Genomic DNA, 56,029 nt, shown 5'->3' with positions numbered 1-56,029 from the left:
CGACGCTGGTGAGCAGGTTGGTGACCGGGGGCGGGGTGCTGGTGTCCTGCTGCGCCACCGTCGAGCTGCCGGTCAGGTACGGCGGCGCGTCGGTGGTCGGCCTGAGGTCGAGGTACTCCTCGCCGACGGCCGAGAGGTCGGCCACCACGGCCTGCAGCCGGGCGGGGATGCGGGGCGCGGAGTCGCTGATCCGCAGTTCGGCCTCGACCCCCCGGTCGGTGAGCCTGATCGGCCCGACCCGGCCGACCGAGACGCCCCGGTAGGTGACGTCGGCGTGTTCGAACAGCCCGCCGGACTCGGCCAGTTCGACCTTGACGGTGTAGTAGCCGCTCAGCCCGACGTAGCGTCCGAGGTCGGCGTACCGGATGCCCAGGTAGCCGAGCACCAGGACGGCGATGACCAGGAAGGCGAGGTTCTTCAGGCGGGTGCCGAGGGTGAGCATCAGCGGCCTCCGACCGACGGGAGCGGCAGCGGGAGCCGCTGGGCCTGCGGGGCCGGCGGCGGGCTCGGCGGGGGTGCGTCGTCCTGCGGTTGCAGCGCCGGGATGATCCGGGTGCCGGGGGCGGCGGTCAGGTCCAGGTACACGTTCAGGTAGTCGCCCTTCACTCCGCGCAGCACCTCGTCGGTGAACGGGTAGGTCAGCAGCACCTGGAGCGAGTCCGGCAGTGCCTTCCCGGCGTCGGCGAGCTGCCGCAGGGTGGGCGCGAGCGCGTTCAGGTCCGCGACCATGTCGGCCTTGCTGCGGTCGACGGTGTCGACCGCCACGGCGGAGAGGCTGTCGAGCGAGCGGAGCATGGTGACGAGCGAACCGCGCTGCTGGTCCAGGACTTTGAGCCCGGGGCTGAGGTCGGTGAGCACCGAGCCGATCTGCTGGTCGCGGCCGGCCAGCGTGGCGGACAGCCGGTCGACGCCGTCCAGCGCGTCGGTGATGTCCTGCTTGTGCGCGTCGAGGTCCGAGACCAGGGTGTTCACCTGGGCGAGCATCGAGCGGATCTGCGGCTCGTTGCCGGTGAGCGCCTTGTCCAGTTCGACGGTGATGGTCCGCAACTGGCTGACACCGCCGCCGTTCAGCAGCATCGAGAGCGCGCCGAAGACCTCCTCGACCTCGGGGCTCCGGTTGGTCCGGGAGGCCGGGATGGCCGCGCCGTCGGCGAGCCGGCCCTGCGGGCTCTCCTGCGCGGGCGGGGCGGAGAGCTGGACGTACTTCTCGCCGAGCAGGCTGGACTGCTCCAGGTGGGCGTAGGCGTTGGCGGGCAGGCGGACGTTCCCGTTGACCTTCATGGTGACCACCGCCGACCAGCCGTCCGGTCCGAGCGCGATCGAGCTGACCCGGCCGACGGCGACGTCGTTGACCTTGACGGCGGCCTGCGGGACGAGGCTGAGCACGTCGGCGAAGTCGGCGGTGACCTGGTAGGGGTGGGCGCCGAGGTCGGCGCCGCCGGGCAGCGGGATGTCCTGGATGCCGTGGAAGGAGGCCGAGCAGCCGGTCAGGCCGGCGGCGAGGACCAGGGCGGGCAGCAGCCTCGACCGTCTCATCGGGCCGCCTCCGTACCGACGGCCGGCAACGGCAGCGGGAGGGCGGCCGGCCCGGTCAGCTCGTTCAGGTCGGCCCGCCCGTCCAGGGTGCCGTGCGCCGGGTCGTACGCGCTGAGCGCGTTGTCCGCCGCCAACGGTGCGGTGTCCAGCAGTTCGGCCAGCGAGGCGCGCTGGTCGACCAGGGCCTGGGTGATCGGGGTGAGCCGGTCGACGCTCGACTTCAGCCGGGCCCGGTTGTCCTGGATGAACCCCTTCACCTGGCCCAGCGCGGTGGCGAGTTGCTGCAACGCGGCTCCCAGGTCCTGCCGGTCGTCGGACAGGAAGCCGGAGACGGTGGCGAGTTGGTCGGTGGCGGCGCGCACCTTGGTGTCGTTGTCCTTCAGCATGGCGGTGAAGGACCGGAGGTAGTCGAGCGTGGCGAACAGGTCGTCGCTGTGGCCGGACAGGGTCCTGCTCGCCTGCCCGAGCTGCGCGATGGTGTCGCCGATCGCCTGGCCGTTGCCGGCCAGGTTCCGGGCGCCGGTGTCGAGCAGCCGGGAGAGGGCGCCGGTGGCGTTGGCACCGTTCGGGCCGAGGGCGTCGCTGAGCTGGGTGACCGACTGGTAGAGCTGGTCGACCTCGACGGGGGTGGCCGTCCGCCCGATCGGGATCTGCGCGTGGTCGGCCAGTTCGGGCCCGCCGGCGTAGGCCGGGCTGAGCTGGATGTACCGGTCGGAGACCACGCTCGGCGCGACCACCACGGCTCCGGCCCCGGCCGGGATCCGCACCCCCGCGTCCAGGGTGAGGCTCACCTTCACCTGGGTGCCCTGCGGCTGCACGGCGTCGACCGTACCGACCTTCACGCCGAGCACCCGCAGGTCGGACCCGGCGTACACGCCGACCGCGTGGTCGAAGTACGCGGTCAGGTGCTTGTCGCCGGATCCGGCCGAGACCTCCGCCCCGGCCGTGACCAGGCCGGCGACGATCACCAGCGCGGCCGTGAGGACGTACCGCCGCCTCATCACTGACCCCCTCGGGGCTTGGGCGGCAGGCATCCGCTCTGCGGTGCGGTGCCGGCCGGCAGGTAGTTCTTCGGGACGACGCCGCACAGGTAGCTGTCGAACCAGCGCCCGTTGCCGAGCGTGTTGCCGACCAGCCGGTAGTAGGGCCCGGCCAGGGCGAGGGCCTGGTCCAGGCTGCTCTGGTTGGCGGTCAGCACGCCGGTGACGCGGTCCAGCGCGTCCAGGGTCGGGGCCAGCTGCCGGTTGTCGTCGGCGACCAGCCCGCTCAGCTGGGTGCCCAGCGCGGCGGTGCCGGTGAGCAGTTGGTGGATCGCGTCGCGGCGCTGCCGGACCTCGCCGAGCAGCAGGTCGCCGTCCGTGAGCAGTTGCTGGAAGCGGCCGTCCTGGTCGGCGAGGGTACGGGTCAGCTGCTTGCTGCCGTCCAGCAGTCGGGCGAGCTGGGCGTCCCTGCTGGAGATCGTCTTCGACAGGGCGGAGAGCCCGTCGGCGGCGCTGCGGACGGAGGCCGGAGTGTCCTTGAAGGTGTCGGCGATCGCCTCGAAGCTCTGCGCCAGCTGCTTGCCGTCGATCGCGCCGAAGGTCTGGCCGAGCCCGTCGAGCGCCTGGGTGACGTCGTAGGGGGAGGTGGTCCGGCTCTCGGGGATCCGGGCCTTCGGGTCCTGCCGGCCGGTGCCGAGCGGGTCGACGGCGAGGTACTTCTCGCCCAGCAGCGTCTTGATGCCGATCGCGGCGGTGCTGGCGTTGCCGATCCAGGCGTCCTGGACCTTGAAGGTGACCTTGACCTTGGCGCCGTCCAGCGCCACCCCGGTCACCTTGCCGACCTTCGCCCCGGCCACCCGCACCTCGTTGCCGGGCCGCAGCCCGGCCGCCTCGGTGAAGTCGGCGGTGTACGCGGTGCCGCCGCCGATCAGCGGCAGCGCGTCGGCCCGGTAGGCGAGCGCGCCGAGCAGCACGAGCAGCAGCAGGCCGACGGCGCCGACCGTGACGGGGTTGCGTTCGCGCAGCGGCCGGTAGAGCGGTGCTCCGGCTGTCCGCCTCATCCCTTGCACCTCGCTTCGGTGATCGCGAGGCCGGTGGGCGGCGTGCTGCCGTCCGAGGTGGTCACGCCGGACACGGTGGCCTCGCAGAGGTAGAGGTTGAGCCAGGATCCGTAGCTGGCGAGCCGCCCGACGGTGCTCATCTTCTCGGGGGTGTTGCGCAGGAAGCTCTCCAACTCCGGTGTGCTGTCGGCCAGGTTGGTGGAGAGCCGGCCCAACTGGGCGATCGAGTCCTTCAGTGGCGCCCGGCCGTCGGCGAGCAGGCCCGCGGTGCTGGTGGTGAGCTGTGAGATCGCGGTGATCGAGTCGCCGATCGGCTTGCGGTCCCCCGCGAACCCGCTGACCAGCTGCTGGAGGGTGGTCACCAGGTCGTTGAAGCCGGCCTCGCGGGTGTTGACGGTGTTCAGCACCGAGTTGAGGTTGTCGATCACCTGGCCGATCACCTGGTCCTTGCCCGCCAGCGTGCCGGTCAGCGAGCCGACGGTCCGCAACAGGCTGTCCACCGTGCCGCCTTCGCCCTGCAGCACCTGGACGATCTCGTTCGCGAGCTGGTTGACGTCGTTCGGCGACAGGCCCTGGAAGAGCGGCTGGAAGCCGTTGAAGAGCTGGGTCAGGTCCAGTGCGGGCGTGGTGCGCTCCAGCGGGATGACCGCGCCGGGGGCGAGGGTGCGGTCCACGGCGCCGGTGCCGCGCTCCAGGTCGACGTACCGCTGGCCGACCAGGTTGAGGTACTTGACGGAGGCCGTCACCGAGGCGGGCAGCGGGCGGTCCTTCTCGACCGAGAAGTGCACCAGGGCGATCCGCCGGTCCACCACGCCGACGCTGTCCACCTGGCCGACCTTCACCCCGGCGATCCGGATGCTGTCCCCGGCGCTCAGCCCGGTGACGTCGGTGAACCGGGCCTGGTAGCCGACGGTCGAACCGACCCCGGTGTCGGCGATGCTCAGCGCGAGCACGGTGGTGGCCAGGGCGGTGACCAGGACGAAGACCAGCGACTTGGTGAGCGGCCCGGCGATGCCACGGCGGCTGACCCCCTCGGTCCGCTTCACTTCACCGTCACCTCCGCCCCGCGCAGGACCGGCCCGGCCAGCACGCTCGCCCAGTCGGGGGCCGCGCTCCCGGGCGCCAGCAGCTCACCCACCAGTTCGTTCTCCTGCGGGGAGTTGGGCAGCCCGAGCGAGCTCCCGGCGGCCGCGACCGGTGTCGTCCGGCCGGTGTACGGGACGGCGTAGCACTGCGGCCCGCCGCTCGCGGTGTACGCCGGGGTGTCGGCCCCGGGCAGGTACCTGCCGCGCGAGGGGACGGTGGTGACGTCCACGTGCAGCCCGGGTTCGTCGGTGCCCTTGCCGAGTGCCTTGTCCATCACCGGGACGAAGGCCGCCAGCGTCCGCAGCGTGCACGGGAACGAGGGCGCGTACTCGGCCAGCAGGCCGAGGGTGCCCCTGCTGTCGGCGGCGAGCCGGATCAGGTTGTCCTTGTTCTGCCGCAGGAAGGCCGTCAGGTCCTGCGCCGTGCCGGTGGTGGCACCGTAGAGCGCGCTCAGGCCCGCCTGCTGCTCGGCGATGGTGCCGCTGGTCCGGGTGAACTCGGTGAGCGCCTGCACGATGTCGGGCGCCGCCCGGTCGTAGACCCGGCTGACCTTCACCAGGTCCTGGATGTCGGTGTCCAGGGCGGGCAGTTCGGGGTTGAGCTGCTTCAGGTAGCCGTCCAGCTGGGTGAGGGTGCTGCCGATCTGCGCGCCGCGCCCGTCCAGTGCGGTCGCGACGGCGCCCAGTGTGGCGGACAGCTTGGCGGGCTGGACGGCGGTCAGCAGCGGCATCAGGTGGTCCAGCACCTGCTGGAGTTCGATGGCGTCACCGGACCGGTCCTGCGGGATCACCGCCCGGGCGGCCAGCGGCCGGCCCGAGGAGCCGCCCGAGCCGGGCACCAGCGCCACGAACCGCTCGCCGAACAGCGTCGTGGGCAGCATCTGCGCCGAGACGTCGGCCGGGATCTGCTTGAGCTCCGCCGGGTCGATGGCCAGCGTGAGCCGGGCACCGTCGCCGTCGGCGGTGATCTGCCGGACCTGCCCGACGACCACCCCGCGCAGCTTCACGTCGGCGTTGACGTGCATCTCGTGCCCCACGCTGCCCGCCTCCACCACCACGTCGGCGGAGCCGGTGAACGCCTTGTCGTACACCGCCACCGCCAGCCAGGCGAGCAGCGCCGGCACCAGCAGGAAGATCACCCCGGCGGATCGCCGGCCGACCGTACGGGGGCTCATCCGGCCACCCGCACCGTCGTCGTCGCGCCCCAGATGGCGAGGCTGAGGAAGAAGTCGGTGACGCTGATGATCACGATGGCGTTCCGCACCGACCGGCCGACGGCGATCCCGACCCCGGCCGGCCCGCCCTTGGCGTTGAAGCCGTAGTAGCAGTGCGCGAGGATCACGATCACGCTGAACATCAGCACCTTGAGGGTGGAGAGCAGCACGTCCGCCGGGGAGAGGAAGAGGTTGAAGTAGTGGTCGTAGGTGCCCTTCGACTGCCCGTTGAGGAACACCGTCACGGCCCGCGAGGCGACGTAGCTGCTGAGCAGCCCGATCCCGTACAGCGGGACGATCGCGGTCACGCCGGCGATGATCCGGGTGGTGACGAGGTACGGCATGCTGCGCACGCCCATCCCCTCCAGCGCGTCCACCTCCTCGTTGATCCGCATCGCGCCGAGCTGCGCGGTGAACCCGGCCCCGACCGTCGCCGAGAGGGCGAGCCCGGCGACCAGCGGCGCGATCTCGCGGGTGTTGAAGTACGCCGAGATGAAGCCGGTGAAGGCGGCGGTGCCCAGCTCGTTCATCGCCGCGTAGCCCTGGAGGCCGACCACCGTGCCGGTGAACAGGGTCATCCCGATCATCACGCCGATGGTGCCGCCGATCACCCCGAGCCCGCCGCTGCCGAAGGCCACCTCGGCGAGCAGGCGCCGGACCTCCTTGGAGTAGCGGCGCAGGGTGCGCGGGATCCAGAGCAGTGCGGTGAGGTGGAACAGGAAGTGGTCGCCGGTCTCGTCCAACTTGTCCAGGAGTGCCATCGGTTCAGGCCCCCTTCTGCGGGATGATCTGGAGGTAGATCCCGGTGATGACGACGTTCACGAAGAACAGCAGCAGGAAGGTGATGACCACCGACTGGTTCACGGCGTCCCCGACGCCCTTCGGGCCGCCGCGCGGGTTCAGCCCCCGGTAGGCGGCGACGATGCCGGCGATGAAGCCGAACACCAGCGCTTTGAATTCGCTGACGTAGAGGTCGGGGAGCTGCGCCAGCGCGGAGAAGCTGGAGAGGTAGGCGCCGGGTGTGCCGTGCTGCATGATCACGTTGAAGAAGTAGCCGCCCAGCGTGCCGACCACCGAGACCAGGCCGTTCAGCAGGACGGCCACCAGCATGGTCGCCAACACCCTGGGCACGACCAGTCGTTGGATCGGCGAGACGCCCATCACCGCCATCGCGTCCAGCTCCTCGCGGATCTTGCGCGAGCCCAGGTCGGCGCAGATCGCCGCCCCGCCGGCCCCCGCGATCAGCAGCGCGACGATCAGCGGGCTGGCCTGCTGGATCACCGCGAGCACGCTGGCCCCGCCGGTGAACGACTGCGCGCCCAACTGCTGGGCCAGCGAGCCGACCTGGAGCGCGATGACGGCGCCGAACGGGATCGACACCAGCGCGGCGGGCAGGATGGTCACGCTCGCCACGAACCAGAACTGCTCGATCAGCTCGCGCACCTGGAAGGGGCGGCGGAAGGTGTCCCGGACGGTGGTCGCGGACAGTTGGAAGAGTTGGCCGGTCTGCCGCAGGGCGCCGAGGCCGGGCAGTCGCACGGGGGTGCTCATACCGGCTCCCCCCGCACCGGGCTGAGCCCGTCCCGGACCGCCTCCCTTGCGGCGGGCGGCAGTTGGTCCCACATCGCCAGCACCCGCGCCCGCCGCCGCTGCACCGCCTGCCGGGGGCCGAGGCCCGCCGAGGGCTCCAGCTGCGGGACGAGCGCCCGGCGCGGCGGGGCCGGCAACGCCTCCCGCTGCTCCAGCGCGAGGGTGGCCTCGTCCTTCTCCTCCGACATCCCGATCGGGCCGGCCCGGCGGCCGCTGAGGAACTGCTCCACCACCGGTTCGTCGCTGGTGAGCAGGAGTTCGCGCGGGCCGAAGGCGACCAGCCGGCGGCGGAAGAGCATGCCCATGTTGTCCGGCACGGTCGCGGCGATGTCCAGGTTGTGGGTGACGATCAGCATCGTCGCGTCGATCTGCGCGTTCAGGTCGATCAGCAGCTGCGACAGGTAGGAGGTCCGGACCGGGTCGAGCCCGGAGTCCGGCTCGTCGCAGAGGATGATCTGCGGGTCCAGCACCAGCGCGCGGGCCAGCCCGGCCCGCTTGCGCATCCCGCCGGAGATCTCGCCGGGCAGCTTCCGCTCGGCGCCGAGGAGTCCGACCATCTCCATCCGCTCCATGACGATGCGGCGGATCTCGGACTCCTTCTTCCTGGTGTGCTCGCGCAGCGGGAAGGCGATGTTGTCGAAGAGGTTCATCGAGCCGAACAGCGCGCCGTCCTGGAACATCAGCCCGAACAGTTTGCGCGCCTCGTAGACGTCCCGCTCCGGGCTGTTCACCATGTCGACGCCGTTGACCAGCACCCGGCCCCGCTCGGGTTTGAGCAGCCCGATCACCGACTTCAGAAAGACCGTCTTGCCCGTCCCCGAGGGGCCCAGCATGACGCTGACCTCGCCGGGCGGCAGCGTGAGCGTCACGTCCTGCCAGACGGTCTGCTGTCCGAAGGACTTCGTCAGACCCTCGACGATCACTTCGATTCCCATGACACCTCCCAGGGGCTCGGTGGGGCTGGACGGGGCTGGGCCGAGACCTGCTGCACGGAGCAGCGGTCAGCGGCGGTGCGGTAGTTCGGGGATCTGGATCTCCGGGTAGCAGCCGTTCGCCGGGTCCTGGGTGCCGTCCGGGGTGCAGAGCGGCGCCTGGATCAGGTTGAGGGAGTTCCCCGGGCCGGAGACGGCGGCGGTGAACAGGGGGTCGAGGTCCTCGCCGTGGGTGCCGCAGCCGGTGAACGCCGGGATCGTCAGATCGGTCTGGCTGAGCGGGCCGCCGCCCTGGATCGAGTAGTCGGGCTTGCCGTCACCGCCGCCGGGCAGGTAGTCGTCCTGCCGCCCCCGCAGCACCAGGTCGACGTTCGAGGCGGTGTGGCAGTTCGGTCCGACGTCCAGCGGGGTGCCGTTGACCTTGACGTCGAAGAGCCGCATCGTCTGGTACCCGGCGATGGTGAACTCGATCGGCTGCTGCCAGACCGTGCTGCCGGTGACCACGATCGTCAGCAGGCCGACCGGCTTCAGCTCCATCTTCGCTGTGGTGGGGATGAAGCCGTAGGTCAGGAAGGTGGTGTCGGCGACCGGCAGGGTCAGCGTGCCGAGCGCGTCCTGCTCGATGTACTGGGCCGGGAAGTCCAGCACGAACCGCCGGGACATGTTCAGGACGACCATCGCCGGGTTCTCCGCCGGGTCGTTGACCACCGAGGCCTGGCCGAGCTTGGCCACGTTGGCGTATCCGACCGCGAAACCGCAGGCGGGGGCCGGCGGGCTGGGCGGGACGATCACGGTCGCGCCGGGGGGCAGCGGCGGCAGGCGCTTCGGGTCCAGCGCGCCGATCGGCGCGGGCGGGCAGTCGTTCAGGCCGGAGTGCACGGCCGGGCCGACCCTGATCGTGCCCGGCCCGGGCACGGCGCCCGCCGACGGCGCGGGCGAGGGCTTCTCCGGCCGCGCCGGGTTCGCCGGGTTCGCCGAAGTGGACGAGGACGGCGAACCCGGCGCGGCCGACGGACCCGGCAGCTGGGCGGGGACGGCCACCGACCCCAACTGGGCGCTCGTACCCGCCTTCAGGGCGCAGGCGACGGCCAACGCGGCCGGTGCCGCAGCGGCGGCACCCTTCGAGGTCGGCGTCACCGGGGTCGCCGCGCTCGGAGCGCCCCCCGAGGGGACGGCCCCCGAGGGGACGGCCGCCGAGGGGACGGCCGCCGACGGCGCGGCGCTCGGCGCCCCGGCGGTCGGCGCCGCAGTCGGGGACCGGGTCGGCGACGGCGACGGGTTCACCCCCGCCGCCACCGCCGTCAGGTCCAACGCCAGGTCCCCGGCGGCGAACGTCACCGCGCCACCCGCCGTCACGGTCACCGGCGCCACCGCACCCGCGAGCGTGAGCACCAGATCTCCCTTGCCCGCCAAGGGAGTCGGCGGCGCGGCCAGCCCGCCCCAGCTCGCGTCGGCCCGCGAGGCGCCCTGCGCGACCCGGACGGCGAGGCTCGCCGTGCCGCCGACCGCCAGGGTGCCGGCCGGGAACAGCCCGGCGGCGGCCGCCCGCGCCAACGTCACCGTCAGCGTCAACGGCCCCGGCCGGATCAGCTGTCCGACGACGCCGACGGCCGGGTAGGACTGCTGGATGCCGACCGGGACCTCCCGGTCGCCGCCCGGGAAGCGGCAGTCGTAGGTCGGCGAGACCCGCCCGGCCTGGCCGCCCGAGGCCGGTTCGGCGCCGGGCAGCAGCCCCGCGAGCAGCCCGGCGGCCGCGACGGCCGCCAGCCGCACCGAGCGGCGCCGGACCACTGCATCCCTCATCGCTGCACTCCTCGGCCTCGGTCTGGGGATGATCGGCTGCGAATGTCTCGCCGGGCGTTGCTTCCTGGGCGAATTCGTTCGGGACGCAGGACACTACGGTCCGGTAACAAGCAGCGACAAGTGATCGAACGGAGGAATTCTCGGCGATCTCACCGCGCACGCGTTTCTTGTCATCCGGTGACAAAGCAGGAGCGGAGGTTTGTCCTCCACTGCGCAAACGGCTCCGGCGGGGGCGACAGGCGACGGGACCCCGTGGCCCGGAGAGCCGGGCCACGGGGTCCGCTGCGCGGTACCGGCGTTCAGATCACGGCGAGGTGATCGTCTGCGCTCCGGCGAGGACGTAGTTGGCGACGTACGTCGCGGCGTCCCCGCTGTTGAGCAGGCCGAGGCAGGAACCCGACACGTTGTAGGCGTGCAGGTTGCCGCCGCTGAGGCTCAGCGTGTGGCTGGAGTTGGTGTAGGTGCCGTTCAGGGTCGCGGCGGTGGTGCTGCTGGTGCCCGCGAAGTCGGCCGTGCAGCCGGCGCCGCTGATGTGCGCCTTGACGCCGGTGATCGTGCCGGTGGTGACGCCCGTGGTGGCGTTGTAGCTGACCGCGTTCAGGGCCCAGGGCAGGCCGTTGGCGGTGACGGTGAAGGTGATGCCGAACGGGCCGGAGCAGCTGGTCCAGCCCACCGAGGTGATGGAGGAGATACCGGTGCCGGAGAGGCCGGAGCCGCTCTGCAGGGTGCCCGCCGCGCTGGAGGAGGAACAGGTCAGCTGGGTACCGGTCGAGGTGTCGGTCAGCTTGGGCGTAGTCGCCTTCGCGGTCCACGCCCCGCCGGGGGTGGCCGTCCAGGTGCCGGCCGCGGAGGCCGAACCTGCGGTGAGTCCGAGCGCCGCGGTGAGCGCGACGGCGGCGACCATGGTGCTCTTGGTCAGCTTGTGCACGTGCTGATCCTCTCTGGGAGTCGACGTGGTGGGGGTGGCCGACGGACCCGGAAAACCGAAACCCCGTCCGTGGTTCGCATGGTTCGCACAGGGAATTCCGGCCTCGGCCCGCTACCTGGGACGTTTCACCGAATCCGCTCGGCCGTCGTCGTGGAAAAGGACGTTACGCACCGGTAACCGGGGGGCGCAACAGTCCGGCCGGAGATTCCACCGGCGGACTTACTCCCGGGTATTTTTTTATCTCCCGCGCAACAGAACGGAGTTCGCCCTTATAAGGAAATGAGCAGCGGCTCCGGACCACGGCCGGGCGGCCTGCCCCGGGCCGGCCGGCCGGCGGGCGGAAGTTTCCGCGTCACGGGTGCTGCGCCGGAGTGACTTGGTGGTCTATCTTTCACCGAGCCACCATGAGTTTGTACGCTACGCGCCTCGCCGGGTCCGCCGCTCCCCACCCGGCGCGCCGGGGCGCGCGCTGGTTACCGATGCCTCCGGCGCCCACGACCGCAGCGGACCCGCCCTGTCCCCACCCGGACCGGTCGGCGGCTCCACGTCGTCGGAGAGTCAGGGGGACACGCATGGCCGTAGCGAGGCAGGGTTCGGAGCACGGCGAGCCGCTGGGGCCGATCCCGCGCGAGTTCGCGGCGATCATAAGGCCCGAACTGCCCAGCCTGCTCAAGGAGATGGCGTCCGAGATCGTCGCCGCCATCCCCGAGTACGCCCAGCTGCTGGACGGTCCGAACGCCCGGGTCATCCGGGTCGGCATCGAGCAGAACATCGCGACCTTCGTCGACCAGATCGCCGCACCCACCGCGACCACCTCCTTACGCGACGAGATCTGCCGCCGCTTCGGGCGGTTCGAGGCGTACGAGGGGCGGAGCCTGGACATGCTCCAGGCCGCGTACCGGATCGGCTGCCAGGTCGCGTTGCGGCGGGTCAGGACGGTCGGCAAGCGCTACAACCTGTCCGTCACGGTGATGCTGGCCTTCGCCGACGCGCTCTTCGCGTACATGGGCGACATCGCCGAACTGTCGCGCGAGGGCTACCTGCAGGCGATGGCCGAGCTGGGCGAGGAGCCCGACAACCGGCGCCGTCGGCTGCTGCGCCGGATCCTGACCGGGTCCTCGGTCGCCCGCAGCGCACTGGCCGAACTCGCCGAGCACGCCGGGTGGCCGCTGCCGCAGGAGGTCACCCTGGTCGCGTTACGGGCCGAACACACGCCGCCCAGGGCCGCGTTGGAGAAGGACATCCTGCTCGACTTCACCGACCCGGAACCGCACCTGCTGATCCCCGGGCCGCTGGACGGGCGCCGGCGCGACGCGCTGCGGACGGCCCTCGCCGGCTGCCGGGCGGCCGTCGGGCTCACCACCCCGCTCAGCGAGGCGGCGGACTCGCTGCGCTGGGCCCGCCACACCCTCGCCCTCGCCGAGGCCGGGGTGATCGACGACCAGGCGGTCACCCACTGCGAGGACCACCTGCTCCCGCTCTGGCTGCTCGGCGACCCTGGCCTGATCAGGCAGTTGGCCGACCGGTACCTCGGCCCGCTGGTCGGGCTCACCCCCACCCAGCGGCACCGCCTGATCGACACCCTGCGGACCTGGCTGACCACCCGGGGCACGGCCGTCCAGATGGCCGAGGCCCTGGGCGTCCATCCGCAGACCGTCCGCTACCGCCTGCGTCTGCTGGACCGCGCCTTCGGCGACCAACTGGCCGACCCCCAGCACCGGTTCGCCACCGAGGTGGCCCTGCGGGCACTCCACCTGAACGAGCGCCGCCGGAGCCCCGGCGGCGCCCCCGGGGGTCAGTAGCCGACGTACGGCTTGCCCGCACTCACCGCCTTGACACCCGGCACGTTGTTGATCGACCCGTACCGCTCCAGCGCGTAGCGGGTCCCGGCGATGATGTTGTCCACCGGGTTGTAGACGTCGTCGTGGCCGGGGAGCTTGTTGGACTGGAAGGTCGAGTCGATGGTCTGCATCAAGCCCTTGGACGGGTGGCCCGCCTTCGCGTTGCTGTCCCAGTCGTTGACGGCCTGCGGGTTGCCACTCGACTCGTGCTCGATCATCAGCAGCACGCCCTCGGCGTTGAGCTGGTCGGCGGGCACCCCGTTGGCCTTCAGGACGTCGAAGGCCTGGTTGATCCACGCCATCACCTGCGCCCGGTTCGCGTAGTGCCCCTCCGGCAGCGGCGCGGGAGCCGTCGAGCCGCCGCCACCACCGTGGCCACCTCCGTTGCCGCCGCCACCGCCCGTGCCGCCGCCGTGCCCGGGAGCCCCCGTACCGGTGCCCGGCCCGGGCCCCGGGCCGGTCGGACGCCCGGGCGGTGCGACCGGGCCGGACCCCTGTCCGCCGTGCAGGTGCTTCCCGGCCTCCTCGTCGGCCTCACGGTAGTTCTTCGCGCACTGCGTGATCCCGGTCGCGTCCTGGCCCAGCGCGGCGGCGAGTGTGCCGGCCGTCCGCCCGGCCTCCTTGACCACCCGCTCGGCCAGCACCACCGCTTCGGCCGCGACCACGCCGCGGCTGACCAGTGTGCTCAACTCGGCCCGGCCGAACTCGCCGAGCACCGCATCGATCCGCTGCGCGACCTGCTGGAGCTTCGCCGCCCCGTCCTGCCAGCCGCCGGCCAGCTGGTCGAGCTGGTCCGGTGACACCCGGTACTGCTGTCCGTCCGACATCTCGTCACTCCCCCGTCATTGCGGAAAATCCACCATCACCGGCCAGGCCCTCGGAGCCGCCCGGCCGGGCGGCCCGTCGAAGCGGCCCGTCAGAGCAGGCCGCCCGCGACGACCACGGCACCGGCCGCCGCCGCGGCGCCGTCGAGCTCCCGGACCAGGTCGTGCAGGTCCTTGATCCGCCTCGCCGCGTGCGTGTGGAAGGCGTCGGCGGCCGCGCCCGTCCACTGCACGGACCCTCTGGCGCTGTCCAACTCCTTGGAGATCTCGCCCACCTGGGTGGCCAGTGCCTCCAGCTCGGCCCGGATCGCGCCGAGCGGCGCGTCCGAGGCCAGGCCCTCCAGGTCCTTCCCCAGCTCCCCGAAAAAGCTCATCCGTACTCAACCCCCGTACCCGATCGGCCGACCGGCCGCATATCGACCGACAAGCATATAGCCGCACTCCGCCGGGCGGTACGCCCGCGACCCCGGCCGATCCGCGCGCCCCCGTACGCCCCCGAGCCACCCCGGCCGGCCCGCGACCGGTTCTGCCCCGGCCGCCCGACGCCGCCGCCGGTACCCCCAGGTAGGCTGCGGCTGCCCGTTCCGACCTGCGAGGACCCGAGGAGTGCCCGTTGGCCGCCGTCCCCCGCCCGGTACCACCGGACCACCCGGAGGAGCACCTGATGGAGCACCCGATCAGCGTCGTCGGGATCGGCGCCGACGGCTGGCCCGGCCTCGCCGGGACCTCGCGTGACGCGCTGCGCGACGCCGACACCGTGCTCGGCGCGCCGCGCCAGCTCGACCTGCTGCCCCCCGAGGTGACCGCCGAGCGCGTCCCGTGGCCCTCCCCGCTCCGGCCCGCCGTTCCGGGCCTGCTCGCCAGGTACGCCGGACAGCGGCTGGCCGTGCTGGCCAGCGGCGACCCGATGTTCTTCGGCATCGGCCGCGCCCTCGCCGAGACGGCCGGGCCGGACCGGCTGCGCGTGCTGCCGCACCCGTCCTCCGTCAGCCACGCCTGCGCCCGGCTCGGCTGGCCGCTGGAGGACACCGAGGTGGTGAGCCTGGTCGGACGGCCCCTCGACACGCTCGCCCTCGCGCTGCACCCCGGCCGCCGCCTGCTGGTGCTCAGCGCGGACGCCCGGACACCCGCCGCCGTCGCGGCGCTGCTCACCGGGCGCGGCTACGGCCCGAGCCGGCTGCGCGTCCTGGAGCAGCTCGGCGGCCCGGCGGAGCGGCAGTACGAGGGCCCCGCCGACGGCTGGCCCCACCCGCCGGGCGACCCGCTCAACCTGATCGCCGTCGAGTGCGCCGCCACACCCGGGGCGACCCGCCTCGCCCTGACGCCCGGTCTGCCCGACGAGGCGTACGAGTCCGACGGGCAGCTCACCAAGCGGCACGTCCGCGCCGCGACCCTGGCGACGCTCGCCCCCGTCCCGGGCGAGCTGCTCTGGGACGTGGGCGGCGGCTCGGGCAGCATCGCGATCGAGTGGCTGCGCTCGCACCGCGACTGCCGGGCCGTCAGCGTGGAGCGCGACCCCGTCCGGGCCGGACGGATCACCCGCAACGCGGCGGCGCTCGGCGTGCCCCGGCTCCAGGTGGTGACCGGCCCGGCCCCCGCCGCACTGGCCGGACTGCCGACCCCGGACGCGGTGTTCATCGGCGGCGGCCTGACCGCCCCCGGCCTGCTGCAGGCCTGCTGGGACGCGCTGGCGCCGGGCGGCCGGCTGGTCGCCAACACGGTGACGCTGGAGTCCGAGGCACTGCTGACCGAGTGGTACCGCCGCCACGGCGGCGAGCTGCTGCGCCTGGCCGTCGCGCACGCGGTGCCCGTCGGGGGTTTCACGGGCTGGCGTCAGGCGATGCCGGTCACCCAGTGGTCCGCCGTCAAGCCCTCACCTCAAGGAGAAGACCAGTGACCGTCCACTTCATCGGGGCCGGCCCCGGCGCCGCCGACCTGATCACCCTGCGCGGGCAGCGCATCCTGGCCGCCAGTGCGGTCTGCCTGTACGCGGGCAGCCTGGTCCCGCGCGAGCTGCTGGCCGAGTGCCCCCCGGACGCCCGGCTGATCGACACCGCCGACCTGAACCTCGACCAGATCATCGCCGAGATGGTCGCGGCTCACGCCGAGGGCCGGGACGTGGCCCGGCTGCACTCCGGCGACCCGTCCGTCTTCAGCGCCGTCGCCGAGCAGATGCGGCGGCTCGACGCCGTCGGCATCCCGTACGAGGTCGTCCCCGGCGTGCCCGCCTTCGCCGCCGCGGCCGCCGCGCTGAAGCGCGAACTGACCGTCCCGACGGTCGGCCAGACGGTGATCCTCACCCGGGTCGCCCGCCAGGCCACCCCGATGCCCGAGGGCGAGGACCTCGCCACCCTCGGGCGCAGCGGCGCGCTGCTGGTGCTGCACCTGGCCACCCGGTACGTGGAGAGCGTGGTCGAGGAGCTGCTGCCGCACTACGGCGCGGACTGCCCGGCCGCCGTGGTCGCGATGGCCAGCCGCCCGGACGAGCTGGTGCTGCGCGGGACGCTCGGCGACATCGCCGCCCAGGTGAAGGAGTCGGGCGTCCTGCGCACCGCCGTCATCCTGGTCGGCCGCACCCTCGGCGCCGAACAGTTCCGCGACAGCCACCTCTACTCCACCGACCGCGAGCGGCCTTGCGGCCCGTGCAGCTAGGGGCAGCACAACAGGGGCGCGGGACTCTGCCTATCAACTGCGTGCGCGAAACCGGAAGGGCACAGGTGATCGCCTTCCGAGCTCGCGCAGTTCCCCGCGCCCCTTGTCCGTGGCTGATCGAGTTCCTACCCGGCTCGGCCGACGATGTTCCCCGCGCGGTCGATGCAGATGACGTCCACTTCCACCGGCGACCCCCGCAGGACACCGAGCGCCGTTGCTCGGGCTCCTTCGGCGACCAGATCCCCGAGCGGCACCTGAGCGGCCGCGCAGAGCTGGACGGCCTCCAGCCCGGTGTTCGCGGCGGCGACCGCCGCGGTCAGCGCCTCGTCCGCGCCGCCCTGGCGGGCCAGGCCGGCCAGGTAGCCCTTGTCGACCTGGGAGCGGGCCGAGTGCAGGTCGAGGTGCCCGGCGGCGAGCTTGGAGAGCTTGGCGAAGCCCCCGGCGACGGTCAGCCTCGGCACGGGGTGGCGCTTGAGGTACTTGAGCACCGCCCCCGCGAAGTCGCCCATGTCGAGCAGCGCGTCCTCGGGCAGGCCGTGCACGGCGACGGCGACCTTCTCGGACGTCGAGCCGGTGCACCCGGCCACGTGGTCGCGGCCCGCCGCGCGGGCCACGTCGATGCCGCGCCGGATCGAGTCGATCCAGGCCGAGCAGGAGTACGGGACGACGATGCCGGTGGTGCCGAGGATGGAGAGGCCGCCGAGGATGCCCAGGCGCGGGTTCCAGGTGGAGCGGGCGATCTCCTCGCCGTGGTCGACGGAGATCTCCACCACCAGGTCGCCGCTGCCTCCGTGCCGGGCCGCGACCTCGGCGACGGCGTCCCGCATCATCTGCCGGGGCACCGGGTTGATCGCGGGCTCGCCGACCGCGAGTGGCAGCCCGGCCTTGGTGACCGTCCCGACGCCCGGACCGGCCCGGAACACCACTCCGCTGCCGGCCTCCCCGTGCCGCACCGTCGCGCGGATCAGCGCGCCGTGGGTCACGTCCGGGTCGTCCCCGGCGTCCTTCACGATGCCGGCCATGGCCTGACGATCCGTCAACTCCTCGGCGGCGAGGGCGAAGGCGGGCTGCTGGCCCTTGGGCAGCGTGATCGTCACCGGATCGGGGAACTCCCCGGTCAGCAGCGCGGTGTACGCGGCGGTGGTCGCCGCCGTCGCGCAGGCGCCGGTCGTCCAGCCGTGCCGCAGCCCGCTGCTGCGCAGCTGCCCGTCCCGGCCGCCGGCCGCCCCTGCCCCTGCCCCATCGGCCGCGCCCGCCGCTGCGCCCGCCTCAGCCACGACCGACTCCCGGAGTCCCGATGATCGTCCCGACACACGTCCTGATCCTCGGCGGCACCACCGAGGCCCGCCGCCTGGCGGCCGAACTCGCCGCCGACCCGGCCCTGCGGGTCACCAGTTCGCTGGCGGGGCGGGTGGCCGAGCCGCGGCTGCCGGCCGGCGAGGTACGGATCGGTGGCTTCGGCGGCCCGTCCGGGCTCGCCGCCTGGCTGCGCGAGCAGCGCGTGGACGCTCTCATCGACGCCACTCATCCCTTCGCCGGCACCATGAGTCACAACGCGGCCGTGGCGGCCGCCGAGGTCCATGTTCCCCTGCTGGCCCTGCGGCGCCCCAGCTGGGTGGCGGTTGCCGGGGACGCGTGGCACCCGGTCGGCTCCCTGGACGAGGCGGCGGCCGCCCTGCCCGCCCTCGGCGAGCGGGTCTTCCTGACCACCGGCCGCCAGGGGCTGGCCGCGTTCGCCCAGCTCACCGGGCTGTTCTTCCTGGCCCGTTCGGTCGACGCCCCGCAGGACCCGATGCCACCCCGGACGGAGGTCCTGCTCGACCGCGGGCCCTTCACCCTGGACGGCGAGCGCGCCGTGCTCCGCGAGCACCGGATCGACGTCCTGGTCACCAAGGACAGCGGCGGCGCCGCCACGGCCCCCAAACTCACCGCCGCCCGCGAACTCGGCCTCCCGGTGGTGATCGTCCGCCGCCCGCCCACCCCCGCCGGCGTGCAGGAAGCCCCGGACGTCGCCGCCGCCCTCGGCTGGCTCGCCCGCACCCTGGCCTGACCCGCGACGGGTCCCCCTGCCCTCCGGCCGCAAGTCTCCCGGAGGGTCCCGCTTGACTTCTCCCCGCGCCGGAATGAACATTCATTCCGTGACCAGAAAGCCAGATCTGCCCCAGCTCCTGCTGGACACCGCCCTGACCCTGTTCGCCGAGCGCACCTACGAAGGCACCCAGATGCCCGCCGTCGCGCAACGCGCGCAGGTCGGCGTGGGCAGCATCTACCGGTACTTCCCCAGCAAGGAAGCCCTGGGCAACGCCGCCTTCCAGTACGCCAAACGCACGCTGCTGGACGACCTCACGGCGGCCCTCGCCGACGGCGGACCGGTCTCGACCAGCCGGGAGGAGTTCGCCCTGCTCTGGCGCGGCTTCACCCGCTACGCCGGACGCCACCACGCGGCGTTCGTCTTCCTGGAGCACCAGCAGCACGACACCTTCCTCGCCCCCGAGAGCCAGGCACTGGCCGCCGAGGTCGACCTCTTCGCCGCCGACTTCATCGAGCGCGGCCAGCGGTCCGGCGAGATCCGGGCCGGCGACCCGCAGCTGCTCGTCGCGCTCGCCTTCGGCGCCTTCGCCGGGCTGGTCAAGCACCTGCGCCCGGGCGGCATCGCCGAACTCCCCACCGAGGCTCTGACCCAGACCGAAGAAGCCGTCTGGGCCCTCCTGCACCGAGAGGCCACCCGATGAGCACCCCGCCCCGCACCGCCAAGTCCGCCCTGATCACCGGCTGTTCGACCGGCATGGGCCGCCGTACCGCGCTCGCCCTGCACCGGCTCGGCTACCAGGTCTACGCCACCGCCCGCCGTCCCGAGACCCTGGCCGGCCTCGAAGCCCAGGGCATGACCACGCTCGCGCTGGACGTCACCGACGAGCCGTCGATGGCCGCCGCGGTGGCCCGCGTCGAGGCCGACCACGGCTCGGTGGGCCTGCTGGTCAACAACGCCGCCTACGGGCTGCACCTGCCGGTCGAGCTGGCCTCGCCCGAGGAGGTCCGCGCGCAGTTCGACACCAACGTCTTCGGCCTGATCCGGATGACCCAGCTGGTGCTGCCCGGCATGCGGCGGGCCCGGCAGGGGCGGATCGTCAACATCTCGTCCATGGCCGGGCGGTTCTCCCCGCCCGGCGGCGCCTTCTACCACGCCTCCAAGCACGCGGTGGAGGCCGTCAGCGACTCGCTGCGGCTGGAGGTCGCGCCGTTCGGCGTCAAGGTCGTGGTGGTCCAACCCGGCCCCACCATCACCGAGTTCGCGGGCACGGCGGTCGACACCATGCAGACCGGCGCCACCCCTGACGCCGACGACCCGTACGCGGCCTTCCGCGCCGAGCTGGCGGACATGTACGGCAACAAGTCCTTCCGCCGCCGCAACGGCGCCGTCCCGGCGGAGGCCGCGACGAAGGTGATCGTCCGCGCCGCCACCACCCGCAACCCGCGCGCCCGCTACGCGATCGGCGTCCTGGCCCGCTCGACCATGATCGCCCGCCGGCTGCTCCCGGACGCCGCGTTCGACGCGGTGATGCGCACCAACTTCCCCACCCCCGCCGGACACCGACAGCCCTGACGAATCCCCGGGCCGGCCACCGGCCCGCTGCCCGGCCGAGCCGGTGAACGTGTCCGGGCAGCGGCCGTTCCGGCCCGAGCCGGAATTCGCGGTTGACCGCACAAGGCCCGCACCGCTTTCCTACTGCGATGACTGATCTTCGTATCGAACAGGTCGACGGCGAAACCGCACTCCAGGACTGGCGGCACGTCCACAACACGATCATCCCCACCGCCGTCCTGTCGCTCGACGAGGTACGGGAGAGCGCCCGGCGCAACCGGCTGGAGGTGGCCTACCTCGGCGACCTGCTGGTGGGCTGCTCGACGGTGCGTCCGCCCACCGGTGACTCCTCGACGGCCACCGTGATCGCCCGGGTGCTCCCCGCCCACCGGCGGCAGGGCCACGGCGGCGCGATCTACGCCCGAGGGCTGGCGGCGGCCCGCGAACTCGGCGCGGAGGTGATCGAGACCGTCGTGCTGGCGTCCAACCCGGAGGGCCTGCGGTTCGCACAGGCACAGGGGTTCACCGAGGTCGAGCGCTACCTGCTGCCGGGCGACAGCGTGCCCTTCGTCGACCTGAGACTGAACTGAGCCCGTACCGGCACGCGCGCGCGGGCGTACAGGCGTACGGGCGCGCAGATCCACGCGCCGGTCGCCGGGGGCCGTCGTCGCCTACGGCCGGCCCAGCCGCGCGCACTCCAAGTCGGCCTCCGCGCCTATCGGGTGGTCGCGCAGGATCTGCCGGGCCCGGCTCTCGGCGAGGCTGGTGGCGTACCAGGGCGAGGTCCGGTCCCCCAGGTCCTGGTCGATCGTCAGGAGCGTGCAGACCCGGTAGCTGTCGGGCAGCTTCTCCAGGGCCGGTACGGCGTCCGCCGACAGCGTCCTCAGGTACGCCACGTCCAGGTGTCCGGTCTTCTGGAAGTGCGCCACGTTCTGCTCGGCGATCAGCTGGTCCGGGCCGGCCAGTCCGAACGCGCCCACCGCGACGGCGGCGCTCAGCATCACGGCCCGGGGCAGCCAGCGCCGCGAGGTCAGCACTCCCCCGACGATCACCAGCAGGAAGACCACGCCCAGCCACAGTTCCACCGCCGCCACCGAGAGCCGCAGCCGGGTCAGCCCGAAGTTGTCCATGTAGCGCAGCATCCGGTACAGCGCCGAGGCGACCACACCGAGCGTCAGCGTGCCGAGCAGCCCGAGCAGGCCCTTCACCATCAGCCGGTCGGCGGCGGTCGCCCGGGGAGCCCAGCGCCGGGCCAGCCCGACCACGCCGAGGGTGAGCACGGTGACCCAGAGCAGCTGCCAGAAGCCCTGCCGGGCGTACTCGGCCGGGAGGACGCCCGGCTTGCTCATGACCGCCTCGTAGCCGCCGAACAGCACCAGCACCTGCTCCAGCACGAACACGCCGAAGAGCAGGTTCAGCGCGACCAGCGGCACCGCCCACTCGACCCGGCCGCGCGGGCGCCCGGCCTTGACCGGGAGCAGGTCCCAGCGCCTCGGGGCGGCGGCCGCATGGGCGGCGGCCAGCGCCACCACCAGGCCGACCAGGAACATCAGCGCCCGCAGCGGCAGGCCGGAGAGGTCCGCACTCGGCATCAGGCCGCCCAGCAGCGACGCCATTCCGGTGTCCGCACTGGCGAACAGGCCGCCGAAGACCGCCAGCAGCCCGACCGCGACCGCCGAGGCCTTGACCAGCGACACCACCCGGTCGCGGGCCGGGTACTGACGGCTGCGCAGCGCCGACGCCACCCACGGCAGCGAGGCCGTCAGGTGTCCCCAGATGCCGAGCGAGCCCAGCAGTACACCCGTCCACCGGGCGCCGCCGTGCAGCGCGAGCGAACCGAGGGCGACCGCCATGACGACCGCCAGGAAGGTCGGCCAGCGGGCATCCGAGAGCGCGGGCACGACCAGCAGCACGACCGTGAGCCCGGACCAGACCAGCGTCCACGGCCGTACCCGCCGGCCGGTCCGGTGTACGGCCAGACCTGCGACCACCGCCGCCGCCAGCGCGCAGAGCAGCAGGTTCACCCCGATGCCGTCCGACAGCACGGCCGCCGAGAGCAGTCCGGCGGCGAGCCCGGCGGCCGGCACCCGGAGTCCGGGCATGGCGGGCTTCGGCGGCTCGGTGGCCCGCTCCCAGAGCGGCTTCGGCGCCGGCCGGGGGCCCCAGGCCGGTTGGCTGGGCACCCGGAACGGGTCGGCCATCGTCGACTGCGACGGCTGCGGCTGTGGCGCGGCAGCCGTGGACGGATCGGACATGAGTCCCCCTCAGAGATCGGAGAGCGCGCGGCTCACCCTTCCGGAGATCGCGGCATCACCGGGACTGTAGGGGTTGATCAACTCTTTTGAACAGGTTCAAAAGCCCCTCGGGACGTCAGTGTCACAGACCTGTGACACTCCACACCGCCGACCAGGGCTCCGGGCCTCCGACGGCCCGCCGGCCACCGAGGGCCGTCGGAGGCTGCCAGGGCCACGCACGTCCCGGCCGTGCCATGCTCGACCCCATGAAGATCGCCGCAGCCCAGCTCACCTGCGTTCCCGGGGACGTCCCCGCGAACGTCCGGCAACTCGTCGCCCTCGCCGGGCAGGCGCGCGAGCAGGGCGCCGAGCTGGTCGTGTTCCCGGAGTTCGCGCTGACCGGGTACGAGCTCGACCTGATGGCCGAGGATCCCGGCCAGTGGGTGACCGCCGACGACGCCCGCCTGGACGCCCTGAAGGCGACCGGGATCGCCACCGTCGTCAACTGCGCCGTGCCCACCGACGGACCCCGGCCCGCCATCGGAACACTGGTCCACGGCGCCGACGGCGAACTGATCACCACGTACCTGAAGCAGCACCTCTACGAGAACGAGCGGGGCGTCTTCAGCGCAGGCGGTCAGGACGGCCGCTTCGAACTCGGCGGCCTCCGCTTCGCTCTCGCCACCTGCTTCGACAACCACTTCCCGGACCTCACCGCCCGCGCCGCCGCCGACGGCTGCCAGGTGCACCTGGCCAGCTCGCTGTACGGCACGGGCGACGGCGTCCACGAGCGGGCGACGGTCTACCCGGGCATCGCCAGGGACTCGGGCATGCACGTCGTCCTCGCCAACCACGTCGGCCCGTCGGGCCCGTGGACCGGCTGCGGCCGCTCCGCCCTGTGGGCACCGGGCGGCACACTCCTGGCGGAGGCCGACGACCGCACGACCACGGTGACCGTCGCCGACGTCCTCTGACGGCAGGCGAGGTGACGGCGGGTGAGGTGACGGCGGGTGCAACCGGACCCGCCGCCACCCGACCGCCGGCCCCGGATCCGCAGGCGACCGTCCGAGCACGGGCCGGGGCGGCGCGCCCCCTTCCCGCCCCGGTCACGAAGGAGAGCCACCCCCGGTCGGCTGTCGCTCAGGGCCGGGCGGGGCCGCGATAGGGCAGCGTCTGGCTGTAGACGACGCTGGTGGTCGTGCTGCCGAAGCCGGCCAGCTCGTCCATGAGGGTCTCCAGATGCGCCATCGAGGTCGCGGCCACCTTCAGGGTGTAGCAGTCGTCGCCGGTGGTGCGCAGGCACTCCAGGATCTCGCGCCGGTCGGCGAGTACGCGGCGCAGCGGCTGGTGGTGGTTGCCCGGGTACTTCAACCGGACGACGGCGAGTACGGGGTAGCCGACCCGGGCGAGGTCGACCACGGCGTGGTAGCCGGAGATGACGCCCATCGCCTCCAGTTGCCGTACCCGTTCCGTGGTGGCCGACGGGCTGAGACGTACGCGCCGCCCCAGCTCGCTGAGGGAGATCCGCGCCTCCCGTTGCAACTCGTCGATGATCGCCCAGTCGACGTCGTCAAGATTCACTGCCATCTCACGACCCTACCGGGAAATCAACGGCAGAACACGGGTACGACCAGGAGAAGCGTCTTCCACGCCCGGCGATCGCCGGGATAGCCTCGAACCATGCAACTAGGCGTCAACGTACCGAACTTCGGGCCCGGGACCGATCCCGGCATGCTCCGCGCGTGGGCGCAGCTCGTGGAGGGGCTCGGCTTCGACCTGCTGATGGTGTCGGATCACGTGGCCGCCACCCCGGACGTGGCCGTGCGGTACCCGGCGCCGTTCTACGAGCCGTTCACCACGCTCTCCTGGCTGGCCGGGATCACCAGCAGGGTGCGGCTGGGCACGACCGTGCTCGTCCTGCCCTACCGGCACCCGTTGCTGGTGGCGCGGATGGCCACCAACCTCCAGCAGCTCAGCGGCGGCCGGCTCGTGCTCGGGGTGGGCGTCGGCTGGGCGCGTCAGGAGTTCGACGCGCTCGGCGTGCCGTTCTCCGCACGCGGCAGGCTCACCGACGAGTACCTGGCCACCCTGCGCGAGGCCTGGCGCGAGGAGGCCGACGACCGGACCGCCCCGATTCCCGTCTGGGTCGGCGGGAGCAGCGAGGCCGCGATCCGACGCACCATCAGGTTCGGCGACGCCTGGCACCCGCTGCGCAGCACCCTCTCCCAACTGCGCACGGTCGTGTCGAACCACACGCTGCCGGCCTTCGCGCCCCGGATCGCCCTGCGGATGACCGGCGCACCGATCGACGACCCCGAGCGGCTCGCCGGCACCGGCACCATCGAGCAGATCCTCGACGACCTCGACCAACTCCAGCAGCTCGGCGCCGAAAGCGTCGTGCTCGACCCCTACCACGGTGACCCCGAGGCCACCCGCCGGCCCCACGAGGCCTGGCAGGCGCTCACCGCCGTGGCCGCACAGCGGAGGAACCCCTCGTGATCAGCACTTCCGACGAAGTTCTCCTGCGGCGCGCGATCGAGATCGCCGCCCACGCCACCACCCTCGGCGACGCACCGTACGGCTCCCTGCTGGCCGGCACGGACGGCACGATCCTCGCCGAGGCCCACAACACGGTGCGGCGCGACAACGACATCAGCGCCCACCCGGAACTGAAACTCGCCCGCTGGGCGGCCCGCGAACTCGACCCCGACACGGCCGCACGCACCACCCTGTACACCAGCTGCCAGCCGTGCGGCATGTGCACGGGCGGCATCGCCCGTTCCGGGCTCGGACGGGTCGTCTACGCGCTCTCGACCGCCCAACTCGTCGAGCTCAACCCGGAGTCGGGCGCCTGGCCGACGGTGGCGCAGGACGGCCCGGCCCTGTTCGACGCGGCCCGCGTCCCCGTCGACGACTACTACCGGCACCACCGGCCGTAGCCGACCGCACCCGACCGGGCCGAGCACCGGCGGCCGGCCCGCGACCGGGCCGGACGCCACCCTGGCCGCCGGCCCCACCCGGCGCAGCTACCGCCCGGCGGTCTCCAGGATGCGTTCGGCCACCAGGGCCGGCCGGTCCGTCGGCAGCGCGTGGCCGGTGCCGGGCACGATCTCCGCCCGGGCGGAGGGCACCAGCCTGCCGAGGCGCTCGGCGACCTCGCGCGAGTCGTGCAGGGCGCTGCGCTCCCCCAGCAGGAAGAGTGCGGGGACCCGCAGGCTCCGGAGTTCCTCGTCGGAAAGGACCCGGGCGGGCGGGAGTGCCCGGCGGAATCCCATCGACACGCGTACCAGCCCCATCAGTCCGCTCTCCAGGATCGCGCTGTTGCCGACCAGGCGGGCCAACCCGGGGCGGAGTTGGCGCGGTGCCATCGCGGCGAGCCCGCCGGCGATCATCCAGGCGTAGAACCGCCGGCCGGGATCGGCGAATCCGGCGGAGTCCACCAGGGTCAGCGAGGCGATCCGGCCGGGACGGTGGATCTGGTGGTTGAGCGCCAGCCAGCCGCCGTAGGAGCAGCCGACGGCATGACCCGCCGTCACCTCCAGCGCGGCCAGGAGTTCGTTCAGCCAGGCCGCGCCGTCCCGGCCGTCGGCGAGCGGGGTGGTCTGCACGCTCGCGCCCGGCTCGCCGATGGTGTCCACGGCGAGGACCGGACGGTGCCGGGCCAGCACCTCGACGTACCGGTGCCACATCAGCGCGTTCCCGCCGGACCCCGGCAGCAGCACGATCGGCTCGCCGGTGGGCGGCCCGGTGCGGTAGACCCGGGTGGTCCCGAAGGAGGTGGGGATGTCGAGTGCCGTGCGCGGCCCCGGCCACAGGTCGGCCAGGGTCTGCTCGTAGACGGCCCGGTACCGGGCCCCGGCCTGGTCGTTCTTGAACTCGCCAATTCGCATGATACATGTGTATCACAGCATGATACGGGTGTACCAGGAAAGCGAGGTGGCGCCGTGGCCGCACAGGTGGATCACGAGGAGCGCAGAAGGCAGATCGCCGAGGCCCTGCTCCGCATCGCCGACACCCAGGGGCTCCAGGCGGCGAGCATGCGGGCGGTCGCCGCCGAAGCCGGCGTCTCCCTGCGGCTGGTGCAGTACTACTTCACGACCAAGGAAGGGCTGCTGCTCGACGCGCTGGCCAGGCTCGGCGTCCAGCTCCAGGCCCGGATGGCACAGTGGATCAGCGCGGCGGGCACCCCGCCCACACCGCGGAGCCTGATGACGGCGGTGCTGTCCTGCATCCTGCCGACCGATCCGGAGAGCCGTCGGATCACCAGGACGTACGCCGCGTACTACACCCTGGTGCTCAGCGATCCCGCACTGGTGGAGAAGCACGGCACACCCCAGCCCGACCTGCTGGAGGGCTTCCTCGCCCAGCAGATCCGCGCGGCCCAGCAGGCCGGGGAGATCGACGCCGGACGGGACCCCGGGATGACCGCCGCCGGACTGCTGGCCATGGTCAACGGCCTGGGTTCGAGCGTGCTGGGCGGCCAGCGCACCGGCGACGCCGCACTGGCGATCCTGGCCCACTGCCTGGACGAACTGTTCGGTTCACCTTGAGACTTGAGGGACGGACGAGGGCCTGCCCGCGCCCGCGTTCCACTAACACAGTGTCAGTCTCCGGGTGATCGGCGGTACAGTCCGGCCGTGGACCTGAGAGCGGAGTCGGCGCGGTGACGGACGTAGCGAATGATCTGCAGGCCGCCGGGATGGAGTCCGGCGGTCCGAGCCTGTGGCGTCAACGGGACTTCATGCTGCTGTGGAGCGGCCAGACGGTCAGCGAGATGGGCTCGGCGGTCACCGAGATCGCACTTCCGCTGCTCGCGGTCGTCGCGCTCAAGGCGAGCACGTTCCAGGTCGGGCTGCTGACCGCCGCCACCACCGCCGCGTTCGCGGTGATCGCACTGCCCGCGGGTGCGCTCGTGGACCGGGGTGCCAAACGTTCCATCATGATCGTCTGCGACATCCTCCGGCTGCTGATCATCGGCTCGATCCCGGTGGCGGCCGCCCTCGGCCACCTGACGATGACGCAGCTCTACATCGTCGCCGTGGCGGCCGGCGTGTGCACGGTGTTCTTCGACGTCGCGTACCAGAGCTACCTGCCGTCGCTGGTCCGCACCGAGTCCCTGATGGACGCCAACGGCAAGCTCGGCACCACCTCGGCGTTCGCACAGCTCGGGGGACCGAGCCTGGGCGGCGGACTGGTGGCGGCGTTCGGCGCCGCAGGAGCGGTGACGGCCGACGCGCTCTCCTACCTGATCTCGGTCGTCTCGACGATCGGCATCAGGACGCGCGAGGAACCGCCGCCCGCACGGCGGGCCGACGAGACGCTGCGGAGCCAGATCGCCGAGGGGCTGAGGTTCGTCACCGGCCACAGGATATTGCGGAGGGTCGTGGCGTGCACCGCCACCGCGAACCTGTTCACCGGCATGAGTTCGGCACTGGTGATGGTCTTCCTCGTCCGGGTACTGCACGTGCACCCCGCGCTGACCGGGCTGGTCCTGGCCGGCGCGGCCGTGGGCGGGATCGCCGGAGGAGTGTTCGCCGGCCGGCTCGCCAGGAGGATCGGCTCGGCGCGGATCATCTGGATGTCGATGCTGGTGTTCAGCGCTCCGCAGGTCGTCGCGGCCGCCGCCTGGCGGGGCTGGGGAGTGCTGCTGCTGCCGCTGGGCTGGGGCATCGCGTACTTCGCGGCCATGGTGTACAACGTCGCACAGGTCAGCTACCGGCAGTCCGTGACACCACCGGAGCTGATGGGCCGGATGAACGCGGCCGTCCGCTGGGTCGTGTGGGGCACGATGCCGCTCGGCAGCATCCTCGGCGGGACACTCGGCACGCTCATCGGCGTGCGGCCCGCACTCTGGGTGGCGTTCATCGGCTCCTGGGCCGCCGGCTGGTTCGTCTTCTGCTCCCCGCTCCGCCACCTCCGCGACGTCCCCGGCCCCGAGCCCGTCCCCACCGCTACGCCCTGACGGTGAGCGCTGAGCCGTCGCCGAGGCCCTGCTCACCGGCCGGCCGCGTCCGACGGCGGCCTGGAGCCATCTCCTGCTCGCGGGCCGGCCGCTCCCGCAGTCGCGGGACGTACGCACCCGCGGCGAAGGAGTTCGAGTGCCGTCGGCCGCCGCCGCGCGGGGTCAGGGCAAGGTGAGGATGCGGGGGCCGTCCTCGGTGACGGCGACGGTGTGTTCGATGTGGGCGGCCCGGCTGCCGTCGGCGGTGCGCAGGGTCCAGCCGTCGGGGTCCGTGCGGTAGTCGTCGCGTCCGCCGGCCATCAGCATGGGCTCGATGGCCAGGGTGAGGCCGTGGCGCAGGAGGAAGCCGCGGCCGGGCCGTCCGCGGTTGGGCAGGTGGGGGTCTTCGTGCATCTGGCGGCCGATGCCGTGGCCGCCGAAGTCGGTCGGCATGCCGCAGTCGTTCGCCCGGGCGACCGTACCGATGGCATGGGAGATGTCCCCCGTACGACGGCCGACGGTGGCGGCGGCGATCCCGGCGTCCAGGGCCTGCTGGGTGGCGGCGATGAGCTCCAGGTCGGCGGGACGGGCGTTTCCGACGATGAAGCTGATCGCGGCGTCACCCGTCCAACCGTCGAGCCGGGCCCCGCAGTCGATGCTGACCAGGTCGCCGTCGCGGAGGCGGTAGTCGCCGGGGATGCCGTGCACGACGGCGTCGTTGACGGAGGCGCAGATCACCGCGGGGAAGGGGACGGGGGCGAAGGAAGGCTGGTACCCGAGGAACGGGGACTGCGCCCCGGCTTCGGCCAGGACGGCGCGGGCCGCCTCGTCGAGTTCCCGCAGACCGACTCCCACGGCTGCCGCCTCCCGGGTGGCGGCGAGTGCCCGGGCCACGACGCGGCCGGCTTCTCGCATCGACTCCAGTGCCGTGTCCGACTTGATCTCCACCATGTGCTGCGACTCCCCCGCGATGCGGTGCTACCCAATACTTATACCGGTATTAGTATCACGGGTATGGTGAGAGTTCCTTTGACCCCCGAAGAGCGGCAGCGCGGCGAGCACTTCGGGGCGCTGCTCCGGCAGGCCCGCGGCGAGCGCAGCATGGTGGAGGTGGCGGCGGCGGCCGGGGTGTCCGCGGAGACGCTCCGCAAGATCGAGACCGGCCGCGCCCCGACCCCCGCGTTCTTCACCGTGGCGGCCCTGGCCTGGGCACTGGGCCTGTCACTGGACGACCTGGCCGCCGCCTGCGCGGAGGACACGGACTCCGCCGGGCAGGCCATGTCGGCGTGAGCGCCGGGCACCTGCCCCCAAGAGCCGAGGCCGGGCCGGACCGCACCTGCCGAGCCGACCGGGTGTGCACCGAAAAAGCTGAGCCCGCGCCCCGATCACACGATCGGAAGCGCGGGCTCAGCCAGAAGCCGGTCCACTGCCTGACGGTACGTCAGACCGGCGGGTACCGCCTCGGTGTCCAGACCACCTCGGTGCCGTTGTCGCGGCGGACGGCCTGGGTCTGCGAGGAGCCGATCAGCAGGATGGTCCGCATGTCGACCTCGGCGGGGTCCAGGTCGGCCAGCCGGACCGTCCGGACCCGCTCGGTCGGGCCGCCGACGTCGCGGGCCATCACCACGGGGGTGTCCGGGGCTCGGTGTTCGAGCAGCAGGTCGCGGGCCAGGCCGACCTGGGTGGTGCGGCTCTGCGAGCCGGGGTTGTAGAGCGCGAGCACCAGGTCGGCGGCGGCGGCGGCGCGCAGGCGCTGGGCCACCACCTCCCACGGCTTGAGCCGGTCGGAGAGCGAGACGACGGCGTAGTCGTGGCCGAGCGGGGCGCCCGCGCGGGAGGCGGCGGCGTGCGCGGCCGTCATCCCGGGGACGATCCGCACCGGCACCGAGCGGTACGGGTCGGTGCAGGCGGCCTCCAGCACGGCGGTGGCCATCGCGAAGACGCCCGGGTCACCGGAGGAGACCACCGCGACGCGGTGACCGCGCCGGGCGAGGTCGAGCGCGAACTCGGCGCGCTCCGCCTCCACCTTGTTGTCCGAACCGTGCCGCACCTGGCCGGGCCGGACCGGCACCCGGTCGATGTAGGTGGTGTAGCCCACCAGGTCGGTGGCGGCGGCGAGTTCGCCGCGCGCCTCGGGCGTCAGCCAGAGCGGCCCGGCCGGGCCGAGGCCGACAACGACGACCTCGCCGACAGCGTTCTGCGCAACAGGCGCGGGCCCGAGCCCGATCCGGCTCGGCAGCACCGCGACGGAGAAGTACGGCACCGTCGCCGGGTCCACCTCGGCCAGCGGCGCGGTGCGCTCACCCGCCATGGTGGCCCGCTCGACGTACTGCGCCTCGTCGAGCCGGCCGGCGCGCTCCAGCGCCCGCCGGACGGTCGGGAAGGTGCGGCCGAGCTTCATGATCACGGCGGAGTCGGTGGAGGCCAGCCGGGCCGTCAGCTCCTCCTCGGGCAGCGTGCCCGGCAGGATGGTCAGCACCTCCTCGGCCTCCACCAGCGCCTTGCCCAGCCGGGCGGCGGCGGCGCTGACGGAGGTCACGCCCGGCACCACCTCGGTCGGGTAGCGGTCCGCCAGGCGCTTGTGCATGTGCTGGTACGAGCCGTAGAACAGCGGGTCGCCCTCGGCCAGCACCACCACGTCGCGGCCCGCGTCCAGGTGGGCGGCCAGCCGGGCGGCGGCCTCCTCGTAGAACTCGTCCAGCGCACCCCGGTAGCCGCCCGGGTGGTCGGTGGTCTCCACCGTGACGGGGTAGACCAGTTGCTCCTCGATCTGGTCGCCGCGCAGGTACGGCTCGGCGATCGAGCGGGCTATCGAGCGGCCGTGCCGGGCGCTGTGGTACGCCACCACGTCGGCCTTGCCGATGAGCCCGGCGGCACGGACGGTGAGCAGCTCCGGGTCCCCCGGGCCGAGGCCGACGCCGTACAGGCGCCCCGTCTGACGTTCCGTCATTCTACTTCGCTCGCAATCGCGTTGATGGCGGCGGCAGCCATCGCGCTGCCGCCGCGCCGGCCGCGCACCACCAGGTGCTCCAGGCCGGACGGGTGTTCGGCGAGCGCCTGCTTCGACTCGGCGGCGCCGATGAAGCCGACCGGCGCGCCGATCACGGCGGCCGGGCGCGGGGCACCGGCCTCGATCATCTCCAGCAGCCGGAAGAGCGAGGTCGGCGCGTTGCCGACGGCGACCACCGCGCCCTCCAGCCGGGGCAGCCACAGCTCCATCGCGGCGGCACTGCGGGTGTTGCCGAGCTCCTTCGCGAGGGCGGGCACCGACGGGTCGGAGAGGGTGCAGATCACCTCGTTGTCGGCGGGCAGCCGCTTGCGGGTGACGCCGCTGGCGACCATCGAGACGTCGCAGAGGATCGGCGCACCGGCGCGCAGCGCGGCCCGCGCGCTCGCCACCACGCCGGGCGAGAAGAGCAGGTCCTCGACCAGGTCGGTCATGCCGCAGGCATGGATCATGCGCACGGCGACCTGGGCGACGTCGGCGGGCAGCCCCGCAAGGTCGGCCTCGGCGCGGATGGTGGCAAAGGACTGGCGGTAGATCTCCGCGCCGTCCTTCTCGTAGTCGATCACTTGATCCTCCTGGCTTCGGCCACTGCCTCGGCCATCTCTTCGGTCGTCAGGTCCTGCGAGGTGTGCGAAGTGTGCAAGGTGCGCGAGGCGTGCGACGTCGAATGCACGCCCGAGTGCGCTGTCACGCGGTAGCCCTGCCCAGTGGCGAGCACATCCACCCACTCCCCCGCCGGGTGCCCGCAGCGCCGCTCGCACCCGGACCAGTGGACGGGCAGCCCGCCGCCGCCGGGCCGGGAGAGCGCCAGGGCCGCGTCGGCCCGGACGTCGGCCAGCGACTTGGCGCAGCCGGGCAGGCCGGTGCAGGCGGTGGCGCGTTCCCAGGGCGAGCCGGGGTCGGTGCGCAGCCCGGCGGCGGCCAGCTCGGCGAGTCGCTCGTGCGCGGCACCGGGCAGCACCACGCCGCGCCAGGGGGTGACCCGCAGTTCGCCCGCCGAGGCCCCGGCCAGCAGGCGCCACTGCTCGGCGCTCACCCGGCCGAACCGCAGGCCGACGCTGAGCCCGCCGGGCACCGGCCCCACCAGCGGAGCCCGGCCTTCGGACACCGGCAGCGGCTCGGCGCCCGGGTCCAGCAGGGCGGGCAGGTCGCGCAGGTGCCAGGCGGGCGTACCGCCGGCCCGGACGGCGGCCAGGAACTCCAGCGCGGCGGCCAGCGCGTGCCGCACCTCCGCCCCGGCGGGCACCCGCCGGGCGGTGGCGGCGCGGCCGAGCCGGAGCAGCGCGCCGCCGCCGGGGGCTGCGATCAATGTCACATCGGCGTCGAGCGCCGCGACGTCGCCGCGTCCGTCGTCGAGGGCGAAGAGGAACTTGCCGGAGAGCCCGGCGGCCTGCTCGGAGGCGCAGAGCAGGGCGTCCAGCTCGCGGGTCCAGGCCTGGACGTCCGCGTGCCCGGCGCCGTCCAGCCCGGCCGACGGGGAGGCGACGATGTTGCGGACCCGTTCGTGCGAGTCGGAGGGCAGCAGGCCGGCGGCACGCAGCCGGGTGCCGAGCTCCCGGCCGGAGTCCGAAGGCAGCCCGCGCAGTTGCACGTTGCCGCGCGAGGTGGTCTCCAGTGCGCCGTCGCCGAGCTCGCTCGCGGCGTCGGCCAGCACCAGGGCCTGACGGTCCGTCAGAAGTCCGCCCGGCACCCGGACCCGGGCCAGTGCGCCGTCGTCGGCCGTGTGTAGGCGAAGCGCCCCGGGGCAGGAGTCCTCGCGCCCACGGTCGGGCGCGCCGGAGCCCGGCCGGGCGGCGTCGGGTGTGGGTGGCATGGCGGCGAGCATACCCACGATCCGCCGGGATGCCGCTGCCTTGTGGATCACACCCGGCCAACCGCCAGCACCCTGTCGGCCGGTCTCGGGCACCCCGTACGATGCTCCCGGACAGTCCCTGCGGCCTGTCCACGCCAGCGACGGCGCAAAGGGGAGGAAACCGGTGCAAACCCGGTGCGGTCCCGCCACTGTGACCACGGCTCAACGGCCGTGGGAGCCAGGAACTCCTGCCGTCCTCCCCTCCCCGTCCGCCGGCCGGGGGGACACCCATGGGGCGCGGACCCCAAGGAAGGCTCGTCCCATGCGCCCCATGCGCCTGCGCCACCGTGCGCCCTTGCCCTTGTCCATGCCCGCCGACGTGGCCTGGAGGGCCTTCGCATGATTCTTCTTCTCTCGACCTCGGACACCGACCTGCTGAGCGCCCGCGCCTCGCAGGGCCCGGTCGACTACCGCCTCGGCAACCCCGCCCGGCTCACCGCCGAGGAGCTCCCCGCGCTGCTGGAGGGCACCGACCTGGTCGTGGTCCGGCTGCTCGGCGGCCGCCGCGCCTGGCAGGAGGGCCTGGACGCGCTGCTCGCCGGCCCCCGCCCGGTGATCGTGCTGACGGGTGAGCAGGCCCCGGACGCCCAGCTGATGGAGCTGTCCACCGTCCCGGCCGGCATCGCCGCCGAGGCACACGCCTACCTCGCGCACGGCGGCCCGGCCAACCTGGCCGAGCTCGGCGCCTTCCTCTCCGACACCGTGCTGCTGACCGGCCACGGCTTCGCCGCCCCCGCCTCCGCGCCCGAGTGGGGCCCGCTGGAGCGCACCGAGCGCAACGCGGACGGCCCGGTCATCGCGGTGCTCTACTACCGCGCCCACCACATGAGCGGCAACACCGCCTTCGTGGAGACGCTCTGCCAGGCCATCGAGGACCAGGGCGCCCGCCCGCGCCCGCTGTTCTGCTCCTCGCTGCGCGGCGCCGACGACGAGCTGCTCGCCGAGCTGGGCCGGGCCGACGCGATCCTGACCACCGTGCTCGCGGCCGGCGGCACCCGCCCGGCCGACGCCTCGGCCGGCGGCGACGAGGAGTCCTGGGACGCGGGCGCGCTGGCCGCGCTCGACCGCCCGATCCTCCAGGCACTCTGCCTGACCTGGTCCCGCGCCGCCTGGGAGGCGAGCGACGACGGCCTCTCGCCGCTGGACACCGCGACGCAGATCGCCGTCCCGGAGTTCGACGGCCGCCTGATCACCGTCCCGTTCTCCTTCAAGGAGCAGGACGAGGACGGCCTCACCGTCTACCGCGCCGACCCCGAGCGCTCCGCCCGCGTCGCGGGCATCGCCGTCCGGCACGCCCGGCTGCGGCACATCCCGGCCGCCGAGCGCCGCCTCGCGCTCGTCCTCTCCGCGTACCCGACCAAGCACGCCCGGGTCGGCAACGCGGTCGGCCTGGACACCCCGGCCAGCGCGATCCGCCTGCTCACCCGCCTCCGCCAGGAGGGCATGGACCTCGGCCACGACCTGCCGGGCCTGGACGTCATCGACGAGGACAGCCACGAGGGCGACGCCCTGATCCACGCCCTGATCGCGGCCGGCGGCTACGACCAGGACTGGCTGACGGAGGACCAGCTCGCCCGCAACCCCGTCCGCATCCCGGCCGCCGACTACCGCCGCTGGTACGCCACCCTGCCCGAGGGCCTGCGCGCCAAGGTCGAGCAGCACTGGGGCCCGCCGCCCGGCGAGCTGTACGTGGACCGCAGCCAGAACCCGGACGGCGACATCGTGCTCGCCGCCCTGCGCGCCGGGAATCTCCTCGTCCTGATCCAGCCCCCGCGCGGCTTCGGCGAGAACCCGGTCGCGATCTACCACGACCCGGACCTGCCGCCGAGCCACCACTACCTCGCCGCCTACCGCTGGATCGCCGCCGCGCAGTCCGACGGCGGCTTCGGCGCCGACGCCGTGGTGCACCTCGGCAAGCACGGCAACCTGGAGTGGCTGCCCGGCAAGACCGCCGCGCTCTCCGCCGACTGCGGCCCGGACGCCGTGCTCGGCGACCTGCCGCTGATCTACCCCTTCCTGGTCAACGACCCGGGCGAGGGCACCCAGGCCAAGCGCCGCGCGCACGCGACGCTGGTCGACCACCTCGTCCCGCCGATGGCCCGCGCCGACAGCTACGGCGACATCGCGCGCCTGGAGCAGCTGCTCGACGAGCACTCCAACATCGCCGCGATGGACCCGGCGAAGCTGCCCGCGATCCGCGCCCAGATCTGGACGCTGATCCAGGCCGCCCGCCTCGACCACGACCTCGGTCTGGAGGAGCGGCCCGAGGACGACGGCTTCGACGACTTCCTGCTGCACGTCGACGGCTGGCTCTGCGAGATCAAGGACGCCCAGATCCGCGACGGTCTGCACGTGCTGGGCCAGGCCCCCGCCGGGGTCGACCGGGTCAACATCGTGCTGGCCATCCTGCGCGCCCGCCAGATCTGGGGCGGCGTCGCGGCGCTGCCCGGCCTGCGCGAGGCGCTCGGCCTGGACGAGGCCGCGCTCACGCTCGGCGCGACGGACGCCGCCGAGGCACAGGCCCGCGAGCTGGTCGAGGCCATGGAGGCCGAGAACTGGGCGCCGGAGGCGGTCGAGAAGGTCGCCGCCGGTCACCCGCAGGCCGTCGCGGACGTGCTGTCCTTCGCCGCCCACCAGGTCGTCCCCCGGCTGGCCCGGACCACGGACGAGCTGGACGCCGTGGTACACGCGCTCGGCGGCGGTTTCGTCCCGGCCGGTCCGTCCGGCTCGCCGCTGCGCGGGCTGGTCAACGTGCTGCCGACCGGCCGCAACTTCTACTCCGTCGACCCGAAGGCCGTCCCGAGCCGCCTGGCCTGGGAGACCGGCCAGGCGCTGGCCGCCTCCCTCGTCGAGCGCTACACGGCGGACAACGAGGGCGCGTACCCGACCTCGGTCGGCCTCTCGCTCTGGGGCACCAGCGCGATGCGCACCGCCGGTGACGACATCGCCGAGGCGTTCGCGCTGCTGGGCGTCCGCCCGGTCTGGGACGACGCCTCCCGCCGGGTCACCGGCCTGGAGCCGATCTCGCTCGACGAGCTGGGCCGCCCGCGCATCGACGTGACGCTGCGCATCTCCGGCTTCTTCCGGGACGCCTTCCCGCACGTCGTCGCCCTGCTGGACGACGCCGTCCGGCTGGCTGCCCGCCAGGAGGAGCCCGCCGAGAGCAACTACGTCCGGGCGCACGTCCAGGCCGACATCGCCGAGCACGGCGACGAGCGCAAGGCCACCACCCGGATCTTCGGCTCCCGCCCGGGGACCTACGGCGCCGGCCTGCTCCAGCTGATCGACAGCCGGGACTGGCGCACCGACGCCGACCTGGCCGAGGTCTACACCGTCTGGGGCGGCTACGCCTACGGCCGCGACCTGGGCGGCCGCCCGGCCCGCGAGGAGATGGAGACCGCCTACAAGCGGATCACCGTCGCCGCCAAGAACACCGACACCCGCGAGCACGACATCGCGGACTCCGACGACTACTTCCAGTACCACGGCGGCATGGTCGCCACCGTCCGCGCGCTCACCGGCCGGGCCCCGACCGCCTACATCGGCGACTCGACCCGCCCGGAGACGGTCCGCACCCGCACCCTCACCGAGGAGGCGGCCCGGGTCTTCCGCGCCCGGGTGGTCAACCCGCGCTGGATGGAGGCGATGCGCCGGCACGGGTACAAGGGCGCCTTCGAGATGGCGGCGACGGTCGACTACCTCTTCGGTTACGACGCCACCACCGGGGTAGTCGCGGACTGGATGTACGAGAAGCTCACCCAGGAGTACGTTCTTGACCCGACCAACCGGGAGTTCCTGAACGGAGCCAACCCGTGGGCCCTGCACGGCATCAGCGAGCGCCTGCTGGAGGCGGCCGAGCGCGGTCTGTGGGCCGAGCCGGACCCGGCACTCATCGACGCGCTGCGGGTGGCGTTCCTGGAGACCGAGGGCGACCTTGAGGGTGACAGCTGATGTGACACACCTGGCGGGAAAGAGGGTGGCGGATGCCCCGGAAGCAGACAATCGGGACATGAGATTCCCCGCCGCCCTCTCCCGGCCCGCCCGGTACGGTGCCCTGGCCGCCGGCGCACTCCCGGTCCTCGCCTTCCCGGCGCCCGGGCTCGCCGCGCTGGCGTGGGTCGCCCTGGTGCCCGGCCTGCTGCTGATGCGGCAGGCGCCCACCGCGCGGGAGGCGGCGGTGCGCGGCTGGTGGTTCGGGGCCGGGTTCATCCTGACCGCGATGTACTGGCTGATCCCCTCGGTCGGGCCGGGGCTGCTCGCCATCGCCGTCCTGTTCGGCGCGCTCCAGGCCGCCGTCGGCCTGGCGGTCTGGCGGCTGCTGCACCCGCCGGTCACCGCCCTGCGGGCGCTCGCCGCCCTGGTGGTCGTCCCCTCGGTCTGGGTGAGCACCGAGTACGCCCGCTCCTGGCACGCGCTCGGCGGGCCCTGGGCGCTGCTCGGCGCCACCCAGTGGCAGCACCCGGCGGTCCTCGGGCTGGCCTCGGTCGGCGGGGCGTGGCTGGTCAGCGCGGCGGTGGTGGCCGCCAACACCGGCCTGGTCGTCCTTCTGACGGTCCGTCAGATCCGGGTCCGGGCGGTGGCCGCCGCCGTCACCGTGCTCGCGGTCGCGGCCGGCCCACTGCTGTTCGCGCTGCGCACCCAGCCCACGCCCGGCGACTACGCCACCGTGGCGCTCGTCCAGCCCGGCGTGATCGAGGACGCGGGCGCGCGCTTCGACGCCAGTGCCCGGATCACCGCAGCGCTGGCCGGGCAGCCGCTCGACCTGGTCGTCTGGGGCGAGAGCAGCACCACCTCGGACCTGGACCGCGACACCGCCGTGCTGAACCGGCTGCGCACCCTCTCCGCCGGGACCGGCGCCCAGCTGCTGGTGGGCGAGGACGCCCGCAAGGCCGACGGCCGGATCTCCAAGGACACCGTCCAGATCACCCCCGACGGGATCGCCGGCCGCTACCGCAAGATCCGGCTGGTGCCGTTCGGCGAGTACATCCCGCTGCGTCCGGTGCTCGGCTGGATCGCCGGGGTCAGCAAGGCGGCGGGCGAGAACCGCGTCCCGGGCACCTCCTTCCACCTGCTCCAGGCCACCGACCGGGCCGGCCGCCCGCTCCCGCTCGGCGCGCTGATCTGCTTCGAATCGGCCTTCCCGGACATGTCCCGGGCGGCCGCCGACGACGGCGCGCGCCTGCTCGTCTACCAGTCCGCGACCTCGACCTTCCAGCACACCTGGGCCCCCCAGCAGCACGCCTCGCTCGGCGCCCTGCGCGCCGCCGAGACCGGCCGCCCGGTCGTCCAGGCCTCGCTGACCGGCGAGTCCGTCGCGTACGACCGCCAGGGCCGCCGCCTCGCGCTGCTCGGCACCTCGGCCACCGGCTCGGTCACCGTCCGGCTGCCGCTCGCCGACCCGGCGGCCCGCACCTGGTACGACCGGCTGGGCGACTGGGCGCCGCTGACGGCGGTCGCGATCACCGTGACCGCCGCCTGCGTCCCCCGCCGCCGCCCGGACGGACCGGAGCCGGCCGGGAGCCCCGCCGTCACCGAGCCGTCACCGGCCGCCAAGGCCTGACGGCGTCCGCCGGCAAGCCCGCCACGCACCGTCGGCGGCTACGCCGCGCCCTCCCCCTCCGCATAGACGCCGAACACCGCGCCCTGCGCGTCCCGGAGCACCGCCAGCCTGCGCACACCGCCCATCCGGACGGGCGGCACCTGCACCCCGCCGCCGAGCACGACGGCCCGCTCCGCCGTGAGGTCCACGTCGGCCACCGCGAAGTACGGCATCCAGGACGGCGGCGCCTCGGGCGGGACACTGTCCCCCATGTCGAGCATCCCGCCGAAGTCCTGGCCGTCGATGCCCCACTGGGTGTACCCCGCGCCGGCGTTGACGCTCCAGCCGAAGACCCGGGCGTAGAAGGCGGCGGCCCCGGCCGGGTCGCGGGTGGCCAGTTCGACCCACCCGAGCGAGCCCGGCTCGTTCAGCAGGCCGGTGCCCTGGAAGGTCCTGGCCTGCCAGAGCGAGAACACCGCGCCGGACGGGTCCCTCGCGACGGCGAACCGTCCGAGGCCGAGCACTTCCGTCGGCTCCATCAGCAGGTGGCCGCCGGCCGCCATCACCAGCACGGCGGTGGCGTCCACCCCGGCGGTGGCGAACGAGACCGCCCAGGTGGCCGGCTGCCCCGGTTCGGGCAGCGGGGCCAGCCCGGCCACCGGCGCGGTGTCCACGAACATCGTGGTGTAACCGCCGGCCGCCGGGTCGGGGTCGGTCTCGGCGCGCCAGCCGAACAGTTCGCCGTAGAACTGCTCCGCCACGGCCGGGGCGGCGCTGCCCAGCTGGACCCAGCAGGGCGCGCCGACGGTGGGTTCGGTGATCTTCATGGTGCCACTCTCTCCATCAGCCGGTTTCCATGGTTCCGCCGATCCCGCCCGTCCCGCCCGTCCCGCCGATCCCGCCCGTCCCGCCGACCGTGCCCGTCCCGCCGATCTCCAGGACGAGCTTGCCGCGCGCGTGCCCGGCCTCCACCACCGCGAGCGCCTCGGCGGCCCGCTCCAGCGGGTACGTCGCGGTGATGTGCGGGTCGAGCCTGCCGGAGCCGACCAGTTCGGCCAGCGCGTCGAGGGTGGCCGCCGTGCCGCTGCGCCGGACGAAGGTGCCGTCGAGCTCGGTCGCGGTGACCGGGTCGACGGTGGAGACCAGCCGCCCGGGGGTCACCAGGGTCTCGGCGGCGGCCCGGGCGTCCTCCCCGCCGACCAGGTCGAGGATGCCGTCCACCCCGCCGGGCGCAGCCGCCCTGATCCGGTCCGCCACCCCCTCGCCGTACCGCACCCAGGCCGCCCCCAGCGATTCGACGAAACCCCGGTTGGCATCGCCCGCCGTACCCAGCACGGTGAGCCCCAGGCCCCGGGCGATCTGGGCCGCCGCGCTGCCGACCCCGCCCGCGATCCCGAGGACCAGCAGCGTCCGGCCGGGGTCCAGCGCCAGCTGCCGGACCCCGTCGTACGCGGTCGCGGCGGCCACCGGCAGCGTCGCGGCCTGCGCGAACGAGACGGCGGCGGGCTTGTGGGCCGCGTGGTCGGCGGCCAGCAGCGTGTGCTCGGCGTAGCCGCCCGCCAGCGCGCTGCCGAAGACCTCGTCCCCGACGGCGAAGTCCGCCACGCCCTCGCCGACCGCCTGCACGACGCCCGCCACCTCGGCCCCGTACACGGCGGGCAACGGCAGGTCCGTCCCCAGCAGGCCGTGCCGGATCTTCCAGTCCACCTGGTTCACCCCGGCGGCCCGGACGGCGACCAGCAGCCGGCCCGGGCCCGGCACCGGGGTCGGGCGGTCCAGGAACCCCTGGCTCTCCGGCCCGCCGAACGCCCTGAATCCGAACGCCTTGGACATGCCCATCCTCCGGTCGGCGGCCCCCGCTCCCAGCTTGCGGGCCACCCTCGGCAGGGGGCGGGGATGCTGCGCCGAACGGAGGACGTCCGCCATCCGGGACACGACCCGAGGCCAGTTGTTCAAATTCAAACAACGGCGTACTCTCTAGCCGGTCGGTCGGTTTGAATTTGAACCATACCCAACCGCACCGAACCACGAGCAGAACCCCACGCGGTCACCTGCGGATCCCTGGAGGCTGGGCATGCCGAACACCGAGAACGAGCAGCCGACGACTGCCGCCGTGCGCTCCCGCGTGCGGATCCCGCTCACGTTCCCCGACGGCTACCGGGCCGAGGCCGAGGTCTTCACCTTCCACGGACTCACCGACGGCGCCGAGCACCTCGCCCTGGCCCTCGGCACCCCCGCACCCGGCGCGGCCCCGCTGGTCCGGCTGCACTCCGAGTGCCTCACCGGCGACGTCTTCGGCTCGGCGCGCTGCGACTGCGGCCCCCAGCTCCGCGAGGCCGTCGAGCGGATCACCGAGGCGGGCGGCTACCTGCTCTACCTGCGCCAGGAGGGCCGGGGCATCGGCCTCTACAACAAGCTGGACGCCTACGCCCTCCAGGACTCCGGCCTCGACACCTACCAGGCCAACACCGCCCTCGGCCTCCCCGAGGACGGCCGCGACTACTCCGCCGCCGCCCAGATGCTCGAAACCCTGGACGCCACCACGATCCGCCTGCTCAGCAACAATCCCGACAAGGCGGGCCAGCTCACCACCCTGGGCATCGACGTCACCGAACGCGTGCCCACCGGCGTGCACGTCTCCGAGAGCAACGTCCACTACCTGCGGACCAAGGCCCACGGGACCCGGCTGACCAACGGCCACGGCATCCAGCTGCTGCCGGTCGGGGCGTAGCCGGACCCGCCTCAGGCCGGCTACCCCTCGCCGAACGGGCCGTCCCGGATGAACCGGCGCAGGCCCCGGGCGAAGGCCCGCGCCTCCGCCGGGGGCCAGGAGCTCAGCGAGGCCTCGATCCGGCCGGCCAGCCGCTGCCGCATCACCGCCACCGTGCGGTCGCCCTCCTCGGTCAGCGTGAGCAGCACGGACCGCCCGTCGGCCGGGTCCGGCCCGCGCCGGACCAGTCCTCCCGCCTCCAGCCGGGAGGCCCGACGGCTGACCCCCGACCGGTCCAGCCCCACCTCGGCCGCCAGCTCGGCGGCGCTGCACGGCCCGTACCGGGCCAGCCCGCTGAGCACCGGATAGGTGACCTCGTCGACCGCCTCCCCCAGACCGTCCGTCAGCCCCTGGTACAGATTCGACCGCAGGCTGCGCTTGAGCAGTTCCCCGAGCGCCTCGGCGACCTCACGTCCCACTTCGTTCTCCACACCCGGAGACTAGCGTGCGCGGCGCACGGACTGGCACGCGCGGGCGTCCGGGGCCGGAAATCCGGCGGCGGCGCGGCACGGACGGCCGTACGGTACCTGCCATGACCACCGCACACACCGTCCCGCTCAGCCGCCCCGTTCGCGGGGTACAGGTCCGCTCCCGCCAGACCGTCACCGCCTGCGTGCCGACCTACGGGAGGGTGGAGCTGGACTTCGAGCCGCTGCCCGAAGGGGCGCCGTCGTCCTGCGAGTTCGACTGCACTCCACACCCGGAGCGGGCACCGGAGTACGAGGCGGCGCTCGCCCGGGGCGTGCTGCAGGAACTGGCCGCCGGGACGTCCGACGAACCGTCCGACGAGACGCCCGGCGCCCCGGAGGTCCGCCGCTCCGGCCCGGTCGGCGCCCGGGTCGTGGTGCGCGACCTGTCCTGGCACTGGACCGACTCCTGCGAGCCGGTGTTCACCCGGCTCGGCGTCCTCGCGGTGCGCGAGGCGCTGAGCTGCGCCGCGGCGGGCCGCGAACCGGAGCCCGTCGTGACCAGGGTCAGGCTGCGCCCCTGACCAGGGCGGCAGCAGGCCGACCTAGCGGTCCGGGCTCCGCCGGTGACCGCTACGATCTCCATTTCCGTACACGTGAGCGAAGATTTCTTGGGGGACGGCGTTGGTTACGCCTGCAAGACCGGCCGATTCGGCCACCTCCGGCACGGCCCTGAGCACCTCGGGCCGAGCCCTGACCGCCGTCGCACTGCTGGCGGGTTTCTACCTGCTGGCCGCCGCCATCGTGCTCGGCCTGACCGGGCTCGACCTGGCGCTGCTGTTCAGCGGCACGGGCGTCAACCCGGCCATCGCGAAGCTGATCGGCCTGAGCCTGCTGGTCATCTACCCGGTCCTGCGGGTGGTCTTCCTGACCCGCCGTCCGCGCGGCGAGGAGCCCTCCGGGCTGCTCCTGACGCGTGAACAGCAGCCCGAGTTGTGGGCCCGGATCGACCGGATCGCCGAGCAGACCGGCGTCCGCGGGCCCGCCGACCTCCGGCTCGTACCGGACGTCAACGCCGGCGTCTGGGAGGACACCCGGCTGCTCGGCCTGATCCCCGGCAAACGGCACCTGGTGGTCGGCGCACCCCTGCTGCTCGGCCTCACCGAGGCCGAGCTCGACTCCGTGCTGGCGCACGAGTTCGGCCACTACAGCAACCGGGACGTCCGGCTGGCCGGCGTCACCATGGCCGGCCGCCGCGCCATCCTGCACACCGTCCGGACCCTCCAGGAGCAGGCCGACCCCGACCGGAAGCAGCACACCGGCGGGATCCGGAAGGCGCAGGCCAGGAGCGCCGACCTCGCCCAGGGCGTCCAGGGCAACCTGGCCGGCGTCTTCGCCGCGTACGGCCGGATGTTCTTCCGCGTCTCCGAGGCGGTGAGCCGCCGTCAGGAGTACGCCGCCGACCGGACCGCCGCGCAGCTCGCCGGACGGGACGCGACCGCCGCCGCGCTGCGCCGGCTGCCCGTGCTGAGCGCCGCCCAGGACTTCTACCTGGACTGCTACGCCACCATCGGCTGGGACGCCGGGGTGCTGCCGCTCCCCGGCCAGCTGTACGGCGGCCTGGCCCACGTGCTCGCCGACCCGGTGCGCGGGCCCGAACTGGCCCGGCTCGGCCGGGAGCTGCCGCAGGAGCAGAGCGACCCGTACGACTCGCACCCGCCGATCGCCCAGCGGGTCGCGGCCGTCGAGGCGCTGCCCGAGGACGGCCGCTCGGCCGAGCAGGACGGCCCGGCCCTGGCCCTGCTGCGCGAGGCCGAGCGCACGCTGGCCGCGCTGGAACAGGCCACCCTCGTACCGGAGGCCGCGGCCAAGCGGCACGCCGACTGGCCTGAGCTGCTCCGGGAGAGCTGCCTGGCCGGGCTCCGCCGGCGGACCGGGCCGGTCCGGGAGGCGCTGACCGACGCCGGACTGCCCGCCACCCTGGAGGGCCTGCTCGACGCCCTCGACACCGGCCGGGGCTGGGAGATCGCCGGCCGGCTGCCCAAGAGCGAGGAGGCCGCCGCCGCGACCGGCCGGGCCGCCCGCGAGTTCCTCCGGCCGGCGCTGCACTCGGCCCTCTCGCGGCTGACGGTCCTGGCCATGGCGGAGGCCGAGCTCGCGCACTGGGAGTTCTCCTGGTCCCGGTCCGCCACCCTCCACCTGCCCGAAGGGGTGGAGGAGGGCATGGAGGGCGCCGTGGACGCGGCCGTCACCGACGCCCCCGACACCGCGCCGCTGCGCGCCCTGGCCGGTCTCACCGCGCCCGCCCGCTGATCTCCCCCGCACCGCTTCGCACCGATAGGTCTGCGCACCCATGTCCCTGTTGATCACCATGGTCGTCGCCGTCGCCGGCGGCTGGGCCTTCATGAAGCTCCACTCCTGGCGCGTGCTGCGCCGGGCGGCCGCACGGGAGGCCCGGGAGGCCGACGAGCTCCGGGCACAGGCACCGGCGACAATCGTCCCGAGCCGGCACGGGCTCGTCCCGCGGGCCGAACTGGTCCTCGTCGGCACGCGGCACTCCCCCGAGGCGGCCGCCGCCCTGGACGCCGCCCGCTCCGGCGACTGGCGTCCGGCCGCCGCGTACCTGACCGCGAGCGGCGCTGACGGCGCGGACGGCGCGGACGCCGACCGGCGGTGGGCCAGGGCCGTCCCGTTCACCGACCTGGCCGTCGAGGACGACGCCTGGCTCCAGGCCTGGCGCCGGGAGCAGCCGCAGAACGCGGAGGCCGCCGTACTGCACGCCCGCGCCCTGGTCGGCGTCGCCTGGGAGATCCGCACCCGCAAGCGCGCCCACCAGGTGACGCGCGAGCAGGCCGCCGGCTTCCACCGTGTGCTGGGCGAGGCCGAGGCGGCCGCCCGCGAGGCCGTGCTGATCGCACCGGCCGACGACCCGAACCCGTGGGTGGTGCTGCTCCCCGTCGCCCGTGGGCACAGCTGGGACAACGACCGCGTCCGCGAACTGTGGTCCGAGATCACCGCCCGCGACCCGCAGCACTGGGCCGCCCACGGCCAGGCCCTGCAGTACTGGTGCGAGAAGTGGCACGGCAGCCACGCGGCGATGCACGAGTTCATCGACACGGCGATCGCCGCCGCCCCGGTCGGCAGCCTGCTCGCCCCCCGGAAGCTGGAGGCCCTCTGGGAGCAGTACGCGGGCTCCGAGGAGGCCGCCACCGCCTACCGGACCGCACAGGTGTCCGCCGCCCTGGACACCGCCCTCGCCGACCTCGCCGCCGCCGACCCCGGCCACCCCGGTGTCGAACACGCCCGTGGCTGGCTCGCCTTCATGCTCGGCGAGAACGGCCGGCCGGCCGAGGCGGTCGCCCAGTTCCAGGCGCTGAAGCACACCGTCCCGTGGCCGTGGGCCGACTACCACGACCCGCTGTCCGCCTTCACCGGAGACCGCGCCGCCGCCGTGCTGGCCGCCCCGGACGCGTCGAATACCCCGGATGCTTCGGATGCCTCGGACACCTCGGACGGGCAGGCGGACCAGCTCGCCACCGCGGGCTGAGCCACCGGTCACCCGCCCCCGGCACGGAGCCGTCGCTCCGGGCCGGGGGCGTCCCCGTTCCCTCGCCCGGCATTCCCTGTCACATCGGCTGTTCGACGTGTCAGCAGAAGCACCGCACCGAGCGGGCCGACAGCGAGAGAAGAGAGAACCCCCATGCGCTACCTGATGACCACCAAGGCCACCGACACCGCGCCCGACGAGACCCTGTTCATCGAGATGGGCAAGTTCGTCGAGGAGCTGACCGCCGCCGGAGTCCTGCCGGCCACCGGCGGCCTCGCGCCGACCGGCGTCCGGCGTCCGGCTGGTGTCCACGGACGGGGAGATCACGGTGACCGACGGACCGTTCGCCGAGGCCAAGGAGGCGGTGGCGGGCTTCGCACTGATCGAGGTCCGCTCGCAGGAGGAGGCCGTCGAGCTGGGCCGCCGCTTCCGTCGGATCGTCGGCGACGGCGACGGCGACGGCGACGGCGACGGCGATCCGGCGGAAGCGGCATGATCCAGCAGGTCTTCGGCCCCTGAACCCGCAGGAGCGCCGAGCCCCCTGAACAGCGGGAACCTCCGCTCCCGGCTTGCCGACGAGCCGGGACCGGTGCTGTCATCGTGCCTGTGCCGGATACCCATCGCACCATCGACGCGGTCTGGAAGCTGGAGTCGGCGAAGATCATCGCCGGGCTCACCCGAGTGGTCCGCGATGTCGGCCTCGCCGAGGAGCCGGCCCAGGACGCACTCGTCGCCGCGCTCGAACAGTGGCCGGTGTCCGGCGTACCGGACACCCCCGGCGCCTGGCTGACCACCACCGCCAAGCGCCGGGCCGTCGACCACATCCGGCGCTCCCAGCTCCTCGAACGCAAGCAGGAGCAGCTGACCCACGAGCTGGAACAGCGGCAGGACACCCGGCCGGGCCACGGCGAGGACTTCCGGCGGGACTCCGACCACGGCTCAGGCCACGATGCCGGGCAGGGCTCCGCGCCGGCCGCCGAGCAGGACGACATGCTGCGGCTGATGCTGATCTCCTGTCACCCCGTGCTGCCGACCTAGGCCCGGGTCGCCATGACGCTGCGCCTGCTCGGCGGGCTGACGGCCGAACAGACCGCGCGGGCGTTCCTGACCGACGAGACGACCGTCACCCGGCGGATCGCGGCGGCGAAACGGACGCTGGCCGACCCCGCGCTGCGGGACTACCACCTCCTGCCGAGCGTCCGCAACGACCTGCTGCTCCGGCTGGACCGGCCCGCGGAAGCCCGGCTGGAGTTCCTCCGGGCCGCCTCGCTCACCGGGAATGCCGCCGAGCGGGCCTTCCTCCGGCGCCGGGCGGACGAGCTCGCCTCCGGCGGCCCGCAGGGCGGCACGCTCGGGGAGGCAGCCCGGGCCTTCCTGGAGCACGAGGAGCGCGAGGGCCTGAGCGCCCAGACGATCCGCTCGTACGGACAGACGCTGCGACGCCTCTGCCTGGACCTGGGCGAGGAGCTGCCGCTGGCCGAGCTGACCGCCGGACAGGTGACCCGGGTGTTCACCGCAACCTGGGGCCGGGCGGCGGCCAAGACGTGGAACCGGCACCGTTCGACCCTCCGGTCGTTCGGCGGCTGGACGGGCCTGGAGCACCTGGCCGCAGGCCTGGGCCGGCGGGCCGAGACCCGCCCGCGCACACCGGCGATCGGCCCCGGCCAACTCGAAGCGCTCTGGGACAGCCCCGGCCTGCCGGTGCGCGAGCTCACCCTGTGGCGGCTGCTGCACGAGTCCGGCGCCGGGGTACGGGCGGTCCTCTCCCTGAACGTCGAGGACCTCGACCTGACGGAGCCGGCTGTCCTACGAACGGGCCGAGTACCTCTTCAAGCAGGCCTCCAAACCGCTGGACCCGACCAGCGCCGGCTGGACCCTCCGCCGGCTCAGGGCGGACGGCTGACCACTCGGCGCCGGGCACCGGGTTCGCGGTGCGGCGGCCGGCGCCCGGCGCAGGCCCGGGGTCCTCGGCCCGGTCAGCCGCCCGCGGCGGCGGGTCCGTCGACGAGCAGGCCGATGCCGTCCAACATCCGGCGCAGCCCCAGCTCGAACAGGGTGTCCAGATCGAAGTCGAACTCCCCCACCTCGCCCAGGAGCCTGCCGAACTCCGGGTAGTGGCCCGAAGACATGACCCACTCCAGCACCCGGCCCTGGGACTCCATCCACTGCTCGTCGGTCATCCCGGTCTCCCGTTCGGCCTGCACCTCGGCGTCGACGTTGACCGCGATCCCGCGTACGAAGCTGAACAGCAGGATGTGCGTGTAGAGCTTGGTGGCCGGGTCGAAGCCGACGTCCGCCAACGCCCGTACCGCCCACTCGCTGTGCACCATGGCGTTGGGGGAAGGCACCGGCCGGGTGACCGACATGATCGGCGCCAGCCAGGGGTGCCGCCGGAACACACGCCACTGGAGCCGGGCACCGAGTTCCAGCATCGCGCGCCAGCCCTCGGGCGGCTCCTCGGGGTAGGCCTCCTCGCCGAGCACGCTGTCCACCATCAGCAGCACGAGCTCGTCCTTCCCCTGCACATGGCGGTACAACGCCATGGTGGCGACCCCGAGTTCGGTGGCGACGCGGCGCATCGAGAGCGCCGCCAGGCCCTCGGTGTCGGCGACGTCGATCGCCGCGCGGACGATGCGGTCCCGGCTCAGCCCCTGCTCCCGCTCCTTCACCCCGGATCGCCGGGTACGGCCCGACGCGGCGGGCTCCGGCCCCGCAGGCGTCGCGAGAGCGGCGGGTGCGGGTGCCACGGGCGCCACGGGCGCGGGGACTGATGCGGCGGCCCGGGCTGCGGCAGCGGCGGGCCCGGCCTCCGCGACCACGGTGCCGACCCCGGTGCGGGTCAGGACCAGGCCCTCCTGCCGGAGTGCGGTGAGGACCTTCGTCGCGGTCGCCATCGCGACGCCGAACTCCCGGGTGATCCCCCGGGTCGACGGGACCCGGTCACCGGGCCGCAACTCCCCCACGGCGACCCTCCTCCTGATCTCCGCGACGATCCGCAGATACGGCGGTTCGGTGGTGCCGGTGCTCTCGGGTGTCACGCTGACTGCTCCTCGGTCCTGATATCCGGACTTGCCCGCCAAGTGTACTAGTGCACTAGTCGCTTCACCCACTGCGCAGCCCCTGCAGCCCTCAACCACACGGCCCACCGGGCCACCGGACCACAAAGATGGAGGCTTGCTCACTGCACCGCACTATGCGTACGCTGTACACATCTACCGCGTACGGCGTACGCGCCATCGAACACCCCGGGGGACACCCGAATGAGCACACCAGAACACCCCATGGCCGGTCGCCGGGAGTGGACCGCACTCGCCGTCCTGCTCCTGCCGCTGCTGCTGGTCTCGATGGACGTCTCCGTCCTGTACTTCGCGGTGCCGTTCATCAGCCAGGACCTCGCGCCCAGCAGCACCCAGCAGCTCTGGATCTTCGACATCTACGGCTTCGTGCTGGCCGGACTGCTGATCACGATGGGCGCACTCGGCGACCGGATCGGCCGGCGGCGGCTCCTGCTGGCCGGGGCGCTGGCCTTCGGCGCGGCCTCCGTGCTGGCCGCCTACTCCGGCAGCGCCGGGACGCTGATCGCGGCCCGCGCCCTGCTGGGCATCGGCGGCGCCACGCTGATGCCCAGCACACTGGGTCTGATCCGCAACATGTTCCACGACGAGAAGCAGCGCAGCAGGGCGATCGCGATCTGGACGGCGGCCACCACCGGCGGCATCGCGCTCGGCCCGGTCCTCAGCGGCGTGCTGCTGGAGCACTTCTGGTGGGGCTCGGTCTTCCTGATCAACACGCCCGCGATGGTGCTGCTGCTGGCGCTCGCCCCGGCCCTCGTACCGGAGGCGCCGACCACCGCCGCAGGCCGGTTCGACCTGCTCGGCGCAACACTCTCGCTGGCCGCGATCCTGCCGCTGGTCTACGGCATCAAGGAACTCGCCCGCGACGGTTTCACCCCGGCCCCGGCCCTGTCGGTCCTCGCCGGCCTGGCCGTCGGCGCCGTCTTCGTCCGCCGACAGCGCACCCACCCGCACCCGCTGGTCGACCTGGCACTGGTCCGCCGACGGGCCTTCAGCGGTTCGATCGCCATGAACGTGCTGGGCATGTTCGGAGTGGTCGGCTTCGCGATCTTCACCACGCAGTACCTGCAGTCGGTACTCGGCATGAGCCCGCTCAGGGCAGCGCTGTGGAGCGTGCTGCCGAGCGTCGTGGTGGGCGGCGTCGCGCCGCTCTCCGCCGCACTGGCGCAGCGGTGGAACCGTGCGTACGTCATCTGCGCCGGCTTCCTGGCCATGACGGCCGGATTCCTGGTGATGAGCCGGGTCGGCCCGGGCACCGCACTGTGGGTCGTACTGCTCGGCACCTGCGTGTACGCCGGCGGCATGGTCATGGAGATGGTGCAGGTCACCGAGCTGGCGATGGCCGCGACGCCGCCGGAGCGGGCGAGCACCGCCTCCGCCCTTCTGGAGTCCGGCACCGAGCTCGGCGGCGCACTGGGAATGGCCGTCCTCGGCAGCATCGGCACCGCCGTCTACCGGGGCGCCGTCACCAGCGGGCTGCCCGCCGGGTTGCCCGCCGACACGGTGCACTCGGTCCGCGAGACCCTGGGCGGCGCCCAGGCAGTGGCCGCCAGGCTGCCGGGACGGACCGGAGCCGCCGTCCTGCACGCGGCCCGGGACGCCTTCTCCCACGGGATGCACGCAGCGGCCCTCAGCGCCGCCGTACTGATGGCGGCGGCCGCGGCCCTCGCGGTCGTCCTGCTCCGCAACGTCGAACCCCCGGCGGCACCGGCCGCACCGGCGGCCGAGCGGCTGCCCGCCGAGGACGCCCCCGCACACGCCTGAGCTGCACCGCCCGGGCAGCGGGCCCGCGCCGTCGGGCTGGACCTGTGGCGGCTCAGAACGCGCTGTCCGGGATCCAGGATCCGTGGATCATGGCCGGGACGCGGCGGGGCAGGTGAACGGTGGCGACCGGCGGGACGGTGAGGTCGGACGCGTCGAGGACGAGGAGCCTGGAGCTGTCGGTGTTCAGGTCACTGACGACCGTGAGCAGGTAGCCGGCGTCCTCGTCGGTGGCGTCCTGGGCCTGGACGAAGACGGCCTCGCTGGGGAGTTGGCCGTTCCCGGCCGGGCGGAGCTGCCGGGCTCCGGTACGGCGGTCGTACTTGACCAGGGTGTGGTTGCCGATGCCGAGGTCGCCGACAACAACGACTTCGGCCGCAGGGGACTACGAGGCGACCTCGCTCTCACCCGCGACGACCAGCCCGGTCTCGTAGGCGACGATGACCGCTTGGGCGCGGTCGCGGAGCCCGAGTTTGGCCAGGATGCGGGCGACATGGGTCTTGACGGTCGCCTCGGACAGGTGGAGCCGGCCGGCGAGTTCGGCGTTGCTCAGGCCACGGGCGAGCAGGCCCATCACCTCCAGTTCGCGCGGGGTCAGTGCGGCCAGATCGCGGTGGATGGCCGTGGTGGCCGCGTCGCGCCGGGCGAACCGTTCGACGAGGCGGCGGGTGATCGCCGGGGCCAGCAGCGCATCGCCGCTGCGCACCATGCGGACGGCGCCGGCGAGGTGCTCGGGGCTGACGTCCTTGAGCAGGAAGCCGCTGGCGCCGGCCGACAGCGCGGCGTAGACGTACTGGTCGAGGTCGAAGGTGGTCAGGATGATCACCCGTGGACCGTCCGCCTCGCCGGCGCCGATCCGCCGGGTGGCTTCCAGGCCGTCCATCTCCGGCATCCGGATGTCCATCAGGACCACATCGGGCCGGGTGCGGCGGACCGCGTCGACCGCCTCGACGCCGTTGGTCGCCTCAGCCACCACCTCGATGCCCTCGGACTCCAGGATCAGCCGGAAGCCGATCCGCACCAGCGCCTGGTCGTCCGCGACGACGACTCGTAGTGACTCGGTCACGAGACCTCCAGGGGTATCAGTGCTTTGACGCGGTAGCCGCCACGGGGGCGAGGCCCGGTGTGGATGGTCCCGCCGTAGAGGGCCAGACGCTCGCGCAGGCCGATCAGTCCGCGCCCGTTGCCGGTGGCTGCAGCGGCGCTCGCGTGGCCGCCGGTGTCGGCGATCTCCAACCGCAGGTGACTCTCGGTGTACTCGACGACGACCTCGGCACTCGCGCCGCTCGCGTGCTTCACCGTGTTCGTCAACGCCTCCTGCACCACCCGGTAGGCGGCGAGTTCGATACCGGGCGACACGGCGCGCTGCTGCCCGAGCGCGGTGAGCTCGACCGGCAGCCCTGCCTGCCGGACCCCGGCCACCAGGGCCTCCAGCCGGCTCAGACCCGGCTGTGGGGTGAGCTCCGCCGTCGCGGCCGGATCGTCGCCGTCACCGCCGCCGTCCATCGTGAGCAGCCCCATGACCTGGCGCAGTTCCGTCATCGCCGCCCGGCCGCCGGTCTCGACCGCGACGAGCGCTTCGCGGGCCCGCTCGGGGTTGGTCGCCATGATCTTGCGGGCGGCGCCGGCCTGAATGACCATCACACTGACGTTGTGCGTCACCACGTCGTGCAGCTCGCGCGCGATGCGCGCGCGTTCGTGCTCGACTGCGCGTTGCAGCGCATCGAGCTGCTCGCGCTCCAGGGCTGACAGCCGTGCGTGGCCCTCCTCGACCCGGCGCCGCCACATCCGGATTTCGTAGGCCACCGCGAAGACGGGGACCAGGACCAGGATCGCGACCACACCGTTCGGGAAGTGCGGCAGCTGCGCGTCCGAGAAGAGGACCACCAGCACGGCTGCCGCCACCGGCAGGCTGGTGAGCGTCGCCCGCCGGTGCGGCCCGTGGACCGCGGCGCTGTACGCGGCGACGATGCAGAGGACTCCGGCGAAGTAGGCGATGTCCGGGGAGTCGTGCCTGATCAGCAGCGTCAGAACCAGCACCGCCCACAGCACCGCCAGCGGAAAGCGGCGACGCAGCGCCAGGGGCACCGCGGCCGCCGGCACGAGGAGTGTCCTGCCGGTCCAGTCGACGGGCCCGGCCACCGGCGTGCTCGTCGCGTAGCGGGCGATGGCCAGGGCCAGCAGCAGCGCCAGCACCGCGTCGGACACCTGGTTGCGCCGGGTCAGGCCCGGCGGGCGCGTGGCATCCGGACCTGGCAGGCGCCCGAGGTGACGGGTCGTCCGGTGGACCAGGTCGCGCAGTCGCTCCGTTGTCGGCTCGTTCATCACCCGAGCATTGTGGCGGACCGGCCACGGCCGGCACATCCACCTGGACGACAAGCACCACTACACCGCTCGCCTACATCGCAAGGATGACGTCGAGCAGCATGCTCCTTTCGCGGTACCCGAAATGCCTCCTGCGAGCGACGTGCCGTCCGGGCCGCCGCCTCTAACTTCGGATCAGCCAGTCGGGCAGATCGAGGGAGACGATGATGAGCACGCCGGTGATCGAGCTGAGCGGTGTCAGCCGCCGCTACGAGGACGGCCCTGCGGCACTGGACGAGGTGTCGCTCACCGTGCACCCCGGGGAGTCCGTCGCAATCCTCGGGCCGTCCGGCAGCGGCAAGTCCACGATGCTCAACCTGATCGCGGGCCTTGACCGGCCGAGCACGGGCACGGTCACCGTGGACGGAGTCCGGGTGGACACGCTCGGCGAGGCGGGGTCGGCGCGCTTCCGACGGGCCAAGATCGGCATGGTCTTCCAGTTCTTCAACCTGCTCGACGATCTGACGGTGGCCGACAACGTGGTGCTCCCGGCGGAGATGGCCGGGATGGCGCGCGGCGCGGCCCGTCGTCGGGCGGCCGGGCTGCTCGACGCGCTCGGCATCGAGCGGCACGCCAAGGCGTACCCCGGGCGCCTGTCCGGCGGTGAGCGCCAGCGGGTCGCGGTGGCCCGGGCCCTGATGAACCGTCCGGCGCTGCTGCTCGCCGACGAGCCCACCGGGGCGCTGGACTCCGCCTCCGGCGCCGACGTCAAGGCACTGTTCAACGAGCTGCACGCGGACGGCCAGACGATCGTGACGGTCACCCACGACCTGACGCTGGCCCGGTCCTGCGCCACCCGTACCGTGAAGATCGCCGACGGCCGGATCACCGCCGATCACCGGACGGCGGTGGCCGGATGAGCGTCCTGGGCAAGGTGGTGCGCTCGGGCGTGCGCCGCCGCAAGGTGCAGACTCTGGTGACCGGGCTGGCCGCGATGATGGCGGTGACCTCCTCCGTCCTCGGCGGATCACTGCTGGTGGCCTCCGCCGAGCCGTTCAAACAGGCCTTCGCCGGCCAGCACGGCGCCCACCTCACCGCGCAGTTCGACGCGGGTCGGAGTACCGCCGCACAGCTCTCGGCCTCGGCGCACGCAGCCGGTGTCACCGCTGCGGCCGGGCCGTTCCCGACCGCCACGGTCAACCCGCAGAGCAGCGCCGACCTCGGCCTGCCCGCCGGTGCGAGCCTGCCGCCGATGGCGGTCGTCGGGCGCGCCGACCGCGGCGGCCCCGTCGACGACATCACGCTGCGCCGTGGCAGCTGGGCGACCGGCCCGGGCCAGATCGTGCTGTCCGACACCTACGACAGCCCGATCGAGCAGGTGGGCACGGTGTTGCACTTCCCCGGTCTTCCGGGCGATCCGACGCTGACCGTGGTCGGCTTCGCCCAGTCGGTCAGCCGGACCGCCGACGCCTGGGTGGCCCCGTCCGAGGTCACCTCGCTCACCGGGCCCGGCACGGCGGGCGGGTACCAGATGCTGTACCGCTTCGCCTCGGCGGGCACCGCCGCGCAGGTCGCGGCCGACCGCGCCACGGTGGAGTCCGCGACCCCCGCCGGGTCCCTGGCCGGTGTGCAGTCCTGGCTCAACACCGCACAGGGGTCCGACCGGAACACCGCCCTGTTCGTGCCCTTCCTGGTCGCTTTCGGCCTGCTCGGGGTCCTCATGTCGGTGCTCATCGTCGGCACCGTGGTCTCCGGCGCGGTCGGCACCGGGACAAGGCGGATCGGCATCCTCAAGGCGCTCGGGTTCACCCCGGCCCAGGTGGTGCGCTCCTACATGGGCCAAGCCCTGGTCCCGGCGGCAGTCGGCACCGCGGTCGGCGCCCTCGCGGGCAACGCGCTGGGCATACCCGTGCTCTCGGCCACCGCCGGTGTCTACGGCACGACCACCTCGGGCGTCGCCCCCTGGGTCGACGTGGCGGTGATCGGGGGCACGCTGGGCCTGGTCACAGCCACCGCGTGGGCGGCCGCGCTGCGGGCCGGACGGCTGCGCACCGTGGACGCGCTCGCCGTCGGGCGGACGCCGCGCGCCCGACGAGGGCAGCGCGCGGCCTGGCTCGCGGCGCGGCTCCCGCTGCCGCGGCCGGTCAGCCTGGGCCTGGCACACCCCTTCGCCCGCCCCGTCCGAGCGGCCTCGATGGTCGCGGCGATCGTGTTCGGCGCCGCCGCGGCCACCTTCGCGACAGGGATGGCCTCCTCGCTGAACTGGGTGCAGGCCGCCAAGGACCACGACACCTCCGATGTCGTCATCTCGGCCTACGGCCCACCGCCCGGCGCCGGACACTCCCTACCGGCGAACGTGATACCGGCCGGCGAACGGGGCAAGAGCGATCCCGCCCGGATCATCGCGGCCGTCAACGCCCAGGCCGGAACGCTGAAGTACTACAGCACCGCCGAGACGGACGTGACGGTCGCCGGGGTGTCCGGCTCCACCGCCGTCTTCGCCTTCAGCGGCGACTCCTCCTGGTCCGGCTTCAAGCTGGTCTCCGGGCGCTGGTTCGCCGGCCCCGGCGAGGCCGTCGTGCCGTCGACGTTCATGGCCGCCACCGCCACCCGGCTCGGAGACACCGTGACCCTGACCGACCACGGCAAGGAGATCCCGGTGCGGCTCGTCGGCGAGGTCTTCGACCCGCACACCCAGACCAACGAGGTCCTCACCGACGCCGCGACGCTCGCCACGGCCGAGCCCGACCTGCGCCCCGAAACCTACGCCGTCAAACTGAAACCCGGCACGGATGTGGCCGGCTACGCCAACACCCTGAACACCTCGCTGGCACCACTGGGCGTCTCCGCCGGCACCGACCGGACCCACGGCGTGAGCGGCACGATCGTCTCCCTCGACGCGCTGACCGCGCTGCTCACCCTGATGCTGGTGACCGTCGCGGGGCTGGGCGTGCTCAACACGGTCGTCCTCGAAACCCGCGAACGGGTTCGGGATATCGGCGTCGCCAAGGCGTTGGGGATGACACCTCGTCAGACTGTCGCCATGGTTCTCGCATCGGTCGCCCTGATCGGCTTGATCGGAGGCGCCATCGGCCTGCCGGCCGGCCTGGCACTGCACGCGTTGACCGTGCCCGCCATGGGCCACAGCGCCGGTCTCAACTTCCCCGCCCAGGCCGTCAATGTCTACCCCGTGTCGGAACTCGTCCTGCTCGGCCTCGGCGGCTTGCTCATCGCCGTCCTCGGCGCGCTCATACCCGCCGGCTGGGCCGCGCGGACTCGTACCGTCACCGCGCTCCGCACCGAGTAGGACACAAGAGCGCGTGACGGGATTCCCGGACCGTCACCGGATCGGCCGGAGGACCGGGAGGCGGACCAGTGGCGGGCTCCTTCGAGTAGGTTCCGGGCACAACCGGCCGGCACAACCGAGGCCGGAACCACAACGGAGACGACGTCGGCCCCGACCGCTGGGCAGGTTCTAGCGATCCCCGCAACACCCTGGATTCAGGGAGTTGCGGGGATCGTGGATTTTGAGGGCTTGAAGGCGAGGTTCTTCGAGGCGTTGGA

51 protein-coding genes, 1 pseudogene and 1 riboswitch (1 of these 53 cut by a window edge) are annotated in these 56,029 nt (G+C 73.4%); of the genes and pseudogenes, 24 read left to right on the top strand and 28 right to left on the bottom strand.

The features are described from left to right. From ABD330_RS04045 to ABD330_RS03995, 11 genes are all read right to left on the bottom strand, one after another. A protein-coding gene (locus ABD330_RS04045; protein WP_344460760.1) for an MCE family protein crosses the window boundary here: on the bottom strand, positions 1-442 show its 5' portion. 833 nt of this gene lie to the left of the window's left edge; the window shows 442 of its 1,275 coding nt (coding positions 1-442); the start codon lies at positions 440-442; its stop codon lies off the left edge, out of view. Then, the gene (locus tag ABD330_RS04040) at positions 442-1,536 is read right to left on the bottom strand and encodes an MCE family protein (protein WP_344460758.1); all 1,095 of its coding nucleotides are present in this window, start codon (positions 1,534-1,536) and stop codon (positions 442-444) included. The genes ABD330_RS04045 and ABD330_RS04040 overlap by 1 nt, the downstream gene beginning before the upstream one ends. Then, positions 1,533-2,537 carry an MCE family protein gene (locus tag ABD330_RS04035; protein ID WP_344460756.1) on the bottom strand — a complete coding sequence of 335 codons (1,005 nt, stop codon included), beginning with the start codon at positions 2,535-2,537 and terminating at the stop codon, positions 1,533-1,535. Before ABD330_RS04035 ends, ABD330_RS04040 begins: the two co-directional genes overlap by 4 nt. After that, the gene (locus tag ABD330_RS04030; RefSeq protein WP_344460754.1) at positions 2,537-3,577 is read right to left on the bottom strand and encodes an MCE family protein; all 1,041 of its coding nucleotides are present in this window, start codon (positions 3,575-3,577) and stop codon (positions 2,537-2,539) included. Before ABD330_RS04030 ends, ABD330_RS04035 begins: the two co-directional genes overlap by 1 nt. Beyond that, the gene (locus ABD330_RS04025; RefSeq protein WP_344460752.1) at positions 3,574-4,623 is read right to left on the bottom strand and encodes an MCE family protein; all 1,050 of its coding nucleotides are present in this window, start codon (positions 4,621-4,623) and stop codon (positions 3,574-3,576) included. Before ABD330_RS04025 ends, ABD330_RS04030 begins: the two co-directional genes overlap by 4 nt. After that, a complete protein-coding gene (locus ABD330_RS04020) occupies positions 4,620-5,837 on the bottom strand; it encodes an MCE family protein (protein ID WP_344460750.1) in 1,218 nt (405 codons plus the stop codon). The genes ABD330_RS04025 and ABD330_RS04020 overlap by 4 nt, the downstream gene beginning before the upstream one ends. Continuing rightward, the gene (locus ABD330_RS04015) at positions 5,834-6,637 is read right to left on the bottom strand and encodes an MlaE family ABC transporter permease (RefSeq protein WP_344460748.1); all 804 of its coding nucleotides are present in this window, start codon (positions 6,635-6,637) and stop codon (positions 5,834-5,836) included. The genes ABD330_RS04020 and ABD330_RS04015 overlap by 4 nt, the downstream gene beginning before the upstream one ends. A 4-nt stretch (positions 6,638-6,641) precedes the next feature. Then, a complete protein-coding gene (locus ABD330_RS04010; protein ID WP_344460746.1) occupies positions 6,642-7,427 on the bottom strand; it encodes an MlaE family ABC transporter permease in 786 nt (261 codons plus the stop codon). Then, positions 7,424-8,401: an ABC transporter ATP-binding protein gene (locus ABD330_RS04005; RefSeq protein ID WP_344460744.1), complete on the bottom strand. Its 978-nt coding sequence runs from the start codon at positions 8,399-8,401 to the stop codon at positions 7,424-7,426. Before ABD330_RS04005 ends, ABD330_RS04010 begins: the two co-directional genes overlap by 4 nt. A 66-nt stretch (positions 8,402-8,467) precedes the next feature. Further along, positions 8,468-10,201, bottom strand: a complete 1,734-nt coding sequence (locus ABD330_RS04000) for a DUF6801 domain-containing protein (protein WP_344460742.1) — start codon at positions 10,199-10,201, stop codon at positions 8,468-8,470. A gap of 304 nt (positions 10,202-10,505) precedes the next feature. After that, on the bottom strand, positions 10,506-11,129 hold the full coding sequence (locus ABD330_RS03995) for a hypothetical protein (RefSeq protein ID WP_344460740.1): 624 nt from the start codon (positions 11,127-11,129) through the stop codon (positions 10,506-10,508). A gap of 572 nt (positions 11,130-11,701) precedes the next feature. Between ABD330_RS03995 and ABD330_RS03990 the strand changes: the two genes are divergently transcribed. Continuing rightward, on the top strand, positions 11,702-12,931 hold the full coding sequence (locus ABD330_RS03990; protein ID WP_344460738.1) for a PucR-like N-terminal domain-containing protein: 1,230 nt from the start codon (positions 11,702-11,704) through the stop codon (positions 12,929-12,931). Here ABD330_RS03990 and ABD330_RS03985 read toward each other — a convergent pair. Both ABD330_RS03985 and ABD330_RS03980 read right to left on the bottom strand, forming a co-directional pair. Further along, entirely contained in the window at positions 12,925-13,797 is an 873-nt protein-coding gene (locus ABD330_RS03985) for a transglycosylase SLT domain-containing protein (protein WP_344460736.1), read from the bottom strand. The genes ABD330_RS03990 and ABD330_RS03985 overlap by 7 nt on opposite strands. An 89-nt stretch (positions 13,798-13,886) precedes the next feature. Further along, positions 13,887-14,168 carry a hypothetical protein gene (locus ABD330_RS03980; RefSeq protein WP_344460734.1) on the bottom strand — a complete coding sequence of 94 codons (282 nt, stop codon included), beginning with the start codon at positions 14,166-14,168 and terminating at the stop codon, positions 13,887-13,889. A 239-nt stretch (positions 14,169-14,407) separates the two neighbouring features. Here ABD330_RS03980 and cbiE point away from each other — a divergent pair, with 239 nt between their 5' ends. Then, positions 14,408-15,691, top strand: coding sequence for a precorrin-6y C5,15-methyltransferase (decarboxylating) subunit CbiE (gene cbiE, locus ABD330_RS03975; RefSeq protein ID WP_425555440.1), 1,284 nt, complete (start codon positions 14,408-14,410; stop codon positions 15,689-15,691). Then, positions 15,688-16,446 carry a precorrin-4 C(11)-methyltransferase gene (cobM, locus tag ABD330_RS03970; RefSeq protein WP_344460732.1) on the top strand — a complete coding sequence of 253 codons (759 nt, stop codon included), beginning with the start codon at positions 15,688-15,690 and terminating at the stop codon, positions 16,444-16,446. Before cbiE ends, cobM begins: the two co-directional genes overlap by 4 nt. Positions 16,447-16,571: 125 nt before the next feature. On the opposite strand, the gene ABD330_RS03965 is transcribed toward cobM, so the two are convergent. After that, the gene (locus tag ABD330_RS03965) at positions 16,572-17,723 is read right to left on the bottom strand and encodes a cobalt-precorrin-5B (C(1))-methyltransferase (protein ID WP_344460730.1); all 1,152 of its coding nucleotides are present in this window, start codon (positions 17,721-17,723) and stop codon (positions 16,572-16,574) included. Between the two features lie 20 nt (positions 17,724-17,743). Here ABD330_RS03965 and ABD330_RS03960 point away from each other — a divergent pair, with 20 nt between their 5' ends. The 4 genes from ABD330_RS03960 (at position 17,744) to ABD330_RS03945 (ending at position 20,619) form a co-directional block, all read left to right on the top strand. After that, entirely contained in the window at positions 17,744-18,496 is a 753-nt protein-coding gene (locus ABD330_RS03960; protein ID WP_344460728.1) for a cobalt-precorrin-6A reductase, read from the top strand. Between the two features lie 88 nt (positions 18,497-18,584). Next, positions 18,585-19,178 carry a TetR/AcrR family transcriptional regulator gene (locus ABD330_RS03955; RefSeq protein ID WP_344460726.1) on the top strand — a complete coding sequence of 198 codons (594 nt, stop codon included), beginning with the start codon at positions 18,585-18,587 and terminating at the stop codon, positions 19,176-19,178. After that, positions 19,175-20,050 carry an SDR family NAD(P)-dependent oxidoreductase gene (locus tag ABD330_RS03950; RefSeq protein WP_344460724.1) on the top strand — a complete coding sequence of 292 codons (876 nt, stop codon included), beginning with the start codon at positions 19,175-19,177 and terminating at the stop codon, positions 20,048-20,050. Before ABD330_RS03955 ends, ABD330_RS03950 begins: the two co-directional genes overlap by 4 nt. 128 nt (positions 20,051-20,178) lie before the next feature. After that, the gene (locus ABD330_RS03945) at positions 20,179-20,619 is read left to right on the top strand and encodes a GNAT family N-acetyltransferase (RefSeq protein WP_344460723.1); all 441 of its coding nucleotides are present in this window, start codon (positions 20,179-20,181) and stop codon (positions 20,617-20,619) included. 81 nt (positions 20,620-20,700) lie between these two features. Here the strand turns inward: ABD330_RS03945 and ABD330_RS03940 are convergent, their stop codons facing one another. Continuing rightward, entirely contained in the window at positions 20,701-22,284 is a 1,584-nt protein-coding gene (locus tag ABD330_RS03940) for a DUF4153 domain-containing protein (protein ID WP_344460722.1), read from the bottom strand. A gap of 245 nt (positions 22,285-22,529) precedes the next feature. Between ABD330_RS03940 and ABD330_RS03935 the strand changes: the two genes are divergently transcribed. Beyond that, entirely contained in the window at positions 22,530-23,237 is a 708-nt protein-coding gene (locus ABD330_RS03935; RefSeq protein ID WP_344460720.1) for a carbon-nitrogen hydrolase family protein, read from the top strand. Between the two features lie 166 nt (positions 23,238-23,403). Here the strand turns inward: ABD330_RS03935 and ABD330_RS03930 are convergent, their stop codons facing one another. Further along, positions 23,404-23,850 carry an Lrp/AsnC family transcriptional regulator gene (locus tag ABD330_RS03930; RefSeq protein ID WP_344460718.1) on the bottom strand — a complete coding sequence of 149 codons (447 nt, stop codon included), beginning with the start codon at positions 23,848-23,850 and terminating at the stop codon, positions 23,404-23,406. Between the two features lie 93 nt (positions 23,851-23,943). Here ABD330_RS03930 and ABD330_RS03925 point away from each other — a divergent pair, with 93 nt between their 5' ends. Together ABD330_RS03925 and ABD330_RS03920 are read left to right on the top strand one after the other, a co-directional pair. Then, a complete protein-coding gene (locus tag ABD330_RS03925; protein WP_344460716.1) occupies positions 23,944-24,762 on the top strand; it encodes an LLM class flavin-dependent oxidoreductase in 819 nt (272 codons plus the stop codon). Continuing rightward, positions 24,759-25,202, top strand: coding sequence for a nucleoside deaminase (locus tag ABD330_RS03920; protein WP_344460714.1), 444 nt, complete (start codon positions 24,759-24,761; stop codon positions 25,200-25,202). Before ABD330_RS03925 ends, ABD330_RS03920 begins: the two co-directional genes overlap by 4 nt. A gap of 87 nt (positions 25,203-25,289) precedes the next feature. Here ABD330_RS03920 and ABD330_RS03915 read toward each other — a convergent pair whose 3' ends face one another. Then, positions 25,290-26,153, bottom strand: coding sequence for an alpha/beta fold hydrolase (locus tag ABD330_RS03915; RefSeq protein ID WP_344460712.1), 864 nt, complete (start codon positions 26,151-26,153; stop codon positions 25,290-25,292). Positions 26,154-26,207: 54 nt separating this feature from the next. Here ABD330_RS03915 and ABD330_RS03910 point away from each other — a divergent pair, with 54 nt between their 5' ends. After that, on the top strand, positions 26,208-26,813 hold the full coding sequence (locus ABD330_RS03910) for a TetR/AcrR family transcriptional regulator (RefSeq protein WP_344460710.1): 606 nt from the start codon (positions 26,208-26,210) through the stop codon (positions 26,811-26,813). Between the two features lie 113 nt (positions 26,814-26,926). Then, entirely contained in the window at positions 26,927-28,225 is a 1,299-nt protein-coding gene (locus ABD330_RS03905; RefSeq protein WP_344460708.1) for an MFS transporter, read from the top strand. 162 nt (positions 28,226-28,387) lie between these two features. On the opposite strand, the gene map is transcribed toward ABD330_RS03905, so the two are convergent. Continuing rightward, complete coding sequence (gene map / locus ABD330_RS03900; RefSeq protein WP_344460706.1) at positions 28,388-29,155, bottom strand: type I methionyl aminopeptidase; 768 nt, start codon at positions 29,153-29,155, stop codon at positions 28,388-28,390. Between the two features lie 63 nt (positions 29,156-29,218). On the opposite strand from map, the gene ABD330_RS03895 reads away from it, so the two are divergent. Further along, entirely contained in the window at positions 29,219-29,494 is a 276-nt protein-coding gene (locus tag ABD330_RS03895; RefSeq protein WP_344460704.1) for a helix-turn-helix domain-containing protein, read from the top strand. Between the two features lie 151 nt (positions 29,495-29,645). Here ABD330_RS03895 and ABD330_RS03890 read toward each other — a convergent pair whose 3' ends face one another. Genes ABD330_RS03890 through ABD330_RS03880 form a run of 3 tightly spaced genes read right to left on the bottom strand, consistent with a single transcriptional unit; the run spans position 29,646 to position 33,036 of the window. Next, the gene (locus ABD330_RS03890) at positions 29,646-31,154 is read right to left on the bottom strand and encodes a precorrin-2 C(20)-methyltransferase (RefSeq protein ID WP_344460702.1); all 1,509 of its coding nucleotides are present in this window, start codon (positions 31,152-31,154) and stop codon (positions 29,646-29,648) included. Beyond that, entirely contained in the window at positions 31,151-31,777 is a 627-nt protein-coding gene (locus ABD330_RS03885; protein ID WP_344460700.1) for a precorrin-8X methylmutase, read from the bottom strand. Before ABD330_RS03885 ends, ABD330_RS03890 begins: the two co-directional genes overlap by 4 nt. Next, the gene (locus ABD330_RS03880; protein WP_425555439.1) at positions 31,774-33,036 is read right to left on the bottom strand and encodes a cobalamin biosynthesis protein CobG; all 1,263 of its coding nucleotides are present in this window, start codon (positions 33,034-33,036) and stop codon (positions 31,774-31,776) included. The genes ABD330_RS03885 and ABD330_RS03880 overlap by 4 nt, the downstream gene beginning before the upstream one ends. 112 nt (positions 33,037-33,148) lie before the next feature. Next, positions 33,149-33,273: riboswitch (cobalamin riboswitch) on the top strand. Between the two features lie 129 nt (positions 33,274-33,402). On the opposite strand from ABD330_RS03880, the gene cobN reads away from it, so the two are divergent. Continuing rightward, complete coding sequence (cobN, locus tag ABD330_RS03875) at positions 33,403-37,014, top strand: cobaltochelatase subunit CobN (RefSeq protein ID WP_344460696.1); 3,612 nt, start codon at positions 33,403-33,405, stop codon at positions 37,012-37,014. Positions 37,015-37,072: 58 nt separating this feature from the next. Continuing rightward, on the top strand, positions 37,073-38,623 hold the full coding sequence (gene lnt / locus ABD330_RS03870) for an apolipoprotein N-acyltransferase (RefSeq protein ID WP_344460694.1): 1,551 nt from the start codon (positions 37,073-37,075) through the stop codon (positions 38,621-38,623). A gap of 38 nt (positions 38,624-38,661) precedes the next feature. Here the strand turns inward: lnt and ABD330_RS03865 are convergent, their stop codons facing one another. Then, the gene (locus tag ABD330_RS03865; protein WP_344460691.1) at positions 38,662-39,429 is read right to left on the bottom strand and encodes a VOC family protein; all 768 of its coding nucleotides are present in this window, start codon (positions 39,427-39,429) and stop codon (positions 38,662-38,664) included. A 16-nt stretch (positions 39,430-39,445) separates the two neighbouring features. Beyond that, positions 39,446-40,435 carry an NADP-dependent oxidoreductase gene (locus ABD330_RS03860; protein ID WP_344460688.1) on the bottom strand — a complete coding sequence of 330 codons (990 nt, stop codon included), beginning with the start codon at positions 40,433-40,435 and terminating at the stop codon, positions 39,446-39,448. A gap of 241 nt (positions 40,436-40,676) precedes the next feature. On the opposite strand from ABD330_RS03860, the gene ABD330_RS03855 reads away from it, so the two are divergent. Further along, positions 40,677-41,333 (top strand): GTP cyclohydrolase II, encoded by a 657-nt coding sequence (locus ABD330_RS03855; protein WP_344460685.1) that lies wholly within the window; start codon positions 40,677-40,679, stop codon positions 41,331-41,333. A 20-nt stretch (positions 41,334-41,353) separates the two neighbouring features. On the opposite strand, the gene ABD330_RS03850 is transcribed toward ABD330_RS03855, so the two are convergent. Further along, complete coding sequence (locus tag ABD330_RS03850) at positions 41,354-41,803, bottom strand: MarR family winged helix-turn-helix transcriptional regulator (RefSeq protein WP_344460682.1); 450 nt, start codon at positions 41,801-41,803, stop codon at positions 41,354-41,356. 101 nt (positions 41,804-41,904) lie between these two features. On the opposite strand from ABD330_RS03850, the gene ABD330_RS03845 reads away from it, so the two are divergent. From ABD330_RS03845 to ABD330_RS32440, 5 genes and pseudogenes are all read left to right on the top strand, one after another. Further along, entirely contained in the window at positions 41,905-42,363 is a 459-nt protein-coding gene (locus tag ABD330_RS03845) for a hypothetical protein (protein WP_344460680.1), read from the top strand. Positions 42,364-42,463: 100 nt separating this feature from the next. Further along, positions 42,464-44,092 (top strand): M48 family metalloprotease, encoded by a 1,629-nt coding sequence (locus ABD330_RS03840; RefSeq protein WP_344460678.1) that lies wholly within the window; start codon positions 42,464-42,466, stop codon positions 44,090-44,092. Between the two features lie 40 nt (positions 44,093-44,132). Next, positions 44,133-45,326, top strand: coding sequence for a hypothetical protein (locus ABD330_RS03835; RefSeq protein WP_344460676.1), 1,194 nt, complete (start codon positions 44,133-44,135; stop codon positions 45,324-45,326). 328 nt (positions 45,327-45,654) lie between these two features. After that, on the top strand, positions 45,655-45,822 hold the full coding sequence (locus ABD330_RS03830) for a YciI family protein (RefSeq protein ID WP_344460673.1): 168 nt from the start codon (positions 45,655-45,657) through the stop codon (positions 45,820-45,822). A 110-nt stretch (positions 45,823-45,932) separates the two neighbouring features. After that, positions 45,933-46,958, top strand: a pseudogene (locus ABD330_RS32440) (site-specific integrase); the annotation flags it as partial. Between the two features lie 344 nt (positions 46,959-47,302). On the opposite strand, the gene ABD330_RS03815 reads toward ABD330_RS32440, so the two are convergent. Further along, entirely contained in the window at positions 47,303-48,364 is a 1,062-nt protein-coding gene (locus tag ABD330_RS03815; protein WP_344460669.1) for a TetR/AcrR family transcriptional regulator C-terminal domain-containing protein, read from the bottom strand. Positions 48,365-48,586: 222 nt separating this feature from the next. Between ABD330_RS03815 and ABD330_RS03810 the strand changes: the two genes are divergently transcribed. Beyond that, positions 48,587-50,164, top strand: a complete 1,578-nt coding sequence (locus tag ABD330_RS03810) for an MFS transporter (protein WP_344460667.1) — start codon at positions 48,587-48,589, stop codon at positions 50,162-50,164. 52 nt (positions 50,165-50,216) lie between these two features. On the opposite strand, the gene ABD330_RS03805 is transcribed toward ABD330_RS03810, so the two are convergent. The 3 genes from ABD330_RS03805 to ABD330_RS03795 are packed head-to-tail and all read right to left on the bottom strand — an operon-like array spanning position 50,217 to position 52,486. Beyond that, on the bottom strand, positions 50,217-50,492 hold the full coding sequence (locus ABD330_RS03805) for a carotenoid oxygenase family protein (RefSeq protein ID WP_344461077.1): 276 nt from the start codon (positions 50,490-50,492) through the stop codon (positions 50,217-50,219). A gap of 54 nt (positions 50,493-50,546) precedes the next feature. Further along, positions 50,547-51,227 carry a response regulator gene (locus ABD330_RS03800; RefSeq protein WP_344460665.1) on the bottom strand — a complete coding sequence of 227 codons (681 nt, stop codon included), beginning with the start codon at positions 51,225-51,227 and terminating at the stop codon, positions 50,547-50,549. Then, the gene (locus ABD330_RS03795; protein ID WP_344460663.1) at positions 51,224-52,486 is read right to left on the bottom strand and encodes a sensor histidine kinase; all 1,263 of its coding nucleotides are present in this window, start codon (positions 52,484-52,486) and stop codon (positions 51,224-51,226) included. The genes ABD330_RS03800 and ABD330_RS03795 overlap by 4 nt, the downstream gene beginning before the upstream one ends. Positions 52,487-52,692: 206 nt before the next feature. Here ABD330_RS03795 and ABD330_RS03790 point away from each other — a divergent pair, with 206 nt between their 5' ends. Continuing rightward, complete coding sequence (locus ABD330_RS03790; protein WP_344460661.1) at positions 52,693-53,385, top strand: ABC transporter ATP-binding protein; 693 nt, start codon at positions 52,693-52,695, stop codon at positions 53,383-53,385. Beyond that, positions 53,382-55,772 carry an ABC transporter permease gene (locus ABD330_RS03785; protein WP_344460659.1) on the top strand — a complete coding sequence of 797 codons (2,391 nt, stop codon included), beginning with the start codon at positions 53,382-53,384 and terminating at the stop codon, positions 55,770-55,772. The genes ABD330_RS03790 and ABD330_RS03785 overlap by 4 nt, the downstream gene beginning before the upstream one ends. Positions 55,773-56,029: the final 257 nt, after the last annotated feature.

Source organism: Kitasatospora kazusensis (assembly GCF_039529945.1).
GTDB lineage: Bacteria > Actinomycetota > Actinomycetes > Streptomycetales > Streptomycetaceae > Kitasatospora > Kitasatospora kazusensis.
The sequence above is the reverse complement of the archived record's forward strand: the minus strand, read 5'-3'. Positions and strand labels throughout refer to the sequence as shown.

Bases quoted from the DNA above. Each gene is read 5' to 3' on its own strand.
- ABD330_RS03810 (WP_344460667.1), top strand. From the start codon at position 48,587: ATGAGCACACCAGAACACCCCATGGCCGGTCGCCGGGAGTGGACCGCA.
- ABD330_RS03930 (WP_344460718.1), bottom strand. From the start codon at position 23,850: ATGGCAGTGAATCTTGACGACGTCGACTGGGCGATCATCGACGAGTTG.
- ABD330_RS04010 (WP_344460746.1), bottom strand. From the start codon at position 7,427: ATGAGCACCCCCGTGCGACTGCCCGGCCTCGGCGCCCTGCGGCAGACC.
- ABD330_RS03990 (WP_344460738.1), top strand. From the start codon at position 11,702: ATGGCCGTAGCGAGGCAGGGTTCGGAGCACGGCGAGCCGCTGGGGCCG.
- ABD330_RS04015 (WP_344460748.1), bottom strand. From the start codon at position 6,637: ATGGCACTCCTGGACAAGTTGGACGAGACCGGCGACCACTTCCTGTTC.
- ABD330_RS03785 (WP_344460659.1), top strand. From the start codon at position 53,382: ATGAGCGTCCTGGGCAAGGTGGTGCGCTCGGGCGTGCGCCGCCGCAAG.
- ABD330_RS03855 (WP_344460685.1), top strand. From the start codon at position 40,677: ATGCCGAACACCGAGAACGAGCAGCCGACGACTGCCGCCGTGCGCTCC.
- ABD330_RS03940 (WP_344460722.1), bottom strand. From the start codon at position 22,284: ATGTCCGATCCGTCCACGGCTGCCGCGCCACAGCCGCAGCCGTCGCAG.
- ABD330_RS03895 (WP_344460704.1), top strand. From the start codon at position 29,219: ATGGTGAGAGTTCCTTTGACCCCCGAAGAGCGGCAGCGCGGCGAGCAC.
- ABD330_RS04030 (WP_344460754.1), bottom strand. From the start codon at position 3,577: ATGAGGCGGACAGCCGGAGCACCGCTCTACCGGCCGCTGCGCGAACGC.
- cobN (WP_344460696.1), top strand. From the start codon at position 33,403: ATGATTCTTCTTCTCTCGACCTCGGACACCGACCTGCTGAGCGCCCGC.
- ABD330_RS03795 (WP_344460663.1), bottom strand. From the start codon at position 52,486: ATGAACGAGCCGACAACGGAGCGACTGCGCGACCTGGTCCACCGGACG.
- ABD330_RS04000 (WP_344460742.1), bottom strand. From the start codon at position 10,201: ATGAGGGATGCAGTGGTCCGGCGCCGCTCGGTGCGGCTGGCGGCCGTC.
- ABD330_RS03980 (WP_344460734.1), bottom strand. From the start codon at position 14,168: ATGAGCTTTTTCGGGGAGCTGGGGAAGGACCTGGAGGGCCTGGCCTCG.
- ABD330_RS04005 (WP_344460744.1), bottom strand. From the start codon at position 8,401: ATGGGAATCGAAGTGATCGTCGAGGGTCTGACGAAGTCCTTCGGACAG.
- ABD330_RS03915 (WP_344460712.1), bottom strand. From the start codon at position 26,153: ATGCGAATTGGCGAGTTCAAGAACGACCAGGCCGGGGCCCGGTACCGG.
- ABD330_RS03835 (WP_344460676.1), top strand. From the start codon at position 44,133: ATGTCCCTGTTGATCACCATGGTCGTCGCCGTCGCCGGCGGCTGGGCC.
- ABD330_RS04020 (WP_344460750.1), bottom strand. From the start codon at position 5,837: ATGAGCCCCCGTACGGTCGGCCGGCGATCCGCCGGGGTGATCTTCCTG.
- ABD330_RS03985 (WP_344460736.1), bottom strand. From the start codon at position 13,797: ATGTCGGACGGACAGCAGTACCGGGTGTCACCGGACCAGCTCGACCAG.
- ABD330_RS04035 (WP_344460756.1), bottom strand. From the start codon at position 2,537: ATGAGGCGGCGGTACGTCCTCACGGCCGCGCTGGTGATCGTCGCCGGC.
- ABD330_RS03950 (WP_344460724.1), top strand. From the start codon at position 19,175: ATGAGCACCCCGCCCCGCACCGCCAAGTCCGCCCTGATCACCGGCTGT.
- map (WP_344460706.1), bottom strand. From the start codon at position 29,155: ATGGTGGAGATCAAGTCGGACACGGCACTGGAGTCGATGCGAGAAGCC.
- ABD330_RS03860 (WP_344460688.1), bottom strand. From the start codon at position 40,435: ATGTCCAAGGCGTTCGGATTCAGGGCGTTCGGCGGGCCGGAGAGCCAG.
- lnt (WP_344460694.1), top strand. From the start codon at position 37,073: ATGAGATTCCCCGCCGCCCTCTCCCGGCCCGCCCGGTACGGTGCCCTG.
- ABD330_RS03880 (WP_425555439.1), bottom strand. From the start codon at position 33,036: ATGCTCGCCGCCATGCCACCCACACCCGACGCCGCCCGGCCGGGCTCC.
- ABD330_RS04040 (WP_344460758.1), bottom strand. From the start codon at position 1,536: ATGAGACGGTCGAGGCTGCTGCCCGCCCTGGTCCTCGCCGCCGGCCTG.
- ABD330_RS03925 (WP_344460716.1), top strand. From the start codon at position 23,944: ATGCAACTAGGCGTCAACGTACCGAACTTCGGGCCCGGGACCGATCCC.
- ABD330_RS03845 (WP_344460680.1), top strand. From the start codon at position 41,905: ATGACCACCGCACACACCGTCCCGCTCAGCCGCCCCGTTCGCGGGGTA.
- ABD330_RS03865 (WP_344460691.1), bottom strand. From the start codon at position 39,429: ATGAAGATCACCGAACCCACCGTCGGCGCGCCCTGCTGGGTCCAGCTG.
- ABD330_RS03945 (WP_344460723.1), top strand. From the start codon at position 20,179: ATGACTGATCTTCGTATCGAACAGGTCGACGGCGAAACCGCACTCCAG.
- ABD330_RS03960 (WP_344460728.1), top strand. From the start codon at position 17,744: ATGATCGTCCCGACACACGTCCTGATCCTCGGCGGCACCACCGAGGCC.
- ABD330_RS03890 (WP_344460702.1), bottom strand. From the start codon at position 31,154: ATGACGGAACGTCAGACGGGGCGCCTGTACGGCGTCGGCCTCGGCCCG.
- ABD330_RS03935 (WP_344460720.1), top strand. From the start codon at position 22,530: ATGAAGATCGCCGCAGCCCAGCTCACCTGCGTTCCCGGGGACGTCCCC.
- ABD330_RS03790 (WP_344460661.1), top strand. From the start codon at position 52,693: ATGAGCACGCCGGTGATCGAGCTGAGCGGTGTCAGCCGCCGCTACGAG.